Raw genomic sequence first — 57671 nt, 5'->3', positions numbered from 1 at the left:
ATATATGTTATGATTGGTTTTGTCATAGCACAATTAGTAGATAACTTTTTTAGCCAACCATTTATATTTTCAAAAAGTGTAAAATCTCATCCCTTAGAAATATTTTTAGTTATCATAATTGCTGGATTATTATTTGGTATTGTTGGTATGATAGTAGCAATCCCTTCCTACACTGCAATAAAAGTAATAGCTAAAGAATTTTTATCAGAATACCGAGTAGTAAATAAATTGACGGAAGGTCTAGATGATTAATTTTAATAAAGACATTTTAAAACCAAACATTCAAGAATTTATAAATCAAAATATAAATTCTGATGTCTCAGAATTAGCTTTAAAAGGAATTCCTTTTCCTGATAGTTTAAAAAAAGATATTATTACACAAATTGAAGCTAAACAAAAATGTAAAAAAAAGCTTCCTACTTGGTATAATAGCACCAACATTTACTTTCCTACAAAATTAAATATTGAACAAACCTCTTCTGAAGCAACTGCTAAATACAAATCAGAACTCATCTCTGGAGAACTTCTAATTGATTTAACTGGTGGTTTTGGTGTAGACAGTCTCTATTTTTCAAAACAAGTTAAAAAGGTTGTTCATTGCGATATAAACGCTGTTTTATCAGATATTGTTAGATACAATTCAAAAACATTAAAACTAAATAACATTGATTTCTATAATCAAGATGGTTTAGAAGTATTAAAACAAATAAATCAAAAATTTGACTGGGTTTATGTGGACCCTTCAAGACGCGATGATGATAAAGGCAAAGTGTTTTTATTAAAAGATTGTTTACCAAATATTCCAGATAATTTAGATCTTCTTTTTAAATACACTAATAATGTTATGATAAAAACATCTCCATTATTAGATATTTCTTTGGGAATAACACAACTTCAAAACGTTAAAACCATTCATTGCGTAGCTTTAAATAATGAAGTAAAAGAAATATTATGGATTTTAGAAAAAGATTTTATTGGCGAAATAGAAATCCAAACAGTCAACCTTGATAAAAACGACAAACAAAAATTTAATTTCATTTTAAATAATGAAGCTGAGCAAATACCAGATTATAGCCTTCCTCTAAATTATCTTTACGAGCCTAATGCAGCTATTTTAAAATCTGGAGCATTTAACACAATTGGAAGTCAATTAAACTTGAATAAACTACACAAACATTCACATTTATACACTAGTAAAGATTTAACAACATTTCCTGGTAGAAAATTTAAAATTGAACAAATTATACCATACAACAAAAAAGAATTCAATAAACAGCTTGGATTAAAGCAAGCTAATATCACAATTCGTAACTTTCCTGAATCCGTTTCACAAATAAGAAAAAAGCTTAAAATAAAAGATGGTGGGAAAAACTATTTGTTTTTCACCACCAATCTTGATAATTCTAAAATTATTATTCTTTGCTCTAAAATTTAATTTTAAAGACTATTTATCACTGGTGAATCTATTTTATTAATAGAATTAATAACAATTTCTACCTCAGAGCAATTACTCATATCTATAAAAACTTTATCATCAGAAACTCCTGTAGTATTACTAGTAACATTAAATACGGTTGCTCCTTCAGGAAAACTAACCCAAGTAGTAGAAGTATTTGGTGCTACATTAACTAATTCAATTAAATTATTATTTAAATCTATAATCTGAAATGTAAAAGCAACACTTCCATTGTTTGTAAGTTTAGACTGTGGATCTTGATTATCACAAGATTGATTATTTACAACCGAATAAGAATTGGTAGACTCTTCATTTGCTGTATCCTCTAAACTATCTACAGTACAACTAGAGACAAATAATATTAAACAAATTTTTACTGATAATCTTACTAAATATTTCATTTTACATTTAATTATTTAAACACTATTTAATGTGTCATATTTGGGGCTGCAAAAGTACTTTTAGAAGCAAGAAATAAAAGCCTAAAAATGAATTAATTAGTACAAATAGATAAACATCATAAAAAATCGGTTTAACTACTTAATTCAACTGAAAATAAGACAATAAAACACTATTAATCATAACATTAAAAACATCAGAAGCAAAAATTCGATATTATAAAAAGTGTTAAAAACAAAAAAGCCTCACTATTTCTAGTGAAGCTTTAAGTGAGCCCTTCAGGATTCGAACCTGAGACCGCCTCCTTAGAAGGGAGGTGCTCTATCCAGCTGAGCTAAGAGCCCGTAGTTTTATTGTTTCTACGAAAACAGTGTCGGGGTGGCAGGATTCGAACCTGCGGCCTCCACGTCCCAAACGTGGCGCGATAACCGGGCTACGCTACACCCCGAAATGGTTATCTATTATTCAAATTAAATTTGAAAATATTGCGGAGAGACAGGGATTCGAACCCTGGGTAAATGTTTCCACCTACGACGATTTAGCAAACCGCTCCTTTCGGCCACTCAGGCACCTCTCCGATTATGTAATGAACTATGCAATTAATTGCGGGTGCAAATTTATAATACTTTATTAAATTTCACAACCTTTTTTAAAGTTTTTTTTCAAAAATTATTCTGGATATTCAATTCTTAAATGGTAAATATTTGCAAGCTTGCGTTTTAGCACTTTTTTAATCGACTCAATTTCTTTAAAAGTTATATCTGCATTTAAAAATTGTCCACTATCTTTTTGCTTATTTATTATATTTTCAACAAAATTATCAATTTTACTTGATGTTGGATCTTTTAAACTTTTTGAAGCAGCTTCAACACTATCACACATCATTAAAATGGCTGTTTCTTTACTAAAAGGTTTTGGACCTGGATATGTAAAATCATTAATATCTACATTTTCATTGTTTGCTTTTTCTTTCATATAAAAATAATAAACTTGACTAGTACCATGGTGTGTCCTAATAAAATCTATAACTCTATCCGGTAAATTATATTTTTTAGCTATTTCTATACCGTTTAAAACGTGATTAATAATGATTTTAGCACTTTCTCTTGGCGTAAGTTCATCATGTCTATTAATACCTGACGATTGGTTTTCTGTGAAATATATGGGTGATTTCATTTTTCCAATATCATGATACAATGCACCAACCCTTACTAACATTGCATTTGCTTCAATTTCGTTTGCAGAAGCTTCAGCTAAATTGGCAACGTTAAGCGAATGGTGAAATGTACCAGGCGCTTTATTAGATAATTCTTTTAATAATTTTGAATTTGTGTCTGATAATTCCAATAATGAAACATCAGAGATTAAGCCGAATAATTTTTCGTAAACATAAATAATGGGTTGTACAAATAATGTAGCTAGTCCACATAGGATAAATAAACCAAAGGTTTCCCATTTTAGATTATCTACACTAGCTTCATGTATTACAAAAAATGCAAAATATGCAATAATATACACTAAGGTTATTTGTCCTACTGATATAAAAAGATTTGCCCTTTTATATAATTCTGAAACCGTTAAAATTGTAACTATACCTGCAATAATTTGTAAAAACATATACTCATAACTATTAGGTACTATTGACCCTAATAATAAAACGGTTATAACGTGTGTAAATAATCCCAAACGTGCATCAAAGAAGGCTTTTAGGACTAAAGGCAATATAGTAATTGGAACTAAATACACATACTCCGAATTGTAATTAACAATCAATGTTGTTAATAAAACCATTACAAATACGTTAAAAAATATAAAAGTCACTTTAGTATTATTTTTATAAACATCTTTACGATATTTTCTAATAAAAAGTAATAACATAAGTAAAGCTAATGAAACCAGTAATGTGTAAGCAAAAACAATCCAATTATAACTTGATTTACTCCAAACTTGACTTTCATACTCTTTAGATAATGATGTCAAAACTTGGAACTTTTCATCATTTACAACTTCACCTTTTGATATTATCAAAGTTCCTTTATCAACTACTCCCCTATTTTTAGAAATTTTATCTAAAGCCTCTTTTAAGACATTATCAGATAGTGCTTTGTTATATGTTAAATTTGTTTTTATAACGTCAAAGAAAAGTGCTGTAAGTTTATTTGAATAGGTTTCTAAACTAGTTCCTTTAAGTTGTTTCTCTATACTGTTTTTTAATGTTCCTAATTTTTGTAAATTCTTATATGTAGTGGTTTGTTTTTCAACATTATCAATTAAAATAACAGCTTTGTTAGAATTTTTTAAATCTAAATTTTCATTTAATATACCATATTTATAAAAAGTATTTAAAATTGAATTTGCTTTGCTTTTTAATCCTTTGTAATTGTTTAAAGAATCATTAAACGTTTTATTAAATCCTTCTTTAAAATCCTTTATAACTTCAGCTTCTATTCCTTTTTCTTTATTAAAAAAATGAGTAGTTTGATTTGTAATTAAAGTTTCTTCTTTTTTAACTTCATTAGTAGATTTTTGAATACCAAAATTAAAAGGTGCATATAAATTTTCTGTCTGCCAAGGCTTACCTTTTTCAAAGTTATATTTAAAACGACCACTCTTCGGGAAAAAAAAGACAATTAAAATAGTGGTCACTACAAATAATAATATCTTATAAAACTGTGAATGATTTTTATAGATAGCGTTAATATGATCTTTCATGCTTGTAATATGGTGTTTTTCAAATGTAATAAATTATAATAGTACATAAAGTTATAATATGAAGAATAGGCTGAAAATTTCTAAAAAAATTAGTAATTTCGTCCTTTAACAAATTTCATTAATTATGAGTAAAAAAGTCGTTATTGTCTCTGCAGCTAGAACACCAATTGGTAGTTTTCTAGGTGCTTTAAGTACTGTACCTGCTACTAAATTAGGTGCAATTGCTATAAAAGGAGCTTTAGATAAAATAAATTTAAAACCAGAATTAGTAGAAGAAGTATTAATGGGTAATGTAGTGCAAGCTGGTACAGGTCAAGCACCTGCAAGACAAGCTGCTATATACGCTGGAATACCAAATACTGTCCCATGTACTACTATTAATAAAGTTTGTGCTTCTGGTATGAAAACCGTTATGCAAGCTGCACAAAGTATTGCTTTAGGTGATGCAGATGTTATTGTTGCAGGTGGTATGGAAAACATGAGTATGATTCCTCATTATTTTCATGCAAGATCAGCAACCAAATTTGGACCAGCCACTTTAATTGATGGAATACAAAAAGACGGATTAGTTGATGCCTATGACCAAAATGCAATGGGTGTTTGTGCAGATGCTTGCGCAACTAAATATGAATTTACAAGAGAGGATCAAGATGCTTACGCAGTAAAAAGTTATACTAGATCTGCTGCTGCTTGGGACGCTGGAAAATTTGATAATGAAGTTGTACCTGTAGAAGTACCTCAAAGACGTGGAGAACCTATTATTGTTAGTAAAGATGAAGAATTTACTAATGTTAAAATGGAAAAAATACCTAATTTACGTCCGGCTTTTTCTAAAGACGGAACAGTAACTGCTGCAAATGCATCTACAATAAATGATGGTGCTGGAGCAATGGTATTAATGAGTGCAGAAAAAGCAGAGGAATTAGGTTTAAAACCTTTAGCTACAATAACAGGATATGCTGATGCTGCCCATGAACCAAAATGGTTTACAACTGCACCATCAAAAGCATTACCAAAAGCATTAAATAAAGCTGGAATATCAATTGATAATGTTGATTATTTTGAGTTTAATGAAGCTTTTTCTGTTGTTGGGTTAGCTAACATGAAAATATTAGGCCTTAACGACAGTAACGTTAATGTAAATGGTGGAGCTGTATCATTAGGTCATCCATTAGGATGTTCTGGTGTTAGAATACTAATTACATTATTAAATGTTTTAGAACAAAATAATGCAAAAACAGGAGCTGCAGCCATTTGTAATGGTGGTGGAGGTGCTTCAGCAGTAATTATAGAACGTCACTAAACCTTAATAATGCAATTCGGAATTTGTAATTTAAGTATTGTTCCTTTAAGACTTGAAACCTCTGATATAAGCGAATTAGTCTCGCAAGTATTATATGGAGACACCTTTAAAGTTTTAGAGCAACGCAAGCAATGGAGCAAAATAAGATTAGCTTTTGACAAATATGAAGGCTGGATTGATAATAAGCAATATCTTGAAATTACTGAAGAACAATACAAAGATCTAAATAATAATACTTTAAAGTTATCCACAGATTTAGTTGAATTTATACAAGATAATAAAGATCAATTAAACACTATAGTTTTAGGATCTTCTTTAAATGGTTTAGAATTATTAAAACATACTTTTGAAGGGGTTTTTGTTGAAAATGAATTACCTAAAAATGAATTAATTACTACCGCTTTTAAATATTTAAACACTCCATATCTTTGGGGAGGAAAAACTCCTTTTGGCATAGATTGCAGTGGATTTACACAAATGGTCTATAAATTAAATGGGTACAAGTTACTACGTGATGCCTCACAGCAAGCCACTCAGGGTGAAGCTTTAAGTTTTATAGAAGAAAGTGAACCTGGTGATTTAGCCTTCTTTGATAATAATGAAGGAAATATCACACACGTTGGCATTATCATGCAAGATAATTACATTATTCACGCACATGGTAAAGTACGAATTGACAGATTAGACCATACAGGTATTTACAACGTTGATAAGCGACTACACACACATAAACTTAGAGTCATTAAAAAGATTATATAATAAAAAAGCTCATTTAAATGAAGGCTTTTCTTATGAGAAATCGATTAATTTCCTAATCTCTTAAAGCTTTTGCTTTTGCATCTTCTCCAATAGCACTATAAATACTTGCTAATGTTGATTTAACATCAGGGTTTTCAGGATTAATTGCTAATACTTTTTCTAAGTAAGGAATTGCTTCTTTATATAAATTAGTACGCTTGTCTTTTAGCTCGTCATATTTTCTATTGTCAGCAGCAGATGTACCTAAACCGTTCATTTGATCTATAATAGACTGCTCTTCACTTAATACTAAAGCTGCTAAATTAGTTAGTGTGTTAGTGTTTTCTGGGTTTAACTTCAAAGATTTAAGGTAATATTCTTTAGCTTTTACTTTATCTCCAGAATCATTAGATAATACAGCTAAGTTATAAAGTAAATCAGCATTGTTTGGATCTCTTTGTAAAGCTAAACTAATTAACTCTTGGTACTTTTCAGTGTTACCTAATTTATATTGTAAGTTAGCTTCCGTAACTATTAAATTAGAATCTTCTGGATTAGCTTCTCTAGCTTTTTTCATTGCAGCTAAAGCTTTATCATCTTCACCTTTACCAGCATAAATCAAAGCTATATTTTTAGTAATTTCTCCAGATTTAGACTCGGTTGTTCTTTCACCAGGGCTAATATGAGTACCTATTCTTACATAGTTATCTCTAGTTGATTTATTAAAAATTTCTTCTTGACCACTAGCTTTATTAATTGCAAAATACTGTGTTTCAACGCCTGTATAACCCAAATCATTTAACTTTAAATAATATTTTAAAGCGCCATCCATATCTTGGTCATTTAAAGCACTAGAAGCTGCATAGTATAAATAGCTTTCTTCAGTTTTATTTACATTATACAAATTCTCAAAAGCTAAAGCAGCTTTTCCATACTGTTTACCTGTATAAAAGTCGTTTGCTTTAGTTATTAGATCATTTTCTATTACACGTTTGAAATCTTCAACCAATGGTGTTTCATTTTCATCAAAATACTCTAAATACTTAGAAACTTTCTCTAAATCAGTGGTTGTGTTAGCTCCATTGGCAAAATATGCTTTTGCTGCAGCTAAGTTATATTTGTTTTTTAACTTACTGTCCATAGCACCTTCCATAGACTCTAGCTGACCTACTAATGCTTTAGCTTCAGCATAATTATTGTTTTTTACAGCTTTTTCTAAAGCCTTAATTTCCTTTTTCTGTCCAAAAGAAAATACAGTTACAAGTAATGCTACAGCAAGTATTAATTGTTTTTTCATTGTTTACTTTTTTTAATATAATTTGTTAAGGTTATTCTTCTTCAGAATTATCAATAGTCGTGCCATCTTCTAAATTGGCAGTGTTTTCAAGGTCATCTGACGGATTTTCTATATCCTCATCTTCATCTTTCATCACTTTTGCAACAGCTGCAATAGAATCTTTACCCTTTAAGTTAATCAATTTAACTCCTTGTGTAGCTCTTCCCATTGTACGTAAGCTTTCAACAGCCATACGTATTGCAATTCCTGATTTATTAATAATCATAAGGTCATCAGTGTCTGTTACTGTTTTAATAGATACTAACCCTCCTGTTTTTTCAGATATTGAAATGGTTTTAACACCTTTTCCTCCTCTGTTAGTAATTCTGTATACTGCCTCACCATCTTCTGGATCATCAATATACGTACGTTTACCATACCCATTTTCAGAAACTACTAAAACAGTTTCTTCTTGTGGATTTTCTACTATTACCATTCCGATAGCTTCATCTTCAGCGTGTGCTAAAGTAATACCTCTAACACCTGAAGCATTTCTACCCATTGGTCTAGTTTTAGCTTCCTCAAACCTGATAGCCTTACCAGATTTAAGGGCTATCATAATCTGACTATTACCAGTCGTTAATTTAGCTTCTAGTAATTCGTCATCCTCTTTAATAGTGATGGCGTTAATACCATTAGTTCTTGGTCTAGAATATTGTTCTAAGGCAGTCTTTTTAACTTGACCTTTTTTAGTTGCCATTATGACATAATGACTATTAATATACTCTTCATCTTTTAAATCTTGAGTACATATAAATGCCATTACTTTGTCATCTTGCTCAATGTTTATAAGATTTTGAATTGCTCTACCTTTTGACGTTTTACTTCCTTCTGGAATTTCATAAACACGCATCCAGAAACATTTTCCTTTTTGAGTAAAGAACAACATATATTGGTGATTGGTTCCAACAAATAAATGTTCTAAGAAATCTTCATTTCTAGTTGTAGATGCTTTTTGCCCTACTCCTCCTCTATTTTGTGTTTTATATTCTGTTAAAGAAGTACGTTTAATATATCCAGCATGAGAGATGGTAATAACAACTTGCTCATCAGGAATCATATCTTCAATACTTAAATCTCCTCCTGCATATTCAATTGTAGATCTACGCTCATCACCATACTTATCTTTTACAACAAGTAACTCGTCCTTAATGATTTGCATTCTGCGTTCCTTTTTATCAAGGATATCTTTAAGGTCTTCAATAGTTTTCATGATTTCTTCATACTCACTACGTAATTTGTCTTGCTCTAGTCCTGTTAATTGACGTAGACGCATTTCGACAATTGCTTTAGCTTGTATTTCAGATAACTTGAAACGCTCTATTAATTTAGTACGAGCTTCATCTGCATTAGAAGACGCTCTAATAAGCGCAATTACTTCATCTATATTATCTGATGCAATAATTAATCCTTCTAAGATATGTGCTCTCTCTTCAGCCTTTCTTAATTCATATTTAGTACGTCTTACTACAACATCATGTCTGTGTTCAACAAAATAATGAATTAGCTCTTTTACATTAAGTAATTGTGGCTTACCATTAACTAATGCAATATTATTAACACTAAAAGAAGATTGTAAAGCTGTGTATTTGTACAACTTATTTAGTACAATATTTGGTATTGCATCGCGTTTTAAAACGTAAACAATACGCATACCATTTCTATCTGACTCATCACGAATAGTAGAAATCCCTTCTAACTTTTTGTCATTAATTAAGTCTGCAGTCTTTTTAATCATGTCTGCTTTATTGACTTGATAAGGAATCTCATCTACAATAATACATTCACGACCTTGAACTTCTTCAATGTTAGCTTTGGCACGCATAACAATACGTCCTCTACCAGTATGAAATGCTTCTTTGACACCATCATAACCATATATAGTTCCTCCTGTCGGAAAATCTGGAGCTTTAATATGTGTTATAATTTCGTCTATTTCGATATCAGGATTATCAATATAAGCTATTGTACCATCTACAACTTCTGATAAGTTATGTGGTGGCATATTAGTAGCCATACCTACAGCAATACCTGAGGCTCCATTAATTAATAAACCAGGAATACGTGTTGGTAAAACGGTAGGTTCTTCTAACGTATCATCAAAGTTTAATTTATGATCTACAGTTTCTTTATCAATATCTGCCAACATGTCTTCAGATATCTTACGCATACGTGCTTCTGTATAACGCATTGCTGCAGGACTATCTCCATCAACAGATCCAAAGTTACCTTGACCATCTACTAACATGTAGCGTAAACTCCATTCTTGAGCCATACGTACCATAGTGTCATATACTGAGGTATCACCATGTGGGTGATACTTACCTAAAACCTCTCCAACTATTCTTGCAGACTTTTTGTGCGCAGAACTGGCTCTAACACCTAATTCATGCATTCCATATAATACACGTCTGTGTACTGGTTTTAAACCATCTCTTACGTCTGGTAATGCACGTGACACAATGACTGACATTGAATAATCAATGTAAGCCGATTTCATTTCGTCTTCAATGTTAATTGGAATGAGTTTTTCTCCTTCTGCCATATATATTTTTAATTAATATTATTCATTATTTCAAAACACGCTAATATAAAACTTTCATTAGTAATGATAAGTGTTTTAAGTCTCTTTTTTAACGTTTTTATTAACAATTTAAATATCTATTTTAATTAATAAGATAATTGTGGTTTATTTTTAAATTATACGTACTTTCAATCTTCAAACAATTAACATATTATTTAAGGTATAGTTTTTGCCATTACTAATTATGTTTACTATTTTTAAAGCTGAAAGGAACAAATATATGGATGACAATTTTTCACCAAGAGTTAAAGATGTTATTGCTTATAGCAAAGAGGAAGCATTACGCTTAGGACATGACTTTATAGGCACAGAACACTTAATGCTTGGTTTATTAAGAGACGGAAACGGAAAAGCTATTAATATTTTAAACTCGTTAGATATTGATTTAAATCACTTAAGACGAAAAGTAGAAATATTAAGTCCTGCAAATCCTAATACCACAATAACTTCTAACGAAAAGAAAAACTTACACTTAACACGTCAGGCAGAACGTGCGTTAAAAACAACTTTTCTGGAAGCAAAACTGTTTCAAAGTACATCAATTAATACTGCACATTTATTATTATGTATTTTAAGAAACGAAAACGACCCTACAACCAAGCTTTTAAATAGGCTAAAAGTAGATTATGATAACGTTAAAGAACAATTTAAGTCAATGATAACAAACGACGATAACTTTGAAGATATTACTGGAGCTCCAAAAGCCGAGTCTTTTCAAGACGACTCTCCTTCTGAAGATTCTGGTTCTAAAGACATATTTAACACTCCAGGCGCTAAAGGCAACAAGAAATCTAAAACACCTGTTTTAGATAATTTTGGACGAGACCTTACAGCAATGGCTGAAGAAGGTAAATTAGACCCTGTAGTAGGACGAGAAAAAGAAATTGAGCGTGTCTCTCAAATACTTTCTAGACGTAAAAAGAACAACCCTTTACTTATTGGTGAACCTGGTGTTGGTAAATCTGCAATTGCAGAAGGATTAGCTAACAGGATTGTTAAACGTAAAGTCTCACGTATTTTATTTAATAAACGTGTCGTTACTTTAGATTTAGCTAGTCTTGTTGCAGGAACCAAATACAGAGGACAGTTTGAAGAACGCATGAAAGCTGTAATGAATGAACTTGAAAAAAATGATGATGTCATTTTATTTATAGACGAAATTCATACTATTGTTGGAGCTGGTGGAGCAACCGGAAGCCTTGATGCTTCCAACATGTTTAAGCCTGCTTTAGCTAGAGGCGAAATACAATGTATTGGTGCTACAACCCTTGATGAGTATAGACAATACATCGAAAAAGATGGTGCTTTAGAGCGTCGTTTCCAGAAAGTTATAGTAGAGCCTACAACTGTAGAAGAAACTATTGAAATACTAAACAATATTAAAGGTAAATATGAAGAGCATCATAATGTAGAATATACAGATGAAGCAATTGAAGCTTGTGTTAAATTAACTAACCGTTATATGACTGAGCGCTTTTTACCAGACAAAGCTATTGATGCTTTAGACGAAGCTGGATCACGTGTACACATTACTAATATTGACGTACCAAAACAGATTATTGAATTAGAGAAAAAACTTGAAGAAGTTAGAGAAACTAAAAATTCGGTAGTTAAAAAACAAAAATACGAAGAAGCTGCAAGACTACGTGATGACGAAAAACGTCTTGAAAAAGAATTAGCAGTTGCTCAAGAAAAATGGGAAGAAGACACCAAACAACATAAAGAAACTGTTACAGAAGACAATGTTGCTGACGTTATATCTATGATGACAGGTGTACCTGTTAACCGTATTGCACAAACCGAAAGTAATAAGTTGGCTCAATTACCTGAATTAATTAAAGGTAAAGTTATAGGTCAAGATGAAGCTGTTGCTAAGGTTGTTAAAGCCATTCAGCGTAATCGTGCTGGACTTAAAGATCCAAACAAACCAATTGGTTCGTTTATCTTTTTAGGACAAACAGGTGTTGGTAAAACCCAATTAGCTAAAGTGTTATCAAAACAATTATTTGATAGTGAAGAAGCTATGGTTAGAATAGACATGAGTGAATACATGGAAAAATTTGCTATATCTAGATTAATTGGTGCACCTCCAGGATACGTAGGTTATGAAGAAGGTGGACAATTAACAGAAAAAGTTAGACGTAAGCCTTATGCTGTTATTCTTTTAGATGAAATAGAAAAAGCGCATCCTGATGTTTTCAACATGTTATTACAAGTATTGGATGATGGCTATTTAACAGATAGTTTAGGTCGTAAAATAGATTTTAGAAACACCATTATTATAATGACTTCTAACATTGGAGCTAGAAAACTTAAAGATTTTGGAACAGGAATTGGTTTTGGTACTGCCTCTCAAAAATCTCAAGAAGACGCAAATGCAAGAAGTGTTATTGAAAATGCTCTTAAAAAATCATTCGCACCAGAATTTTTAAACCGTATTGATGATGTTATTGTATTTAATGCACTTGAAAAAGAAGACATTAATAAAATTATTGATATAGAATTAGAAAAACTATTAAAAAGAATTGATGGTTTAGGTTACACATTAACCTTAACAGATCCAGCAAAGGATTACATCGCTGAAAAAGGTTTTGATAAACAATATGGAGCACGTCCATTAAAACGTGCAATCCAAAAGTATATTGAAGATGCTTTAGCTGAAGAAATAATTACTGCCAAACTACAAGAAGGTGATAAAATAATTATGGATTTAGATAGTAATACTGAAGAAATTACTATTGATATTGAAAAAGCTGAAAAATCTACTGAATCATAATTTATATCTAATAAATTTCAAAGCCCATAACTAATATTATGGGCTTTTTTTATCAGACAGCTATCTAAACAATTAATAATCAAATTATTAAAACATCCTTTGTATGATATAAATAAAAAATACATAATGATTGCTTAAACAATAGATAATTTAAGTGTGGAAAATTAATTTTATAAAATTAGAAGATGCTATTATTTGGAGCAAAAACAAATTGAAATCATTAAAATTAGATTAAATAATTAAATAATTCGTATTAAAACGATTAAAGACACCTTTGAATTGTCAATTTAAAAATTTGACTTTGAAACAGTTAGCTGATATTTTCACAACAAAAACTATTATAGTAATTACCTTTTTAAGTATATTTGCATCTTCAAAAAAAACACGTATATTATATAAGTTGTTTTTAAACTAAAAATTTTAATGTATACAAAAACTAAATTATCATTCTGTACTCTTTTAGTTTCTGATAATGTTATTATTTCAGAAATTAATGAAGGTGTACACATGAATAAAAAACATGCTATCCAAATCATAAAGTTTGTTTTAGATGTTTTTGGAGATAGACCTCATGTTTATATTTCTAATCGCATCCATTCATACTCAGTAGACACGATAGTATACTCTGATGTTTCTAAAGTTAAAAGCTTAGTTGGTTTTGCTGTAGTGTCTAATACATTAGCTGCTAGAAATGCAGAAATTGAAAGATTATTTTTAAACAAACCTTTTGAAATTTTCTCAAAACTAGAAGAGGCTACGACTTGGGCAAACCAAATTCTAAAAAATCAAATTAAACTAAAATAATTCGCTTGAATCAATTCCAATAGTTTGAATAAATTCTATAGACGCTTGTATGTCATCATGCAAAACTTCGTCTTCTTTTATAAAAGGCACTACCACTCTATAGTTTAACAAAAATTGTTCAATAAACTCACTAGACTTTAAAGGTGCTCTAAAGGCCAAAGCTTGAGACGCATTAAATAATTCTATAGCCAAAACACGCTCTACATTATTAATTAAAGTATAAGCTTGCGTTGCTGCATTGGCTCCCATACTAACATGATCTTCCTGCCCATTACTAGAAACAATTGAATCTACAGATGCTGGAGTTGCCAATTGTTTATTAGCACTAACTATACTGGCTGCCGTGTACTGCGGAATCATAAAACCAGAATTTAAACCTGGATTATCAACCAAAAATGCTGGCAAACCCCTAAGTCCTGAAACTAACTGAAACACTCTTCTTTCAGAAATATTACCTAATTCTGCCATAGCAATTTTCAAATAATCCAAAGCTAAAGCTAAAGGTTGACCGTGAAAATTTCCTCCAGATATGATTTCATCTTCAGAAGCAAAAATATTAGGATTATCAGTAACCGAATTAATTTCGGTTGTAAACGTTTTTTCTACAAATGCTAAAGTATCCTTAGTTGCTCCATGTACTTGTGGTATACATCTAAAACTATAAGGGTCTTGTACATGTTGTTTTTGCTGAGTAATTATTTGACTACCTTCTAAAAAATCATTAACCCGTTGAGCTGTTTTTAGTTGTCCATTGTGAGGTCTAACCATGTGAATTAAAGCATTAAAAGGCTCAATTCTACCATCAAAAGCTTCAATAGACACACTACCAATTAAATCTGCTAAATATGATAATTTATAAGCTTTTAACAATAAAGTTGTACCATAAGCAGTCATAAATTGTGTTCCGTTTAATAAAGCCAAACCCTCTTTAGACTGTAAGGTTATTGGCTGCCAATTGTATTGTTTTAAAACTACTTCTGCTTCTACAATGTTTCCGTTATACTGTACCTTCCCTTTACCAATTAAAGGTAAAGACAAATGCGCCAAAGGAGCCAAATCTCCTGATGCACCTAATGAGCCTTGAGTATAAACCAATGGTAAAATATTGTTATTATAAAAAGCTATTAAGCGTTGTACAGTTTGTAATTGTACTCCAGAATGTCCATAACTAAGCGATTGTATTTTTAATAACAACATTAGTTTTACAACAGATTCTGGCACTAAATCTCCTGTACCACATGCATGAGACATCACTAAATTTTCTTGTAACTTAGTTAAATTTTCGTTATTAATTTTTACATTATATAACGATCCAAAACCAGTATTAATTCCATAAATTGGTCGTGTTTCTGACTTTAGCTTTTCATTTAAATAAGCTCTACATTCTTTTATTTTATTTATTGATTCTTCAGATAATTCTAAAGTTTTTTGTTCTAAAATAATAGCTTGTATGGTAGCTAAATCTAATGGCTTAGAAGAAATAATATGCGATGTAATCATGTGTTAGTTTTGTCTATTCAAAAGTCATCATTACTATAATAATATGCAAGTAATTGTTAATAATTAAAAAAAAACTTTACTTACATAATTATTCTATATATTTTTGGGTTTAAACTAAAAATATTACAATGAAAAAACTATTAGTTTGCGTAGCAGCTTTATCTATTGTTGCTTGCAAAAAAGAAGCACCTAAAGATTATGCTACTTTATCTGGTAAGGTAGAAAACAAAAACAGTGATTCTTTATTTATATACCAAGGAAGAGACTTTAAAAAAACCATTAGAGTTAATGAAGACGGAACATTTAGTGACACACTAAAAGTAAAAGCTGGTGTTTATGGCGTTTATGACGGTAAAGACCAAACTAATGTATTTCTTAAAAATGATGCTGATATTACAATGAATCTTAATGGAGAAAACGTACGCGAAAGTGTTAGTTTTTCTGGTAAAGGATCTGAAAGCTCTGTATTTTTAGTTGAAAAATTTAAATTTGAAGAAGATTTAATCGATATTGAAGTATTAAAAAATCTTAACGAAAAAGGTTTAGACACTAAAATGACTAGTGTTAAAGATGAAATGTTTGCTTTTTATGACAAAAATAAAGCTGTAGATTCAACGCTTATTGCACAAGCTAAAGCACAAACCGAGCCAATGCTTAAAAGCTTAAAGGCTTATGTTTTAGGAGGAATTAACCTTAAAAAACAATTACCCGCAGGAACACCATCTCCTACTTTTGAAAATTATGAAAATTATGAAGGTGGAACAACATCATTATCTGATTTAAAAGGTAAATATGTTTATATAGATGTTTGGGCTACATGGTGTGGACCTTGTATAGGTGAAATACCAGCTTTACAAAAACTTGAAAAAGAGTATGAAGGTAAAAACATAGCTTTTGTAAGTATTTCTACAGATAATGGTAGAGGTTACAGAGCAGCAAGTAAAGAAGAATCTTTTGAACTTTCTAAAGAAGGATGGAGAAAAATGATTGCTGAGAAAAACATGAGCGGAATTCAGTTGTTTGCTGATAACGCATTTCAATCTGATTTTGTAACTGGTTATAAAATTAACTCTATTCCAAGATTTATTTTAATTGGACCTGAAGGAAACATTGTTAATCCTGATGCACCAAGACCATCATACTCTAAAATAAACGAGTATTTAAGTTCTTTTGGAATCTAAAAAATCAAATTTATATTCATAAAAAAAGCGAACTTTTCAGTTCGCTTTTTTTACACCTTAGTTATTCTTATTTCTTATCATCATCAGCTTCATCTTCAATTTTAGGCTGTTCTGGTTGCTTAAATAAATCTAGATAAGCCAACGGAATTCCTTCAATTATATGACTAGCTATAAAACTTTGATAGCCTAAATTTTCAATTAAAACATCTGCAGATTTTCCATGTAAATACACACCAAAAATTGTAGCAGCTAAAGCATCATAACCTTGTGCTATTAAACCTGTGATTATACCAGTTAAAACATCTCCTGTTCCTGCTGTTGCTAAACCAGGATTTCCTGTTGTATTCACATAAAACTTATCTCCAAAAACGGTTATTGTGTTTGCGCCTTTAATAACAACAATACATTTATATTGTTTAGAAAATGCTTTTGTTTTTTCTAATTTATCAAAATCATCTTCCCATTGACCTATCAAACGTTCCAGTTCTTTTGGATGTGGAGTTAAAACAGTGTTTTCTGGCAATAATTTTAATAATGATTTCTTTTTTGATAAAATATTAAGTCCATCTGCATCAATAACTAACGCTGTTTTATTAGTCTTTAAAAACGCTTCAAAAGCAGTAATGGTTTGCTTATCTGTACCTACACCTACTCCAAATGCGATAACGTTTGGTGAAATATTAAAATCTATAGAGGTGATTTTTTCTTCGTCTTTATCTGTAATTACCATTGCTTCAGGAAAACCAATTTGTAAAGGCAAATAACCACATTTTGGTGTGTAAGCAGTAACTTTTCCTGCTCCTATAGTCAATGCTCCTCGACTAGCTAAAGTTACAGCTCCAATTTTACCATAACTTCCTCCTATAATTAATGCGTGTCCAAAGGTCCCTTTATGACTGTATTTTTGACGTGGTTGATAAATTGGCAAGACTTCATTTTTACCAATTAGTTCAGCTTCTGTTGGTGTTGTGTATAAATATTCCGGATCAATACCAATATCTAAAACTTCCCATTGTACAGTATATTTAGCTGTTTCTGGTAAAAAGAAAGCTAATTTTGGCGTTTGAAAACTTAATGTATATCCTGCATTAACAACACTTTCTGGATCTTTTGGCGCTTTGTCTGTTGCCAAACCAGAAGGTATATCTATTGATAATACAAAGGCTTTTGTAGATCTAAAAAAATTAAAAAATTGTTTAATCCATCCATCAACAGGTCTGTTTAAACCAATACCAAAAATAGCATCTACTATAATATCCTTTTCGTTAATAGCTGGTAACTCACTAGCATCATTTAATAATACAGGCCAATCTTTAGTTGTATTTTTAATACGCTCGTAATTATTTAAAAAATCTTTAGATCGTGTTGTACTATGGTTTACAATATAAGTTTTAACATTGTATCCATGGGTAATTAAGTGCCTAGCTACAACCAAACCGTCTCCTCCATTATTACCAATTCCGCAAAACACATGAATGGGTACTTGAGCACCTTGCAAACGCATATGTAGCCAATTAAATATTTGTGTACCTGCACGCTCCATTAAATCTATAGAAGTAATTCCTTGTTTTTTAGAGGTTAATGCGTCTCCTTCATAAATTTGTGCTTTCGAAAATATTTTCATTTTAATAATTTATTGGCTATTAATTGACAATGTCGTAAAAATCGACCTTTTGTTTTTTTGATAACAGTAAAAGTAATACATTTGATAGGTATAGACGCATAAAATGAAAAAAAGACAAACCATTTTCACATCATTTTTTATTATTACCCTTTTGGGTTAAGCTATATATATTCCTTCCGTTTAGGTAGTTTTTAACAACTACAAGTCACAACTAAAAATATTACAATGAAAGTATTAAAATTTGGAGGAACCTCTGTAGGTTCGGCTCAGAACATTAAAAAAGTTATAGATATACTACAAAAGGAATCTTTGTCTAATCCTCTAGTCTGTGTGGTTTCAGCTGTTGGTGGTATTACTGATAAGCTATTAGAAGCTGGTGCTTTAGCCAAAAAAAAAGACAAAAAATATAAAACTGTTTTTGATAAAATAAAAACAATTCATTACAAAGTTATAGAAGAATTAACACCAGGCTCAACGATTATAAAAAAGGAAGTTGACACAAGGTTTGAGGATTTAGAACAACTTTTAAACGGAATTTTTTTAATTAACGAATTATCTCCAAAAACCTCTGATAAACTTGTAAGTTTTGGTGAGTTACTATCGTCTTTTATCATAGCAAAAACCATGGAAAACATGGGTTTAAATACTATTTTAAAAAATAGTCAAGAATTAATTGTGACTAACTCAAACTTTACAAAAGCAGAAGTTATTTATGATGTGACTAATAAAAACATTATTGATTATTTTAATCAGGCAACGCAACAAGTTACCATTTTACCTGGATTTGTATCTAAATCTCAGTTAGGAGAAATCACAACTTTAGGTCGTGGTGGATCAGATTTTACTGCTGCAATTATTGCTGCTGCCTTGAAAGTTGAACAATTAGAAATCTGGACAGATGTTAGTGGTATGTACACAACAAATCCAAAATTGGTTAAACAAGCGTACCCAATTAACAACTTGTCTTATCAAGAAGCTATGGAGCTGTCTCACTTTGGAGCTAAAGTATTGTATCCTCCAACAGTACAGCCTGTTTTAAATTTAGCTATCCCAATACATATAAAAAACACATTACATCCAGAAGCTAACGGAACTGTAATTTCTAATCAAAATAATGGTAGTGATCTTACTGTAAAAGGAATTAGTCATATAGACAAAGTTGCACTTTTTACTTTAGAAGGAAGCGGAATGGTTGGTATACCAGGTTTTTCTAAACGCTTATTTGAAACTTTAGCTAGTGAAAAAATAAACATCATATTTATCACACAAGCCTCATCAGAGCACTCCATCTGTTTTGGTATTGATGAAGGTAATGCAGAAACTGCAGAATTTGCAATTAACAATACCTTTGAAAACGAAATTTCATTACACAAAATTAACCCTATTATAGTTGAAAAAGGCTTATCTATAATTGCCTTAATTGGTGATAATATGAAAAGTCATCAAGGCATTAGTGGTAAGTTATTTAGCACTTTAGGAAAAAACAATATTAATGTAAGAGCTATTGCTCAAGGAGCTTCAGAAAAAAATATTTCTGCAGTAATTAACAATAACGATGTCAGTAAAGCTTTAAACAGCTTGCATGAGCGCTTTTTTGAAGTAAACACAAAACAACTTAACGTGTTTATAACAGGAATTGGTAATGTTGGAGAAAAACTAATAGACCAAATCCATCAACAACACAACTTTTTAAAGAAAAACCTAAAATTAGACGTCAAAATTGTTGGAATGGCTAATTCCCGAAAAATGATATTCAATCCTAAAGGTATTGATTTAAATAATTGGGCTTCTCAATTTCATCATGCTGATAAATCTAGTATAGAAGGCTTTTATCAAAAAGTTATCGAGCTAAATTTAAGAAACAGCATTTTTGTTGACGTCACTGCAGACAAAGATGTTGCTGCTGTCTATGAAAATTATTTAAAACAAAGTGTTGCTGTTGTAGCATGCAACAAAATTGCATGTTCAGACAAATATGCCAATTACAAAAATTTACAAGATTTATCATTAAAATATAACGCCTCATTTTTATACGAAACTAATGTTGGTGCAGGTCTACCAATTATCAACACTCTTAATAATCTTGTCGCTTCTGGAGACAAAGTTATAAGTATTCAAGCAGTTTTATCAGGAAGTTTAAATTTTGTGTTTAATAATTTTAGTGATAAAAAGAATTTTCATGATACTGTAAAACAAGCTCAATTTGAAGGCTATACAGAACCTGATCCTCGAATTGATTTAAGCGGAATTGATGTGGCTAGAAAAATTTTAATTTTAGCTAGAGAAAATGGAATTCCTATGGAAATTGAAGATATTGTTAACGACTCATTTTTAACTAAATCTAATTTAGAAAGTACTTCAGTTGATAATTTTTACGACACATTAATTGAAGAAGAACCACATTTTCAAAAACTATACGCAGATGCAAAAGCTAATAATTGCCAATTAAAATATGTAGCCGAATATAAAAATGGTAAAGCCAAAGTAGGCTTACAACAAATACCAGAAGGACATCCATTTTATAATTTAGAAGGAAAAGATAATATTGTAATGTTTTATACACAACGTTATCCTGAACAGCCATTAATTGTTAAAGGTGCTGGAGCTGGAGCAGATGTAACTGCCTCAGGACTATTTGCTGACATAATTAGAATAGCAAATAAATAAACCCTTTAATATATTTTAAAATAATTATCGCATTAGCGAAAATGACAAAATATAGTTTTAAATGAACGAAATTAAAATATTCTCACCAGCAACGGTAGCCAATGTTTCGTGTGGATTTGATGTGTTAGGTTTTTGCCTAGATACCATTGGTGATGAAATGGTAATAAGAAAGACTAATGAAAAAGGGATAAAAATCACCAAAATAGTTGGTGCAGATCTTCCTTTTGAAACCGATAAAAATGTAGCAAGTGTTTCGGCTTTAGCCTTATATAATGATGCTAAACCTGATTGTGGTTTTGAAATTGAAATTTATAAAAACATAAAACCAGGAAGCGGAATTGGAAGTAGTTCTGCAAGTGCTGCAGGAAGTGTTTTTGCTATAAACCATTTATTAGGCAACCCTTACAACGCTACACAATTAACAGGTTTTGCAATGAAAGGCGAAGCAGTAGCTAGTGGTTGTGAACATGCAGACAACATTGCTCCTGCACTTTTTGGTGGTTTTACTTTGGTAAAAAGCACATCGCCTTTACAAGTATTGCAATTGCCAACACCTAAGGATTTGTACGTTACAATAATACATCCACAAATTGAAGTTAAAACCTCTGAAGCTCGTGCTATTTTACCACAAGACATTCCGTTACAAAATGCCATTACACAATGGTCAAATGTTGGAAGCTTGGTACACGCATTACACACCAATGATTATAATTTAATTAGCCTGTCTTTAAATGATGTGGTTGTTGAGCCTTATAGAAGCCAATTAATCCCTCATTTTGATTTGGTTAAAACCGAAGTCTTAAAAGCAGGTGCTTTAGGTGCTGGAATTTCGGGTTCTGGACCTTCAATATTTGCACTATCAAAAAGTAAAACTACTGCTGAAACTGTTGCAAAAGCAATGACACAAGTGTTTACCAATACAACTATTGCATTTAATACTTATGTGTCCAAAATTAATACTCAAGGGATGAAAATTATTAGTTAAAACCTAACTATTAATTTAAGAAATACAAACTAACTAAACATCACAAAAAATGAAATATTATAGTCTTAATAAAAAAGCACCTAACACAACGTTTAAGGATGCTGTAATAAAAGGATTGGCTCCAGATAAAGGTTTATATTTTCCTAAAAATATTACACCATTACCTGCTTCATTTTTTGAAAATATTGATGCTTTAAGTTATAATGAAATTGCTTTTGAAGCCTTGCAACAATTTGTTTCACCAGATATTCCAAAACACGTTTTAAAAACTATTATTGCAGAAACTTTGACTTTTGATTTTCCTGTTATACAACTCAACGATAATATTTCTACCTTAGAATTGTTTCATGGTCCAACTATGGCTTTTAAAGACGTTGGAGCACGTTTTATGGCACGTTGTTTAGGCTATTTTAACCAAGATAACACCAATGAAGTTACTGTTTTAGTAGCCACTTCTGGTGATACAGGAGGAGCTGTTGCTAATGGGTTTTTAGGTGTAAAAGGTGTAAATGTTGTAATATTATATCCTTCAGGAAAAGTTAGTGATATACAAGAAAAACAATTAACTACATTAGGTCAAAACATAAAAGCTTTAGAAGTAGATGGTGTTTTTGACGATTGTCAAGATATGGTCAAACGTGCTTTTTTAGACACAGATTTGACTAGTAAAATGCAACTAACCTCTGCCAACTCTATTAACGTTGCGCGTTGGTTACCACAACTACTCTATTTTATGTTTGCTTACAAACAATTACATAAAACAAAAAAAGAGATTGTATTTTCTGTACCAAGCGGAAACTTTGGAAACGTGTGTGCTGGTATGATGGCACAACAATTAGGTTTGCCAATTAAACACTTTATTGCATCAAATAATCAAAATAATGTGGTAACTAATTACCTTAAAACCGAGGAATATACTCCAAAACCATCTGTGCAAACTATTAGTAATGCTATGGATGTTGGTAATCCTAGTAATTTTATTCGTATTCAAGAAATCTATAAAAGCAATTTTAGTACGCTAAAAGATAATTTATCGTCTTATAGTTTTACTGACAACCAAACTAAGGACGCATTAAAAGAAATTCATGATCAATATAACTACGTTGCAGATCCTCATGGTGCTGTTGGTTATTTAGGATGTAAAGCGTATTTAAAAGAGCTTCCAAATGCGCATTGCGTATTTTTAGAAACTGCGCATCCAACAAAATTTTTAGATGTTGTAGAAGAAGTTATCAAACAAAAACAACCATTACCTGTTCAAATTGAAGCTGTAATGGATAAAACAAAAGTAGCGACTAAAATTAGTACGTATGACGACTTAAAAACGTTTTTATTAGACTAATAATTTATCTAAAAAAATCATGTTTAACTTATCTTTAAATCACATTGCTATATCTGTTAAAGACGTTGATAAATCTGTAATGTTTTATAAAAAAGTATTACAACTTAGTGAAGTTAAAAACACAGCATCAACCTCTAAAACCAGATGGTTAGTATTAACAGATACTAAGCAGATACATTTAATACCAAGACCAGAATTAGAAGTCATCACTAACAAAGCGGTTCATTTTGCTTTGGCTACAACAGATTTTGATACTATTTTAAAACATCTGCAAGCGCTTGGTATTCCGTTTTCAGATTGGAAAAACACACCAAAAAAAGACTATATACGTGATGATGGTGTCCAACAAATTTACTTTCAGGATCCTGATGGTTATTGGATTGAAATTAATAATGCTATTTAATTATACTTAACACTTAATAACTTTAAAAAAATTAAATGATAAAACCTAAATTAATTTTTGTAATACTGCTTATTGTATCCTCATGCACATCGCAGAGTAATGAATCTGAAGTGTTAGAAGTTATTACTCAGTCTATGGTTGATGTAGAAGAAAAACGTTGTGTTGACAAATATGAAATAGAAAAAATAGACACTAGCATTAAAAAGTATCTTGACACTACTAATTTAGAAGTCGTAAAAAAAAATAGTATTAAAAATTTAAATTATTTCTTAGATGATAAAAACACTATTATTGAACAGCTTAGATTTTACAGAGAACAAGAAAACGAAGCTTTTAAAGAAATAACTAAAACCTATACAAAAGAAGAGGAAGAATATCTTGAAGATAAAAACACCTATTTAGAACTTGTAAACGATAACCACTTAAAATACAGAGACACAGTACAGAATGGTGTGTTTTTCAATCAAATTTTCAAAAATAATAGAGCTTCTTTAAAAACGGTAGTTAGAAATAATGGTGCTACTGTTTTTAAGTTTGGAAATCAGCAAAGCATTCAGCCTTTTTATTATTTAAATTTTGACTCTGAAAAAGATTTAAAAATCTTAGCTACCTATTACCATGATGGTACAAAGGATAGTGTACCAACACCAATTGAGTCTTATTCGTTTCCGTTAAACTCTATACCTGTTAAAGCAATGAAGCATGTTGATAGCTTAACATTAGAATTTAAAATTAAGTATGTTTCAAAAATAGATTCAATTCAATTTAATAAAAACGAAATTGGTGTACAAAAAGAAGGTTTTAAACTTCTTAAAATGGAAAAAAACTATTTGGAGTATGAAACACCAAATGACTACTACCCTTATCACAAAGGATCCATTTTAAAAGTAAAATATTTTAATAACAATGGTGATGTACTAGACAATAAATATAGTATTAGTAATTGCTCGATTGAAACACCTGAAGAAGACTATAATGAAAGACTATATAACAGTAAAATCATTGAGAAATACATAAAAAATGTAGACTCAAAAAAAGAAGCCTATTTGATATTAAAATACCTAGCAATTAAACGCTTAAATGCAGAGTATGCTAAAACTAAAAAAGTAAAAACTACCGTAGAAGGTAATATTGACGCTTTAACACTTTATCTAGAAAACACAAGGGATACAATTACTTTTGTTACGACATTAAAAAATATATCTCCTGTAAAAAACATTTATATTCATGAGCTAGAGGATCAAACACTGTTTATAGACAAAAATGGACAAATAATCGACACAATACCATCTCCCATTTACTTTTTATATTCATCAAAAACAGATAGCCATTCAGACACTTATTTTTTTACTGACACAGACAAAGTCAAGGATAGAGAATACTATTTTATAAATCAAGATAAAGCTACAGTTACAAAATTACCATATGATAGTTTAGAGTTTTTATATCCTTCTGTAATAGCAGCAGAGTTAGCTACTGATAATAGAAGTTATAAACTACTGTCGGCTAAAACAAGTCAACTATTATCAGATAAAACATTTGATCGTTTTCTAGAAATGTATTATACAGGTAAAGGCATGCTGGCTTATGCCAATGATGAGGCATTTATCCTTTATGACCAAAACGAAAAACTAATTGATAGAGAGAGTGAAAACGTTACTAAAATTATTCTAAAAAAAGAAAATTACTAACGTCTAAAAAATATAGTTCAATAATTTTATCATTCTGGAGTACATCCTAAAAATCAAATAATAAAATTTTTATATGGGTTACCTAGCTATAAAAGTCAAACAGTATTTGTAAAGTATTAAGCTAAAATTTATTGATTAATTATACCTTTGATTAAATCAAAATATTACAGTATTTTCGGACAAAATTAATAATACGTAGTATAATTTATTTAAAATGTATTAAACATTTAAAAATCAACCAAATCAAATATTATAATGAAAAAAAATTTATTAGCTCTAGCAATACTTACTGTTAATTTCTGTTTAGCACAAAACGCAAAAAATGAAGGATGGTATATACAAGAGCTTCACTATCCTGAAATTAATTTACCTGTAGATTATAAAAACTTTAGTATTGAAATTGAAGAAAACAATGAAAACATAAAACTAAATGATAATGGTAAACAAAAGCTAACATCATTTAATAATCCTAAATTAGGAAGTTTAATTAAATCATATTTTGAATTACCAGGTTATACAAAATCTGATAATCCTGACTTTATTATTAAATTTAATAATCTAGGCCTAAAGCACATTGTAAGTGCTACCGAAAAAAAAGCTTACGGTAAAGATGCTAAAAACACTTACACTGGTATAATTGAAATAAAATCTGAAGTCGAGGTAACAGTAAAAGATCTAAACGATAGTATCATTTTTACAAAAAAGTATTCTAGAAAAACTAAATCTGAAAGTATAGGTGTTTATAAAAATAGTGGTATACCTAATAAAACTTTAGCAACAACATTAATTAAAAACCAATATCAAAATAATGCTCGAGATTATAGAACCTCAAAAAATGTATCAGAAGCAGGATATATAATCCAAGACATATCAAAATCTTTAAAAGCTTTATTTTCTAGTTATTACGAGTCTAAAAGAGTAAATCTTTTTCGAATTAAAAAAGAAGAAAAATATGGTATTGATAATAATACTCAAGTTGACAAATTAGTAGCTTTAAACAAGGTAGATTACTCTGATAGCTATAATCAAGAATTACACAAATTAGTTAATGAAAGTATTGAAAAATTTAATACCGAAATTGCTAAAATTAAAAACAAAGAAGATAAAAAAGAAAAAAAAATCTACTGGGCTTTATTATCTAACTTATCTGGTGCATATTATGCTATAGGTGATTACGAAAAAGCTATTGAATATGCTAAAAAAAGAATGGAAGTTGACTATAATAAAAAATGGAAATTTAATTTAGAAATAGCCGAAAGCCGTAAAAATATCACAGATAAAAACAAATCATAAATTAAATATCATTATCAAAAAAACTACCTGATTTAGGTAGTTTTTTTATAGGTATCATTTTATATACTAAATTTATTACTCTACTTTTAATCACTTAATCACTATTAAGTGAATATTTAAGCATAAATCAAAATAACTATTTACAATTACATAGATGGGCACGATAAAAATAAACAGCACAACAGGAGCTAAAATATTTATTGACAATGTAGTAGCCTCAGTCACAATAAATAAACAAAGTAAAACATTTAATGTTAGCAATGGTCAACATCAAATATATGCAAAAGCAGCTTGGTGCAGTAGTCAACCATTAAAAGTAAATGTAACAGATCAAAAAACAACTATTGTAACACTTAACAGTTTTAAACATGAAACCTTGTTTAAAGCTGCTTTCATGTTGCTAGCTGGATTACTTTTGTTTACTAAAAATATGATATTTGCAGTTTTAGCTGCAATAGTATTTTTATATCCATTATACTATTTAACCTTTGGAAAAAACAATTATTTACAATTATCAGAAAAAACCATAACTTAATCTTTTATACCAAAAGATATGAGACAACTTAAACCCTTACTAATGCATTAGTATTAAGTATTTTTTGTTTAGGACAAAGCTTACCTGAAAAACTTAGCGAAACTGATTATGGAACGTACAGCAAAACAGTTATTTGAAAAAATATCTCTTAGCAAAAAGGAAAACACAAAATTATACTATAATTTTTTTGAAGATAAAAACCATGGAGATGCTTTGCATCAAGCAGTTTATGATGCTTTTGAAAAGATTTTTAAAAGCGTAAAATAATTATTTATATGTTATCAAAACAAATTATATACCTTGCAGGTGGTTGTCTTTGGGGAGTTCAAGAGTTTTTAAAACACATTCCTGGAATTATTAATACTCAAGCAGGTAGAGCAAATGGCACAACTAAATCTACTAAAACAGATTATGATGGTTTTGCAGAATGCGTAAAAACTACTTTTGATAGTAATATCGTTTCAGTTGAAGATTTAATAACTTATTTATTAGAAATCATTGATCCTTATAGTATTAATAAACAAGGAAACGATATAGGTCAAAAATATAGAACAGGTATCTACAGTAATAATAAAGCACACCTATTAAAAGCAAAAAAACACATTAAAACAATTGAAGACAAACTAAATAAGGAAATTAAAACACAAAAAACAATTGTTATTGAGGTGCTTCCGTTAACTAATTTTATTCCAAGTGATACAGAACACCAAGATAGATTAACCTTGCATCCAGAAGATTATAGTTATTGTCACATCCCTTTAGACGTATTACACAAGTACAAGAACAACTAATTTGACAGATTTAAAAAAGTTAAATTAAAAAGAAAAAATCACTACTTTGTAGCTTTTGTTAAATACTCATTTAATACAAGAGAAGCAAAAATAAGACTTCCTCCAATTATAATTTTAACAACATTGGCCTCTTTATTCCATATAACAAGGTTGACAATTAAACCCAACGGAATTAATGCATTATTCATAATTGCTAAAGACCCTGTATTTACTTTAACAACACCTTTATTCCAAAAATAATAACCCAAACCAGACGCAACAGCGCCTAGATATATTAAAATTGCCCATTGCAAAGCTGTAGTTGGTAACTTTTGGGCTGAACCAAAAATAAAAAACGCAATAAAAGCTACTAAAAATGCACCAATAAAAAACAAGCCAAAAATGGTATGCTTCGGTTTGGTTTGTAATTCTGGTGTAGATTTAAGTAAATACTTGTAAGTTACTTGACCAATAGCAAAACAAAGATTAGCGCCTTGAGTAATTAAAAAGCCTAAAAAAACATGTTCACTTATACTTGAGTATTGTATATAAGCAGCTCCTAAAACAGCTAATAATGCAGTAAAAAGATGTACTTTATTAAACCGTTTAATTAAAATATCATTTAATAAAGTAATGTAAATTGGTGTTAATACACTAAACAATAACACTTCTGGAACAGTAAGAAAATTAAACGACTGAAAGTAAAAACAATACATTAAACCTAATTGAACAGACCCAATACCAATTAGCTTGATAATTGTTTCTGTTTTGATGCCTTTCAGTTTTAAAAAAGGTAAAAATAGCATTGTAGCAATACCTATACGTACCAATACAGAAAACCATGCATCCACATGTCCCGAAAGATATACACCAATTAAACTAAACGAAAAAGCCCAGATAATAGTAACAAAAAATAAATACTTCATATGGAAACAAAGTAAAACATAAATAGAATTATAAACAAAAAGATTGTAACTCCCTTTTTACTATAAAAAAACAAGTAATATAAATCACTTGAATTTAAAGTAATTAAGTATTTTAATTTATCGATATAAAAAAATAACTTACATCAAAAATTAACAAAACAAACAACTATATTGTTTGTTATATAAACAGTTGTAAGCAATTTGAGAAACCGAAAACCAATGAATAAAATCCTATCATTAATACTAATTTTGTTTCTAAACCAAAGTTGTAAAGAACATAAAAACGAATTACCAAAGTCCATTAAAATCATCACGAAATTTAGAGTTTTAGACGAAAAAATTAGTCCGAATAATATGAACTGTTCTAAAAAAAGTGTTCCGTTTTTAGAAATGAAAAAAAAATGATTGCTCATTCTTAATTGGAATTTATGAATTTGACATAGAAAAGAAATATCTGATAGACGACAATGGAAACCTAAAAGAATTCTTGAAATATTTATCCGAAGGTCCATTAGCATATTCATTGAACGAACTGAATTCGGATAAGAAATTTAAAGAATACGAAAATTTAGAAATATTTAATGTTCAAGTCTCAAAAAATCAAACTGAAATAATAGATTCCAAAGACACTTTAGAAATTGAACAAGTTTTTATATCTGAAAAATTAATATTAATGAAAAATTCGGAAAATATTGGAAGAAGAATATTGTACGAATGTGAATAAAACTGCTTAAAATAAAATACTGTGATATAAAAATAATTTTTTTAGCTAAAATACTTCCGTAAGAATCATAAATAATACAATAACAAAACGTGTAAACGGAATCTTAGAAAGACAAAATAAATGAATTACAAACTTTTAATTTAAATAATAGCCCTAACTATTTCACTTGTAAGTTTAGGATGGAATATATTTAACAAAATCAAGAGTGAGAAAAAGAAATTACTAATTCAATGTTATAAAAGTAAAGAAAAAGATACTTTTAAATGCGTATTGACTTTGACTAATGTTGGAAATAAACCTATTTTTATAAGGAAAATTGAATTGCACGAAAAAAAAATAAAAAATCATTTAAACGCAATTTGGATTATAGTAAGTATCAATAAGGTTTCGAAAACAAACCTATACATTCAGAACATTGGCAAACATTAATTTTTAAAGACACTAAACATTTCAAATTTTATAATCCTAAAATTCAGAAATTTAAGAAAACTAAAATCACAGTTGTTGACCCAAAAGAAAAAAAAATCTCAACTAAATGGTTTGAAAAAAATAACTTACATTGATTAAAAATGGAAACAACAATACAAAATATAGTTATAGAAATAGCACAGGAATTAGATTGTGGATTTGACTAATATTAAAACTCTAAAACTCTCGAAATAATTCCCATTCCAAGTTTGTCACAGTTTATAGACAAAGACGACTTTAAAGAAGCTTTTAGTGACAGTTTAGAAAAAGTCGAAAAATATAAAACGGATTTTATAAAAATTGAGACTTTAGAAAGCTTTGAGTCATTTAAAATTATGGAACTTTTTATTGAACAATTATCTGACCAAAATCTAAAGTCAGAATTGGAAAATGTATTAGTAAACAAAAAACCATTTCAGAATTTTAAGCATAAAATAGACCATTCTGAATTTAGATAAAGTTGGTTTGAATTTAAGTAAAGTGAAATGAAAAAATAGTAAAAACGAAATTAAACAGGTAAAAAACCAATACATAATAAAGTTCTTTAGTAAAAAAAAAGTGTTTTTTTACTAAAGAACTCCTGAAATTATTATTATAAATTAGTCCTGATTTTTTTAATAGCAAAAGCCTGTTTTAATAATGTATTACAAACAGTTATTAATGCTATTTTTTTTGCTATTTACTTTAGCTATTCATCGTCCTTGTATTGCTTTGTAATACTTCTTGTATTTACAGGTATTAAAACTGTTTATAAATAACAACTTTCTAAGTTTTTGATTCCCTATTTCACTAATTCGTGAACGTCATTTTCCCCTACTCCTACTTTGACGGATCATTAGTATTAGTCCAATGTAATTAAACAATTCACATCCGTTTGTAGATCATTAAAAAAATCATCATAAATAAAAAAACACTTCAAGCTTCATGACTTTCTAACGTTTTAATGGCAGTAGTCAATTAAAAAAAACAAACAATTATAATTTTAGAAATTTGTATATTAAACCATAACCCAAATACAAAAATTATGAACAACCAATTTAAATCAATAAGAGTAATCACTCTTAGCATCATCGCACTTTCTGGTGCAGTATTATCTTGTACTGACACTTTGGAAATAGAAGCGGAACTAAACTCAATAGTAGATGATAAAGAACTTGTAGATAGTTCTATGTTAAATACTAAAGTAGCAACCTCAAATTCTGTGTGTACGACAGCAGGAACAAACACAACGCGAGAATATACATTTACTGGTGATGTAAATAGTTCTATTAACACAAAAATTGATGATAGAACTTGTACTTATAATTACACGCAATTAACAGAGAATGGTATCATCAAAGGTGTTTATAAAATTAAAGCTAATTCTAACCATATGGATGATCTTCAACCAAGAATAGAACGTGCCTCACCAGTGGTTTCAAATGTTAAAAATGGAAATTACGTATCATTTAGTGGTTATATCACAATAAATAGAGCAGGACATGTAGCTGGCCAAAATATTAGTACAACTTCTGTAAAGAATCAGTCTGGAACTTACATTATTCAAGCCAAAGGTAAACATTTTGGAGGTGGAGGTAGCAAAGATCCAGCTATCTGTTTATTAAGAGCTGTACCAAGATTTACTGGCAATACCCAATCTTCCTTTGATATATATAGAGAAGAAATTACAACACGCGGTGGCGTAGGGCTAAGTGGTAGACAACTAATATTTTTAAAAAATATACCGGCAAATGTACGCACCAAAATCACCTTAAAAACAGGTTTCGAATTGAAAGGAGTTGCTCCTAATGAGTTTTTAAATCATTATGTCAACATAACTATTGGAACTAGCACTTACAATTGGGATGTACCAGAACCAAGCAAAGCTCTACAAGCTAAATACCGTTTTGGAGCATACCGTGTTAAAGGTGGAGAGGCGGAAATAAAATGGGATAATGTAACTAGAGAATTTGTAAACACACCTTAGTTTGACTATTATTTTTTTATTTAAAATAAAAGAGGTCAGCTTTTGGTAACCTCTTTTTTGTTTTAATATTTTAAAACATATAATTACTAAATATAAATTGTTGTAAATGTTATTTTACCAAAATTTATTATTACATTTTTTATACTATCAAAAAGTCTATGCGTGAAGTAGCTTAGACTTAATGAATAAATTCTTAAAGAAAAAGTATAAATATATTCCCTTCAATGTATTTAGTTTTATTTGATGTTTTTTTATCTAAACAAAGTAGTAAAATGAAGATAACTTAAGCTTATGTTGTTAAAAAAACACTTTTTCTTTCATATTTTTTTGAACCACTTTATTTTTTTAACGTGAAGAATATGTATCATATTTCTCTACCTAAAAAAGACAAATCAAACCCTTAAATATTTAATAACGTTTTTATAATATTAGATTAAACACATCAAATAATATAAAAATTAAATTCATAAACGTAAAAAATTGAAAAAACCCAATTAACAGTTTTTAACGTACAACCATTAAATATTATCCTCAAATTAAATAACCAAATCATGAAAAAAAACCTACAAATGTTTAAAAGACTAATGTATCTACCTTTGTTTTTAATGCTATTCTCTCTAAGTTCAGTAGCTCGATCTCCTGTAGAAAAACATGGTCGATTACAAGTTAACGGAAATCGTATTCTTAATCAGTATGGAGAAATTACAAGCTTAGCTGGCAATAGCCTCTTTTGGAGTAATGCTGGAGACACCTCCGATTTTTATAATGTAGAAACTGTTGATTTTTTAGCAGAAAACTGGAATAGCTCACTTATTAGAATAGCAATGGGTGTAAAAGAAAATTGGGATGGCGGAAATGGCTATATTGATAGTCCACAGGAGCAAGAAACTAAAATTAGAAAAGTTATTGACGCAGCTATCGCTAATGGCATATATGTTATAATAGACTGGCACACTCACGAAGCAGAATTATACACAGATGAGGCTATAGACTTTTTTACCAGAATGGCAGATCTTTACGGAGATACTCCAAATGTAATGTATGAAATTTATAACGAGCCTATAAACCAAAGTTGGCCTGTTATTAAAAATTATGCAGAGCAAGTAATTGCTGGTATACGTTCTAAAGATCCAGATAATTTAATAATTGTAGGTACTAGCAATTATTCTCAGCAAGTTGATGTAGCATCAGCAGACCCAATATCTGATAATAATGTAGCATATACATTACATTTTTATGCAGCATTTAACCCTCATGATAACTTAAGAAATGTAGCACAGACTGCATTAGATAATAATGTTGCTTTATTTGTCACAGAATGGGGTACAATTTTAAATACCGGACAAGGTGAACCTGACCAAGAAAGTACTAATACATGGATGGCCTTTTTAAAAGAAAGAGGTATAAGTCACGCTAATTGGTCTTTGAGTGACAAAGCGTTTCCTGAAACAGGATCAGTAGTTCAAGCAGGACAAGGTATATCTGGTTTAATTAACAATCAACTTACAACATCTGGTGATATTGTAAAAAATATCATCCAAAACTGGGATACAGAGACCGCTTCAGAACCAACAACAACACAATGTAATACTATAGAATGTATTAGAGTTGCAATGCAAACAGCACAAGCAGGAGATGAAATTATAATTGCCTCTGGAAACTACAATTTTCAAAACAAGATACAAGGTGCCTTTAACCGTAGTGCTTACCTTTATGGTAATGCTAATGGAAGCAGTACAGATCCTATTATATTAAGAGGAGAAAGCGTTACAAACCCTCCTGTTTTTTCAGGATTAGATTATAATAATGGCTATCTTTTAAGTATTGAAGGTGATTATTGGAACATTGAAGACATAGAGTTTAAAACAGGGTCTAAAGGTATTGTTCTTGACAATTCTAATGGTAGTAAATTAAAAAACCTTGTTGTACATGATATTGGCGAAGAAGCTATACACTTGCGTGATGGATCTAGCAATAATAGTATAGATGGTTGTATTATATATAATACAGGTAGAACTAAACCTGGTTTTGGCGAAGGTTTATATGTAGGCTCAGATAAAGGACAACATGACACTTATGAAAGAGCTTGTAATGATAACACTATTGAAAACTGTACAGTTGGACCTAATGTAACAGCAGAAGGCGTAGATGTTAAGGAAGGTACAATGAACACTATTATAAGAAATTGCGTGTTTTCTGCAGAAGGAATTTCAGGAGTAAATAGCTCAGATGCTTTTATTGATTTAAAAGGAGCCTATGGTTTTGTATACAGAAACACGTTTAACGTTGATGGTTCTGAAGTTATAAATACTGGAGTAGACTTTTTAGATAGAGGTACAGGATTTAATACAGGTTTTAGAAATGCAATATTTGAAAACACATATAACCTTGGCAGTAGAGCTTCAGAAATTTCAACTGCTCGCAAAAAACAAGGTTCTCCTGAACAAACTCACGTTTGGGATAATATTAGAAACCCTAATTCTGTTGATTTTCCAATAAGTGATGGTACAGAAAATCTAGTAAATCAATTTTGCCCAGATTGGAATATAGAACCATGTAACCCTGTTGATGAAACCAATCAAGCACCTACAATAAGCTTCCTATCTCCTATTAACAATATTACTTTAGTTGAAGGTTATAATTTACAAGTTGAAGTTAATGCTACTGATGCAGATGGAATTATTGATAATGTAAAACTATTTATAGATAACAATTTAGTTAGACAAATAAATTCTACTTCATATAAATGGGGCCATTCTGAATCTCCAAACACAGATGAACTTAATGGTCTTACAGAAGGTACTTATGCCTTTAAAGCTATTGCAACTGATAATGAAGGGCTGTCTGCAGAAACGGAATTTGTATTAACTGTAATAGCAGTACAAAACCCATCTGAAACTTGTAATTTTAATACACCTTCTCAAAATGGTTTAGAAGATTTTGACAATAAAAAGTTTTCTAATGTTTTTGTGTTAGGATCTGGTGGACCCTCTTTAAGTAATTTGAAAACATTTACTATTAATTGGAATTCACAATACAATGGGTTATATCAATTTTCAATAAACACAAATAATGGTGTTCCTGATTATTATATAAATTTAAAACCAAAAATTACCTTTCAGTTTAAAAATGAAAATCCCGAAATGTCTATTAGTAATAGCTTAATTCCTAATTTTGATGGAGATTACTGGGTAAAATCAGATAATGGTAACTTTGTTATGGTATCAAAATCTAATAATTTTACATTATATTTTAGTAACGACTCTTCTGCTCCTACTTGTAATGTTATAAGTAGCAACCAACGTAGTCAAACAATTAAAATTAATAATGATTCTGGTACTAATTTTAAGCTTTTTCCTAATCCTGCTTCAAACGAAACTATTTTTGTTAGTTCTAAAAATGAAAGACTAGTATCTGTTGAAGTTTATGATTTACAAGGAAAATTATTAATTAGTCACAATGATGATAGTACGTTGCTAAAATTAAATATTTCTGAAATTTCATCAGGAACTTATGTTATAAAAATTACAGGCACAACATCTAAAAAACGTTCTTTATTTGTAAAAAAATAGTACTTAAAAGATTATTAAAAATTAATAACAATAAAAGCGGAATATCTATTATTTAGGTATTCTGCTTTTTTTTTATATGTTTTTTTACATCTTCTAAATATAAAAATCAAACCACTAAACTTATGATTCAAAATTCATAACAAGCCATAATGTAATCTCATAATCCTTTCTATTTGGTTTATATTTATAATATGCAACAAAAAAATCTATCCATTAAAAAATAGGTAAGAAATAAAATGTATTCCTTACCTATTTTATTAATCTTAACATTTACCAAATGATTGACTTATAACTGTAATACCTGCGATTACGATAGAAATTTTAACTCCAGTTGGGATTCCCCAAGTTGTACAAATACTAATACAAGCCTGTCCGACAGAACCGCTTGGTATACTGACCGGAAGGGTAAAACAATGTTTACCAAAACCTAAAGGTAAATTGATACAAACACTATGTCCTTCTGTTGTTATTTTAATACACTCTGCACTAACCAACATACAACCACCACGACTTGTATCAAAACTAGAGTTTTTAGCATCTAAGACACTACCTTCATATGTTTTTTTTGCTGCATCTACTGCATTTGCTATTGCTTCATCATTAAACGAATAAGTTGCCATAATATTATTTTTTTTAACTATAATCCTACTCTATTTATTTTAGGTTTTTCGGAATCCTCCTTAGTAAACAAAAATTGATAGTAGCTACTTATTCAAATATTTTTTTGTGATTACATTACAAATGTCTAATATTATTTAAAACTTAAAAAGAGTGTAAACACCTGATTTTAAACAACAAGTATTTATACGTACAAACAACTATTTAAAGTTTAGAATCTAATAGTAAAACAAGTATTGATCACAATATAGATTGAAATCTAAGTATAACATACATACATTTTGGATAAACTATATTCTAAAAACTAAGTTTTCACAAAAAACTATGTGTACAATTAGTATTGATTAAAACTAATAAGACAAAACAAAAATATGCCGTATTCAGAATATCAAGTAAAATCCTGAATACAACATATAATTTAATACATAAAATACTTATGAAGTACAGTTAAAAAACGGATCCCACCAGAAATATTTCATTGGAGCTCCTCCAACGGATACACCAATTTTTAATTGATAGGTACATTTACCCTGTACCATAGCAGTTCCAATCCATTGATAAGAAGATATTGCATCTTGCTTTTGAGGGTATCCAAAATTTCCAAAAATATTGACACCTGATGATACTTCAAAACCTACGATTTCAACATTGTCACCTTGACTACCTGCAAGATCTATAGGAAAAGTATTAAAACCAATACCAAAACCTGCAGTTACATTTGAATTTAATTCTAATCCACCTTGACCGGAACTCCCTCCAACTGCATTATTATCCATCATATAAATTCCTTTTCCTGCATATTGACCTGATGTTTGACTATATAAAAACACGGTATCTACAGCAACGTTTATAACTCTTGCAGGAATTACTGTTCCTGCAACAAAATTTGTACTATTATTTCTCATAATATTTAGTTTTATTATGCTTCAACTGGAGTGATTACCACTGGAAGCGTTACGGTTATAGATTCAGACCCACCATTGTAGCTAAACTGGATGTTAGAGTCTACAGTTCCTCCAACAGTACCTGTTTCAAGTTTACCAGTAAACGTATTGGATAAACCTGGAACTGGAGCTGGAGGTGTTGCCCAACCTGATTTTGCTCCAACAGCAGTAATAGTAAAATCACCATTAAATTGTGGATCTATAGGCACAACAGTCCAACACACATTACTACCACTAATAACGTTAGTTTTTAAATTTGCTGTTCCTTCACCTGTAGAATCCTGACTTTTATTGCAAACAGCATAGCATCCAGAGGTTGAACCCTGTTTCATACTATTTACATCTGCCCATACTTGGACAAATACCGTACATTGATTTGGTTGTATTGACATCGATTAATTATTTAGTTTTCTTACTCTATTTAAAATTGGCTTTTCAGATTGCGCCATAATAATTAAAACGAATTGTAGCTACTCAATCGATTATTTCATTATTAATTACAACACAAATATCTGATGAAAACTAAGAAATCATTAGAGTATAAATAATGCTTTTCAAAAACAGGTATAAACACCTAAACCGTTAAATATCAATAAATTAAATGAGTGTTTATCAAGAAAAACAAAATGCAAAAAAAAATAAAAAACTTGATTTATTATCTACTATTAAAAGGACACCATCTTTTTTAATAAGTATAAAAAGAATTATAATTATCATCTACAAGAAATTGAAATTGTAACTTTGATCGATAAACAAACTAAAAACTAATACAAATATGAATTGGAAAAATACATACAATATATCAATTGTTATTTTAATTTCCTTAACCGTTTTATTTATAAAAAATATTTTTAATAATTATTTTTTTTATGGCTACTTAAGAAACCTTTTCAATGTTATAGAAATCATAGTCTTTTTTGGCTTTATAAAAACATTAGACAACTCAATAAAAGCTAAAACTAAAGACAAAAAACTACATATTTTTGAATATGCATTATATGTTGTTATAGTAATAAAAATACTGTCTACTTTAATAACATTATACTATATAGCACAAGCACCTAGATTATTAACACAATTTTTTGTAATACTTACATTATCATTAAACGTAGCTTTAATCTACTTATCTTTTAATGCATTTAAAATTAGAAAACAATTATTAGGAAACTACACTAACAATGGTAATTTAAAGGAAAATAGTTTTGATATTGAATCATTAGAGAGAAAAAAATATACTACAAATTCAGAAAGGTTGAGTCTATGTAAAATTTGTATAAACAAGACATTTGACCCCAAAATAGGTCTATTATGTAATATTGATTATTCTAAACCAAGCTTTAATACTTTTTGTAAAGAGTTTATTGTTGATGAGAAAGAACAAGAAAGAATAATTGAAAATACTACTGTAGAAAAAAAAGGTTTTTTTGGCAGTTGGAAAGGTCCCGTAATCATGTCCATATTGGGATTTATAAGAGCAGCTATTCGCGGATTTGAAGATCCTTTTGGATTAGTGTTTTTAGTTTTAGGTATTAGTTGGCTAGTCATAGCATTAACGTCTAAAAAATAAATACAATTAGCTTATAAAACAACACCTCTTTAAGTAAATAAAGAGGTGTGTCTGTTTAATATAAATAACCAAATTATATTAAAGTTCTTTTTTTAGGTCTTCAATAGTTTTAGCCATTACAACACCTGGTAATTTTACTGGAGCAGCAACTTCTGCTAAAAATGTTCCTTTTACTTCACCTGTTTTATAAGTTGTAAAACCTACTCTGTATAAACCAGCAGTTAAAGCTTTTGTTGGGCTTCCTGTTTCACTTTTATATCTTAAAAGTGAATTATAACTACTTCCACTTGGTTGCTTAGGCATTTCGCTACTGTCATCATTACTTGTTAATGTTGTCCAAGTTGCACTTTTTACAGACTCTTCTGTAACATCTTCTTTCTTAAAAATTGTAGAACGCTCTAAAGTAATATAAGTATCAAAAAAGTCTTCAGACGATGCGTTTTCTGTATATTCATCAGACTTAATAGCATTTTTTACTTTGTTTTTTCCTACTGGAGAAACCATTCTTACACCTAATTCTGGAGCAACAATTGGTACCCAAACATATATGTAATACATTTTTTTACCATCTTTTACTTCATCTTCGTTTCCTGGAGAAGCGTATCCTGCATAAGATATTACATCTGTATAAGGTACTTTAATTGTTTTTGGTCCAATTTTCTTTTCTGTTGAACTTCCAAATTTTTTCAATTTCTGAGCTTCTGCACTAAACATTGCACAAAAAGCTAATACTGATAATGCTACTAATTTAATTTTCATTTTTGTTTATTTAATTGTTGATTATATTTATTTTCTAGAAGAATAATATTGATGCTACAATCATCCAAGCACCAACAAATAATCCTACTACACCAAGTTTACCTTGTTTTGGAGCTAATTTTTCTCTTAAAGCTATAGCTTTTTCTTTTGCAGCTTCATTTTTAGATAAAACAAGTTTATTAATAAGAGTAAACCCTAACATAAACCCTAAAATAGCTTCTACAATACTACCTACTAATAAAGTTGCCCACCATATTGGAAAAGTTGTAATCCATCCTAAATTTAATATTGAAAAAATGATTCCCCAAACACCATAAAAACAAAATGCTAATCCAATCCAACCTTGGTAAGGTTCAATTTTGTCTAAAAGTTCTTTAGCATTAGGTTTTTTTGATAATAGTAATGAAGGCACTGCGATAATACTTAATAAAATTAATGTAATTCCAAAAGTCATAATGTTTTGTTTAAATGGTTAAAATTAGTTTTTGTTTATAATTGAAACAGTTTGTTTGTTTCTATTTCAAATATCCTGAGGCAAATGTATACCAATAGACACCGTTAAATATCACCATATTTAGTGAAATTGAATACCCTGAAAACAGTGACTAATAATTTAATTAACTGATTTTAAACACTTAAAAATGCAATGCAAACTATTTTTTAATACAAAACACAAAATAATGCTAAATACTATTTACAATTAAATTTGGATTGGAGCTAATATGATTCACTATGAAATATTAAAACAAAAAAAAGACTCTAAAATTAGAGTCTTTTTAATAATTAGATGGTATGTTTTTTTAACTAACGTAGCCTTTTTTTATTGCATATTTAGTCAATCCTGCAAGGTTTCTAACATTAAGTTTCGTGATAAGGTTTTTACGATAACTCTCAATAGTATGCTTACTTAAAAACAACTTATCGGCAATTTCTTGCGTAGTAAACTCTTCTGCAATAAGCGAAATAACTTCTACTTCACGTTTAGTTAGCTTAATGTCTTTGTCTTTATTTTTTTCAAATTTACTTTGAAGGTAAATATCTTTTATAGCTTTAGAAAAATATTTTTCTCCACTTAAAATAGTTTCAATAGCTTTTAAAAACTCTTCTTTTTTAGCGTTTTTTTGAAGATATCCATCAACATCACTATCAATAAGATCGTCAATTATTTCTGGAGTATTATGCATACTTACCACCAAAGTTTTAATATTTTTATTGGTGCTTTTTATCCATTTATTTAAAGTAATACCATCTACTTCTGGCATAGTAACATCTGTAATAACAAGATCAATTTTTTCTTCGGTATTTATGTTAATATATTTTTTAACTTCACCACCATGTTTTGCGGTGTATAAAATACTGTAATTACTTTCTGTATTTAAAATACTTAATAAACCATCTAAAAACATTTTATGGTCATCTGCAATAATAAGATTATGCTTCATTTTTTTATGCTTTTAACGGAATTTCTATATTAATATTAGTACCTCTATTGGGTTTAGAATCTATATGTAAAACACCCTTATAATTTTCTACTCTGTTTTTTATATTTGTTAAACCAATACCTAAAGTTGTTTTAGAAGTATCAAACCCTACTCCATCATCTTCGTATACAAAAAACAAGACGTCTTCTAAATAATCTAGCTGTATATCTATTGTTTTTGCTTTGGCGTATTTGATTGTATTTGTGGTTAGTTCTTGAAAAATAGAAAACAATTCGTTTTGTAAAATCTTGTTTAATTTATTAATTTTCACTTCGTCAAAAATAGAAATATTTATGGCTATTTGGCTTGCTTCTTCAACTGTTTTAACATACTCTTTAATTAAAAACACAAAGTCATTTTCTCTTATTTTTTTTGGTAATAAGTTATGAGACAAATTTCTTACCTGCTCATAAGTATCGTCTAATTGCCTATAAATTAATTTTAATTTTTCAGGATGGTTAGATAACTGACTAAACTGTAATTTTATTGCTGCCAGATTACCTCCTACACTATCATGCATGACCTGAGCTATTTTTTTTCGTTCTAAATCTTGACCTCTAACAGAGGCTTTTATAAGTTTTAATTCTTGATCTTTTTTTAACGAAATGACTTGCTGCTCGTTAATTTGTTTTTCTTTTAAATTAAGTAAACTTTGAGCTTGTAGCTTTTGATAATAAATAACTAAAAGCCCTACAATTGGCACTAATAATATAAAAAATGCAATTAAGACTATATATTTAATGGTTCTTTCTCTGTCTAACTCTATTGCTTTAACTGCTTCTTTTTCTTTAAGTAACGAAATTTCATTTTTACGCTTTTTAACACCATTTTGCAATTGCAATACTTGATTTTCATTTTGCTTTGCTATAATCGTTTTTTGCAGTTTGAATCTTTCAATATCAGCTTCTTTTTTCTTAATATTTAAGCTTTTATTTAAATTTTCAATTTGTAAAGATTTTATAGTTTTTTCTTTTTCTAAGGTTTTAAACTTAACTTCAAGTCGGTTAATTTCTTTTTCAGTTATAGAGTTGTCTATACTGTCTTTTATTTGGTAATATTTTTTACCGTAGTTGTAAGCATTTCTATAATCTTTTTTTCTAGAAGATAATTTTTCTAACATTAAATAGCTATTCATCTCAATATTTAGATTACCTAATTGCATAGCTTTAACTAATGTTTCAGTAAAAATCAAAAGTGCTTCATCATCCTTATTCTGATTAAATAAAATATTTCCAATTTCACCTAAAGCATTTAACTCTAAATTATAAAACTTATTTTTAAAACTTATATCTTTTGCTTCATAAAAAAAAGATAAGGCTTTATCTTTATCTCTAGTTAGATAATTACTTCCTAAGTTAATTAGTATATTTACTGAAGCTTTCCTTCTAAAACCATCTTTTTCACAAATTGCTTTTGCTTTTTGTAAGTAACTGTTGGATTTGTCATATTCTAAAAGCGAAGAGTATATTGCGCCTAAATTGATATAGCTACCTAAAATAATTTCGTTATCGTCTGAAAATTTTATACATTTCTCAAACAACTCTAAAGCTTCTTTTGTTTCACCAAGTGTAACATAAGCACTAGCTAAATCGTGTAAGTGAGTGTAATATAAATTTTTTTCGTTATGCTTTTCACTTAACTCGGCTCCTTTAATATGCCAGTTTTTACTTTCTTCATATAACCCCTTATTTTTATTGTTTAATGCAAGTAATTGATAAGATAAAATAGTTAATCTTATACCTAAAGAGTCGCTTACATTGTGTTTGTTTTCAAGAGCTTTGTGGGTATAGTATATAGACGAATCTGTTGCGACATATCTGTTATGATAATAGGCCAGTAACAAATAAGTATTGGTTCTAGATTTACCAAATTTAAAAGTTGGTAATAAAGCATGTGCCTGTTGATAGGCTTTTTTGTATAAACCATTATTGAAATAGTCTAATAATTGAGCTACTTTTTCATCTTCATTTTTTGAATTAGCTTCTGAGTTTTGCGAAATACTTAAACATGCATTACACAAAAACAGAAAAATAAATATGTTTTTAAACTTAAAAATCATGCACAAATGTAACTAATACAAAGTGGATTACCATCCCTGAAAACAGGGTTTAATGGCTAAAACCATTTAATTTACAATAATACATTAACAGCTCGTAAAAACCACATCTAATATGAAATTATATAGTTAAAAAAAAGACGAAAACTAATTAGTCTTCGTCTTCTGGTTTAAAAAGTTCTGATTGATATTTTTCTAAAAATTTCTTTTGTCTTTCAATCATTTGTAAGCGTATTTTATCAATATCCATAAAATCTTTTCCAAACGGACTCACAAAAAATTGGTCGTTAAAAAAATGATTGCTAAAAAGCGAATCTTCAGCAAAAACATTTTCAAAACCTTCATTTTCAAACTGCGAAAAGTTTGAAAAAAATCTTGATTTCAAAGATTGCATGATACTATCTTTATCTTTAAATTCCAAGCTATCTATTTTCATGTTAGAGGACCAAGAATAGATGCTATCATATTTTACTAAATTACCATTTTCATCAAAAACTTTATCCACTTTCCAGGTACCTTCGGGTACTGAAGTACTATTGTTTTTAGTATGGTTTACATCTTCATTTGTGTCTTTAATGTCTTGACCGTTACAACTAACACTAAAAAAAACTAAGGACAATAATAAAATATATTTTTTCATTACATTAGGTTTTAAATTAATAATACTGTTAAAGACAAGTCATAAACAGACTTATCTTTAACAGTTATAAAACGTTATGAAATTTTAATGGTGCGTGGAGGCTTTTGTTTTGCTTCTTCTTTTTTAGGTAATAGTAGACTTAAAATTCCATCAGTATATTTAGCATTAATCTTTTCATCATTAACACTTTCTGGTAAATTAAAGGTCCTTTTAAAAGAGGAATAACCAAACTCTCTACGAGTATAATTGGCATTTTTGTCTTCATTTTCTGCCTTTGTTTCAGTAAAAATAGACAATACTTGATTATCTAAGTCAATATGAAAATCTGATTTTTTAAGACCAGGAACTGCCATTTCTACCATAAAAGCATCTGCTGTTTCTTTAATATTAACCTTAGGTAAGGTCATTCCGGTGTTAAAATTTGAAGTAAAAACTGATGGTAAATCTCTATTAAATAGATCATCAAACCAGTTGGACAAAGTTGGGAAGTTTGCGTTTGAATTAGTGTTTGCTAAACTTCCGTTTTTAGGAACATTAACTAAATTGCTCATAAGTACAAAATTTTAAATTAAACATTATTTCAAATTGAAATCTTAAATATTTCAATGTAATAAATACAAAAAAAATACCATTTCAATATAAATGACATTTTTTTATGCTTTAAACACTACAATAGACATGTTTATTATAAATTTTATGAACATTTGACATATTTTAACTTTAATAAATGACACTTTTTCATTTAAACACACTAATTTTTGGCTAAAGTACTAAAGTAAGAAATATCATACATTACTACAAAAGCTAATTTTAACAACTACTAAAATATTTAATAGTCTTTAACATTCAAATTAATTTATATTTGTAAAATACTGATATAAAAAGACATACAGTGGTAAAAACTTAACATATACTAATAGCTAAAAATTGTAAAATGATGAATACACCTACAATATCAACATATCTATTAATATTAATTTCTTTAGTAACTTCCTCAACTGTATATTCTCAATTTTCAAATCCTGTTCTGATTGAAGCAAATACAGGAATAATTACAAATATTATAACAGCAGATATTAATAATGACAATTTAAAAGACATAATAATTACAAAAAAATTTTCTACCAATAGTCTTATTTCTTATTACTTAAACCAAGGCAATCTAAACTTTAGCCCAGAAGTTACTATAGCTACAGGAAGTAGTCAGGTAACTAATATAGCTATAGGAGATTTTGATAATAATAATTGGCTTGATATTGTAAGCATTGGAGATGAAACAAATTCTGTAACACTATATATGAATAATGCAATGTCTTTTTCGTCACAAATCATTGATTCATTTGCGTTTTTCGAAAGTGATATAGATGTGGTCGATATAGATAATGATAACAATTTAGATATTGTAGCCATTGGTGGTACTATTTTAAAAGTATACTATAATGATGGGATGGCTAATTTTACATCTCAAACCATTACAGGACCAATAGAGGATTTTTTTGATATAACCATAAGTGATATTGATGCTGATGGATTTGAAGACGTTATTACTGGAGGAAGCAATATTTCGGTTTATAAAAACAATAATGGAACCTTAAGTTACGATGCTGTTAGAAGCAATCAAATACCTAATACATTTAATCTTTTTGTTAGGTTAGTAGATATTGATAATGATGGTGATGTAGATTTATTTAGCGAAAATGACAATTCAACTGGTATTAGATGGATGAAAAATGATGGTAATGGTAATTTTTCTAATCTGCAAATTATAGATCCTTCTGCAATAAATATTAGATCAGGTACTTTAAAGGATTTTGATAATGACAACGATTTAGACTTTATTATAATTAAAGATTTCAATCTGTACTTGTATACAAATGATGGTTCTGGTAATTTTAGCACTCCAATTCTTATTCAGGATGCTGAAACCATCATTAGTGTTATAGCATCAGGAGATCTTAATAACAATGGGTTAGAAGACATTATATGGTCAGCAGATTTATCAATTCAAGAAAATAATTTAGTACTATCTAATGAAGAATATTTAATAAGTAATAATTTAATAAAGATTTATAAAAATACTTCATCTAACATTTTAATGTTAGACAGTCCAAAAAATGGAACGTTATACATCTTAAACACAAAAGGGCAAATAGTTTATAATGATTTACCTGTAAAAAAGGGAATAAACCATATAAAAACAAATTTAGAAACGCAGCTGTACTTCTTCAAAATAAAATTAGAAACTAATATAACAATAACAAAAAAGGTGCTACTCAAATAATCACTTTTAAACATACAAAAGCGTCATACAACAACATATAAAATTTAATACAAGTTTTAGCTTATTTACTAAAATTCATGTGGTATATTTTATCTGTGATTTAATTGCTAACTTTAACGCTTAAACATGTAGGTAAATTTATATTATCATAAAGTAACCAATTTAAACATGAACCAAAATTAAATATATGAAAACAAGTAAATTATTATGTATTATAATAATATCAATTTTTACATATAGTTGTAATAGTGATGATGATGATTCAAACTCAAATTCTCAAAATTATTCTGAATTAATTATTGGAGAATGGGGTTTTACATCACAAACTTTAAATGGAAATAATATCGATTTTGATGATGAATGTCAACAAAATAATGAGTATCAAATTTATAGTTCTAATGGAATTTATGAACAAACTGAATTTGAAAACCTAACCGGAAATGGTTGCGAACAAGTTAGTAGTTCAAACGGAACTTGGATGATTGATGATAATATTCTGAATTTTACACAAAATGGAGATTCATATTCAGCCGAAATTTTAGAATTAAATGAATCAATATTGAGATATAAACTATCAATCGATTATGATGAAGATAGAAACTTAGACGAATTTACTCAAACATTAACAAAATTATAGATAAAGCAACTACAACTCTGCATATAATTTATAGCTAGTCCTACCCTACTTACAATAATACGCGCATATTTTGTATTCGGTTTGTATTTATTAAGTTAGTTGTTAAATCACGTAGCTAACCTCATCAAAGACGTTGTATAAAAAAGCTGACCCACTTAAGGTTTACTCAATAAATAACCGTCTATAACATTATAAATTCATGCCTTTATAAATTTCAATTTCCATCGGTTTTAAACCGCTTAGAAAATTCAAGAAATTTCTAGCCTTTAAAAAGTGTTTATCACGCTTTTTTTGTTAACTATAAAGGCATGAATTTAACTACTAGTCTCTATATTTTAGTTTACTAGAATTTTTTTAGTTGTAAAAACACCTTGTTGTTCAACTCTAACAAAATAGAACCCAGAGTGTCCAAATAATGTGCGATCTATTTTAAGATATTGTTCATTGGTTTCGGTGTGATATACAGTATTACCTTGTAAATCAATAATACTTACTTTTGATGTTTTAGAGTGTCCTAAATAAATGGTTAATACCCCTTCTTTTAATGGGGTTGGATATAAAACAATCGTATCGTCTTGGTCTTCAATAGTGGTATCAATTCTGGAAACAGAACTAGATGTAGCACTATCTATTACAATTAATTTTGAAGTAACACCTTGAGAACAAATAGCACGTAAAACCAGCGTATATTCAGTACCTGATGCTAAACCATTGATTGTTATTGGTGATGAAGTCCCACTTGCATAGGACGTTGCAATCGGATTATTAATGTTTCCAGTAAACTGTCCTTTAGGCCAAGCTCTTAACTCATATCTATTACTACCTGTAAACTCATTAAATCCTATTGAAATAGATTGATTTGTTTCACCCACTTTTCTAACTGAAGTTATTGCTCCATTTACAGTACATGGTCCAGATGTAAAAGTATCAATCTGTATCATTTCTGATGCGCCTCCTGTACTACAAATAGCACGTATAACAACTGTATATTCAGTCCCTGCTGTTAATCCATCAATAGTTATTGGAGAGGAAGATCCACCTTTGAATGCTGCTGCTGTTGGAGTATTAATATTTCCTGTAAACTGACTTTTAGGCCAAGCTCTAACTTCGTATGTATTTACGCCTTCAAGTGTATCAAATGCCAATGTAATGGACGTATTAGTTGCATCTGTAGTCTCAAAATTAGAAATAGCAGTACTAGCAGAACAAACGTACTCAACTCTAATAATTTTCCAATTTTGATTTGCATTTCCTGCTACGTATGGCCATAAATGCATACCATTACCATTGTTTCTATCTACGACCTTTTCGCAGTGTAAAGGCTCTAAAAAATAATCTTCACCAACTTTAGTAATCCCCCATTTTTGATGATTACCACTAGTCGAATTATACGTTCCTAAATTAAGATTAGCATTCTCTGCTTTTTCATTTTTATTACAAGCAGCATAAGGTACCTCTAAAAATTCATTATTTCTAAGGTTTTTAATCGTGTAATAAGTACCTTCTTTGGTAATTTGCCATTGAGCACTAACATCGGTAGTTAACGCTGTATTTACAACACGTCCATTAGGACTATTAATTTTAAAATCATTAGTTGGGTTTTGAACATAGTATACTCCATCAGCTAAATTAGCATCTGGTCTAACATTATCCTCAACTCTAATAATTTTCCAATTTTGATTTGCATTTCCTGCTACGTATGGCCATAAATGCATACCATTACCATTGTTTCTATCTACGACCTTTTCGCAATGTAAAGGTTCTAAAAAATAATCTTCACCAACTTTAGTAATCCCCCATTTTTGATGATTACCACTAGTCGAATTATACGTTCCTAAATTAAGATTAGCATTCTCTGCCTTTTCATTTTTATTACAAGCAGCATAAGGCACTTCTAAAAATTCATTATTTCTAAGATTTTTAATCGTGTAATAAGTACCTTCTTTGGTGATTTGCCATTGTGCACTAATATCGGTAGTTTCCGCTGTATTCACAACACGTCCATTAGGACTATTAATTTTAAAATCATTAGTTGGATTTTGAATATAGTATACTCCATCAGCTAAATTAGCATCTGGTCTAACATTATCCTCAACTCCTGTATTACAACTTTCTCCTGGTAAATCATAACAAATACCTGTAGGGCCTTGGATTATATTCCAATTTGGTCCAGGTACCCAGTTATCTCCTACTTCATAAGCTCCAACATCAGGAGCTGCGCCAATAAAACCATTAGTATAACCACTAATAACTCTACCTGCATCTACTGCTAATGTTCCATTATTTAACCTATAATTGTTCGCATTAAAGTTTATAAATGAGGTTTGATCTACAAGGTTGTTTTGTTTATCAGACTGTGGCTCCCAAGTCCCTTCTGTTTCCTGATTTCCACCTTGATCAGTTCTATACGTATCCGTAATATTATTCCATACTTTAACATTAGTAAACGCCGTACCTGCTTTATGCCAAGCTCCCATAGTACCGCCATCAGCTTTGACTAACGTATTATTAAATATATCAATATCCTTTCCATTCCAATTAATTTGAATATTTGTCCACTCGACATTCCAAACCACATTACGGTATACTCTAACATTTTCAGCATCATTATCTAAATAAATCCCTGCTGCTTTCTTCAATTCGCCTCTACTTTCCGCGTCATGAAACCAGTTGTGATGAATATCCATATTTAAACCTTTGTTAATGGTATAAAGTAAACCACAATCATCAGCAATAAGGTTACTATAAGAGATATCATTCCAAGCAACTTCAGAATTTTTGCTTGTTATCTGAATACCATCTCTACCACCACGAGAGATATTATTACGTAAAACCTTCGTGTTTTTACCTCTAGCCATGACAGGAGCATCATAAGAACCTAAAAAGTCAAAATCATGAATATAATTATTCCTAATGATTGTAGCATCTCCAGAATCCCAAACACCTGTTCCGTCTCCAAAACCTACTTCAGAATTTTCAATAATGGTGTTTTTAGATCCATATTTAATATCAACTGCATTGATACCCGAATTAAAATTTGGACTAATACCTCGTGTCATACTTCCATATAACACCTTTACTCCTTTTAAATTATTTCCGTTTCCTTTAATACTTACTGTACCTCCAAATAGGGCAAGATTTTCAATATGTATATAATTACGATTTTCTAAGTCAGCGGTCACGCGTCTTTTTGCCATTTGCACTTCTCCATCATTAGGTTTTACACCACCAGGTAGTTGCACAAAAAGTGTGTTTGTGTTAGCGTCAAAGTACCATTCGTTTTGATAATCTAAGGCTTCTTTAATGCCTTCTAAATAATAATCGCCTTTATCTCCAGGTGGATGTGCAGTAATTATCCAATTTTGATTTTTGACCGCATCAAAAGTTACTCTTCCAGAAGATTGGTTTTTTATCCGCGCTCTCCATGTTGTCCATCCTGATCCTGAACGGTCTCCGTAAAACATAATAGACCCTCCTTTTGACCATGGCCAATTTGGAATATCTCCATCTGTTAAAAAAGCATTTATAGACACCTCATCTTGACTTCCGCCCTCATTACGTAATGAATTTAATGTAAAACGATCGCCATCGGTATTATTGGGCCATCTGGCTAAATCCAAAACGGTAGCGCCTCGGATTACAAAATTACGTTGCTCTAAGTCCCAATTTACAGTAGTTTTCCATATACTGCCTCCATCAGATGTCCACCCGCTTAAGGCTTGCATTGCTGAAATAATAACTTTTTCTCCTTGTTTAGAGGTATAAACAATAGGGTTTCCTGGTGTTCCTGATTTTGAAGGTTTGATAGTTTCCTCATAAGTCCCCTCTCCAATAACAATAGTATTACCAGGATTAGCTACTGCAGATGCTTTTGCTATTGTTTTAAAAGGTTGATTTACTGTGCCTGGATTGGCATCATCTCCTGTTTTTGAAACATAAATGCGCTGTGCATGTATGCGACTAAATGAAAAGAGCACAACTAACGTTATGACTCCTTTAAAGACATTAATTAATTTCATGATTTAATAATTTAATGGTTGATAATTTATTATTTGATAAAATTAACGTCTTTTTTTAACAAAAAACATCTCTTCATCGTGTTTTTAGATAAAAAAAGTAAAATCATTCAATAAGATATAAACCACAGCTTATTTAATGTTTTAGTTTCATAAATTTCATGGTATACTGACTACTTTCAATCAGCAAAACAGAAAACATGTAAGAGCTTTTTAGTCCAGTATTAACAAAAGAGAAACTGACACAGATCAAATAAGAACTTTATAAAAAACTGTACCAAGACAAAGCACAATTATGATGAGCTTTTCTTTTCTAAACAAAGCTAGTATTTTAAAAAAAGTAAGCGAAAAACCACTGAAATCTGAACCATTACATTTTTCACTGAATTCAGGGTGTAAAAGTTTTATAAAGAATAAGACCTTTGCATTTTGAAACAAATGTAATACTATAAATATGACATTAAAAGAGCTATCATTATCACAAAAAACGGAGTTAACATCCGCATGCTTTACTGACTTAAAATCATGGACTTTAACTATTGAAAATAATGAGGTTTTCAGAGAACAACATAAAATAGCTTTCGATATAGTAAGGACTATTTATAAAATTAATGAGTCAACTTCTATTAAATAAGCAAAAACATAGCTGAATATAACACTAAATCAAAAAACCGTTAGATGTAAACGCTTACCTCTAATCAAATACTAATTACGTTCAAAAAACGAACTATTTTAAGTCAACAAACCCAAACACTAAGTAAATTATTACTCTCAAAATTTAAAATTAATTTTGCCGATTTTTTAAAATTTAATTTCATGAAACACACGATTACTTTACTTTTTTTATTTTTAAGTCTTACGTCTTTGTCACAAACCGAATTCTCATCGCTTTGGAATACGTCTAATACTGACACAGGGACTTCTGCAATTAACGAAATTAAAATACCAACAAATCCAGCGTATACTTATAATTATAATATAGATTGGGGAGATGGACAAACAGACACTGGAGTTACCGGAGATATCACTCATACTTATGTAACTCCAAACACGTATACAATAACTATAAGTGGTACATTCCCTTCTATATATTTTAATAATCAAGGTGATAAATTAAAAATTATAGAAATTTTAAACTGGGGTAATATCCAATGGAAAACCATGGAAAATGCTTTTTATGGTTGTGAAAATTTAAATTTTGATGCCATAGATGCTCCTGATTTATCACAGGTAACAACGCTTAAAAACATGTTTAAAAATGCCGAAGCTTTCAACGGTATTATAAATCATTGGGATGTAAGTACCATTACAGATCTTTCAGGTATCTTTTATGGCGCTTCTATTTTTAATAGACCTTTAGACTTATGGAATACAGGTAATGTTACAGATATGTCAGAAACATTCTACAACACATCAAGCTTCAATGAGCCTCTAGACAATTGGAATACAGCACAAGTAACGACAATGTCTAAAATGTTTTATTCTGCTTCTGCATTTAATCAAAGTATAAATGGTTGGGAAGTTAGTAATGTAACAGATATGTCTTTCATGTTTTATAACACCACTTTTAACCTTCCATTAAGTAGTTGGTTAGTTAATAATGTAACTGACATGTCTTATATGTTTAGAGACGCAGATTTTAATCAACCTATAGAAATTTGGAACGTAAGTAATGTACAAGACATGTCGTATATGTTTTATAAAAATACAGTCTTTGATCAACCACTAAACAGTTGGATAGTTAGCAGTGTTACCAATATGTCTCATATGTTTGATGGATACTTTGGAAGTACTAGATTTAACCAGCCAATTAACGATTGGGACGTTAGCAATGTAACCAACATGAGTTTCATGTTCAGGGATAACAGATATTTTAATCAACCTTTAAATAGTTGGATTGTTAGTGCGGTTACAGATATGGAGTCGATGTTTGATGGTGCAACTCAATTTAATGAGGATATTACAACCTGGGATGTTAGTAATGTTGTTGATATGCAATCAATGTTTGAAACTGCTTATCTATTTAATCAGGATATTACAGGTTGGGTTGTTAGTAATGTTACTAATATGAATAATATGTTTCGTTCTGCAAATGCGTTTAATCAAGCTATTGCAAGTTGGGATGTTAGTAAAGTAACAGACATGAGTGCTATGTTTGCATCAAATACTACTTTTAACCAACCTCTTGAAATATGGGATGTCAGTAAGGTTAAAAATATGAGTTCTATGTTTAGTTCAGCACGTGTTTTTAATCAACCTTTAAATGGTTGGGTGACTTCAGAAGTAACCAATATGTCATACATGTTTTACTCCTCTACGACTAACCCTTCAACTTTTAACCAACCATTAAATAACTGGGACACGTCCTCCGTATCCAATATGTCTAGCATGTTTAGAAATGCAACTGCATTTGACCAGAGCTTAGCATCCTGGAACATAAGTAACGTAACAAACATGGCCGACATGTTAGATGATTCTGGTTTGTCTCAAACTAATTACGATAACACATTAATTGGTTGGGAGGCGCAAACGGTAAGAAATTACGTAACACTTGGTGCAGAAGGATTAAACTATTGCGATAGTTTGAACCAACGACAAAACCTAATTGATAACTCTAATTGGACAATAAATGACGATATTATTAATTGTTCATTTGTAATTTGTACGTCTTTGGTTTCTCCTCTTAATGGTGATACTAACGTCCCATCAAATACAGATATAATTTGGGAAATGGTTCCTGGAGCTACAGGTTATAAAATTAGTTATCGAATAGAAAATAGTGGTGTCGTTACTACTGTAGTAACAGACCTAGATGTCGGTAATGTAACTGGTTTAGACTTGACAACAGATTTAACACCTGGCGACACTGTTTTCGTAACCGTAGTGCCTTACAATGCAACAGATGGAGATGCTATAGGATGTACAGAAGAAAGTTTTAGTGTTATATCTAGTTGGGTTAATGACCCTACAGCCTTTAAAATTACTATAGACACCAGTCTATCACAAAGCTATACTAGTGATGATAATCAAATTAGAATAGATGCTAACTCTGGATATCCAGATTACCTAACTTATAATTACTCTATAGACTGGGGAGATAATCAATTCAATAATAATGTAACTGGAGGTATTACCCATACTTACCTTGTCCCAGGTATTTATACCATCAGTATTATTGGAGACTATCCAGCTCATTACTATTCTAATTTTGCTCGAGACAATCAAAAATTACTGTCTATAGATCAATGGGGAACCCAACAATGGCAATCAATGAAAAACGCATTCTATTATTGTAGAAATATGGAATACAACGCTACAGACTTACCTGATTTGTCACAGGTAACAACCACATATCGTATGTTTGGTTCTACCAATCTTTTTAATGGTAATATAAACGATTGGGATGTTAGTAATATTGAAGACATGTCTAGTATGTTTCAAAGTGCTACTGCTTTTAATCAACCTTTAAATGATTGGGATGTATCCAATGTCAACAATATGAATTATATGTTTTATGGGACTAGCATTTTTGACCAACCATTAGACAATTGGGTGACAAGCAATGTTACTAGTATGAACAGTATGTTTTCTTATACTAGTGCATTTAACCAAAACATAAACAGCTGGGATGTAAGCGCAGTGACCAGTATGAAACAGATGTTTAATAGAGCAAGTCTATTCAACCAACCTCTACTTGATTGGGATGTGACCGCTGTTATCACCATGGAAGAAATGTTTAACAGCGCAAGCAACTTTAATCAACCAATAGACAATTGGATTGTTAGTAATGTCACTAACATGTCTTCAATGTTTGAAAATGCAACAGCTTTCAATCAAAATATTAATAGTTGGAATGTCACTTCTGTGAACGACATGAGTTCTATGTTTGAAAGTGCGACTAACTTCAATACGCCTTTAGATAACTGGATTCCAATTGCAGTAACCAACATGCAGTCTATGTTTGAAAGCGCAGAGGTGTTTAATCAAGACATTAGTGCCTGGAACGTAACCAATGTTATAAATATGGCGTCAACATTTAAAAACGCTAAAGCTTTTAACAAACCACTAAATGGATGGGATGTCAATTCTGTAGTAGATATGACCTCTATGCTTGAATACGCCGAAGTCTTTAACCAACCATTAAATCTTTGGGATGTTAGTGCTGTTGCTAACATGTCTTCTATGTTTAAAAATGCTTCGCTATTTAACCAAGACTTAAACGATTGGACCGTTAGCTCTGTTACTTTAATGCCTTCTATGTTTGAAAACGCTAGTGCTTTTGACTCACCAATTAATGATTGGACTGTTGCTTCTGTTACTAATATGGAAAGTATGTTTAAAAATGCCATACTTTTTAATCAAACACTAAACAATTGGAACACTGGTGAAGTATTAACCATGGCAGAAATGTTTTATGGTGCCTCTAATTTTAATCAAAATATAGACATTTGGAATGTGTCCTTTGTTAACACAATGCAAGCCATGTTTAAAAATGCAACAAGTTACAATCAAACCATGAACTCATGGAATGTGGCTTCTGTAACAACTATGGAAGAAATGTTTCGAGGGGCTAGCATTTTTAATGGAACTATCGACAGCTGGAATGTAAGAGGTGTGATCACTATGGAAGAAATGTTTTACGACGCCATAGCTTTTAATCAATCGCTTAATAACTGGAAAGTTCTTAATGTGTCTAATATGATCTCTATGTTTAGAAACGCAACAGCTTTCGATCAGAATTTAGACGATTGGAATATTGGAACCACAGATATGAAATACATGTTCAGTAATGCCACAGCTTTTAATCAACCGTTATCGGCTTGGGATGTTAGTAACGTGACCAACATGCAATACATGCTTGATTATACTGCATTATCTAGAGAAAATTATGATACAACATTAATCGCTTGGTCTGAGCTTGCCTTAAATTCTAATATAAATCTTGGTGCTCAAAATCTATTGTATTGTGATGCTCAAGCACAAAGACAATCTATAATTGATACTTATGGATGGACTATTACAGGAGATATTTTAGACTGTCCTATACCAACTTGTACTCAATTAATTTCACCTTTAAATGGAGACATCGATGTACCTGTTAACACAAACATCAATTGGGAACCAACACCTTACACTAACGCCTATTTATTAACTGTCGTAGCACAGCCTGGTAATATCCTATTAGTGGATAACGAAACAGTTACTGAAACATCTTATCAATTTTTATCAGATTTTTCAGGAAGTGAAATTGTAGAAGTTACAATTACACCTTTTAATGATGAAGGACAAGCATTGGCTTGTACAACCGAAAGTTTTACTATTACCAATAATAGTACACCAACAGTGCCAGATTGTACAACATTAACATTACCATTACATGACAGTATGGATATAGCTGTAGATACTGATATAGAATGGGAACCAATTGCTAGTGCCGATGGGTATAGAATCACAGTAGGAACAACTTCTGGTGGTAATGATATACTAAATGATATCGATGTTGCCAATGTAACAGCCTATCAATTAACTACAGACCTTCCTGAAAACACTATAATTTATGTGCAAATAACACCATATAACACTATTGGAGATGCCATAACATGTGCCGAAGAGAGTTTCACCACAGAAACTATTCCTGTTGCTCCAGAGTGTACTAGCTTAACACTACCCTTAGATGGTGCTACAGATGTCTTAATAGATACAGATTTTTCTTGGAATGCTATCCCTAATGCTACAGGGTACTTACTGTCATTAGGGACCACTAGTGGTGGTATTGAAATTCTTAATAGTATTGATGTCGGAAATGTAACAACTTACGATCTTCCTAATAACTTAGATACTAATCGTTTAATTTTTGTAAACATAACACCTTATAACGCTGTAGGTGATGCTATAGGTTGTGCTGAAGAAAGTATTAGAACCGGAGATGCTGCTTCAACAGATCCTCCAAATTGTACCAGTCTAACTACACCATTAAACAATGCAACTGACGTGGACATTACGACGGATTTAAGTTGGACTGCTATAACAGAGGCTACTGGATATATAATCTCTGTAGGGACTACAACTGGTGGTACTGATATTTTAGATAACCAAGATGTTGGTAATGTAACTACTTATAACCTAGTTTCTGATTTACCTGAAACAACTACAATATTCGTAACAATTGCACCATATAACGCGATAGCTACCGCTACAGGATGTACTGAAGAATCATTTACAACTGAAACGCTACCTACGCCTCCTAACTGTACAACTTTGACTAGTCCACTAGACAACGCAACTGACGTAGACATTACTACGGATTTAACTTGGAATGCGGCAACTGACGCAACTGGATATAGTATCTCTGTAGGGACAACTTCTGGCGGAACGGATATTATAGATAACCAAGATCTTGGAGATGTAACAACTTACAACTTGGTATCAGATTTACCTGAAACAACTACAATATTCGTAACCATTACACCATATAACGCTGTTGGTAATGCAATAGGATGTACTGAAGAAGCATTTACAACTGAAACGCTACCTACGCCTCCTAACTGTACAACTTTGACTAGTCCACTAGACAATGCAACTGACGTAGATATTATTACGGATTTAACTTGGAATGCGGCAACTGACGCAACTGGATATAATATCACTGTAGGGACAACTTCTGGCGGAACGGATATTATAGATAACCAAGATCTTGGAGATGTAACAACTTACAACTTGGTATCAGATTTACCTGAAACAACAACCATATATGTTACCATTACACCATATAACGCTGTTGGTAATGCAATAGGATGTACTGAAGAAGCATTTACAACTGAAACACTACCTACGCCTCCTAACTGTACAACTTTGACTAGTCCACTAGACAATGCAACTAACGTTGACATTACTACGGATTTAACTTGGAATGCGGC

The 57671-nt window shown here is 30.1% G+C and carries 41 protein-coding genes and 3 tRNA genes (1 of these 44 running past the window's edge); 24 read left to right on the top strand and 20 right to left on the bottom strand.

The window, feature by feature from the left end; all coding sequences use genetic code 11:
• Positions 1–252 carry the end of an AI-2E family transporter gene (locus ITB9_RS01275; RefSeq protein WP_028608143.1) on the top strand. Its footprint begins 843 nt before the window's first position, so 252 of the gene's 1095 nt are visible here — the last part of the coding sequence; its start codon lies off the left edge, out of view; its stop codon occupies positions 250–252.
• Positions 245–1435 (top strand): RsmD family RNA methyltransferase, encoded by a 1191-nt coding sequence (locus ITB9_RS01270; RefSeq protein WP_054850807.1) that lies wholly within the window; start codon positions 245–247, stop codon positions 1433–1435. Before ITB9_RS01275 ends, ITB9_RS01270 begins: the two co-directional genes overlap by 8 nt.
• Before the next feature lie 2 nt (positions 1436–1437).
• Here ITB9_RS01270 and ITB9_RS01265 read toward each other — a convergent pair whose 3' ends face one another.
• From ITB9_RS01265 to ITB9_RS01245, 5 genes are all read right to left on the bottom strand, one after another.
• Positions 1438–1857 carry a hypothetical protein gene (locus ITB9_RS01265; RefSeq protein ID WP_054850806.1) on the bottom strand — a complete coding sequence of 140 codons (420 nt, stop codon included), beginning with the start codon at positions 1855–1857 and terminating at the stop codon, positions 1438–1440.
• Between the two features lie 268 nt (positions 1858–2125).
• Positions 2126–2199, bottom strand: a tRNA-Arg gene (locus tag ITB9_RS01260).
• A 29-nt stretch (positions 2200–2228) separates the two neighbouring features.
• Positions 2229–2303, bottom strand: a tRNA-Pro gene (locus ITB9_RS01255).
• Between the two features lie 40 nt (positions 2304–2343).
• A tRNA-Ser gene (locus tag ITB9_RS01250) sits at positions 2344–2432 on the bottom strand.
• 92 nt (positions 2433–2524) lie between these two features.
• Positions 2525–4567, bottom strand: a complete 2043-nt coding sequence (locus tag ITB9_RS01245) for an HD family phosphohydrolase (RefSeq protein ID WP_054850805.1) — start codon at positions 4565–4567, stop codon at positions 2525–2527.
• 124 nt (positions 4568–4691) lie between these two features.
• Between ITB9_RS01245 and ITB9_RS01240 the strand changes: the two genes are divergently transcribed.
• Together ITB9_RS01240 and ITB9_RS01235 are read left to right on the top strand one after the other, a co-directional pair.
• Entirely contained in the window at positions 4692–5870 is a 1179-nt protein-coding gene (locus ITB9_RS01240) for an acetyl-CoA C-acyltransferase (protein WP_054850804.1), read from the top strand.
• 9 nt (positions 5871–5879) lie between these two features.
• Positions 5880–6629, top strand: a complete 750-nt coding sequence (locus tag ITB9_RS01235) for a C40 family peptidase (protein WP_054850803.1) — start codon at positions 5880–5882, stop codon at positions 6627–6629.
• Positions 6630–6681: 52 nt separating this feature from the next.
• Here ITB9_RS01235 and ITB9_RS01230 read toward each other — a convergent pair whose 3' ends face one another.
• Together ITB9_RS01230 and gyrA are read right to left on the bottom strand one after the other, a co-directional pair.
• Positions 6682–7905, bottom strand: a complete 1224-nt coding sequence (locus ITB9_RS01230; RefSeq protein ID WP_054850802.1) for a lipopolysaccharide assembly protein LapB — start codon at positions 7903–7905, stop codon at positions 6682–6684.
• Between the two features lie 31 nt (positions 7906–7936).
• Positions 7937–10489: a DNA gyrase subunit A gene (gene gyrA, locus ITB9_RS01225; RefSeq protein WP_054850801.1), complete on the bottom strand. Its 2553-nt coding sequence runs from the start codon at positions 10487–10489 to the stop codon at positions 7937–7939.
• Positions 10490–10748: 259 nt separating this feature from the next.
• Here gyrA and ITB9_RS01220 point away from each other — a divergent pair, with 259 nt between their 5' ends.
• Positions 10749–13304: an ATP-dependent Clp protease ATP-binding subunit gene (locus tag ITB9_RS01220; RefSeq protein ID WP_054850862.1), complete on the top strand. Its 2556-nt coding sequence runs from the start codon at positions 10749–10751 to the stop codon at positions 13302–13304.
• Positions 13305–13727: 423 nt separating this feature from the next.
• Positions 13728–14108 (top strand): hypothetical protein, encoded by a 381-nt coding sequence (locus tag ITB9_RS01215; RefSeq protein WP_054850800.1) that lies wholly within the window; start codon positions 13728–13730, stop codon positions 14106–14108.
• Here the strand turns inward: ITB9_RS01215 and hutH are convergent.
• The gene (hutH, locus tag ITB9_RS01210) at positions 14100–15608 is read right to left on the bottom strand and encodes a histidine ammonia-lyase (RefSeq protein WP_054850799.1); all 1509 of its coding nucleotides are present in this window, start codon (positions 15606–15608) and stop codon (positions 14100–14102) included. The two genes, ITB9_RS01215 and hutH, sit on opposite strands and share 9 nt — an antisense overlap.
• Before the next feature lie 128 nt (positions 15609–15736).
• On the opposite strand from hutH, the gene ITB9_RS01205 reads away from it, so the two are divergent.
• Positions 15737–16789 (top strand): TlpA disulfide reductase family protein, encoded by a 1053-nt coding sequence (locus ITB9_RS01205; protein WP_054850798.1) that lies wholly within the window; start codon positions 15737–15739, stop codon positions 16787–16789.
• 67 nt (positions 16790–16856) lie between these two features.
• On the opposite strand, the gene ITB9_RS01200 is transcribed toward ITB9_RS01205, so the two are convergent.
• Positions 16857–18413 carry a bifunctional ADP-dependent NAD(P)H-hydrate dehydratase/NAD(P)H-hydrate epimerase gene (locus tag ITB9_RS01200; protein ID WP_054850797.1) on the bottom strand — a complete coding sequence of 519 codons (1557 nt, stop codon included), beginning with the start codon at positions 18411–18413 and terminating at the stop codon, positions 16857–16859.
• A 225-nt stretch (positions 18414–18638) separates the two neighbouring features.
• Here ITB9_RS01200 and thrA point away from each other — a divergent pair, with 225 nt between their 5' ends.
• The 9 genes from thrA (at position 18639) to ITB9_RS01160 (ending at position 28120) form a co-directional block, all read left to right on the top strand.
• The gene (thrA, locus tag ITB9_RS01195; RefSeq protein WP_054850796.1) at positions 18639–21080 is read left to right on the top strand and encodes a bifunctional aspartate kinase/homoserine dehydrogenase I; all 2442 of its coding nucleotides are present in this window, start codon (positions 18639–18641) and stop codon (positions 21078–21080) included.
• 61 nt (positions 21081–21141) lie between these two features.
• Positions 21142–22065, top strand: coding sequence for a homoserine kinase (locus ITB9_RS01190; RefSeq protein ID WP_054850795.1), 924 nt, complete (start codon positions 21142–21144; stop codon positions 22063–22065).
• 49 nt (positions 22066–22114) lie between these two features.
• Positions 22115–23407, top strand: a complete 1293-nt coding sequence (gene thrC / locus ITB9_RS01185) for a threonine synthase (protein ID WP_054850794.1) — start codon at positions 22115–22117, stop codon at positions 23405–23407.
• Between the two features lie 19 nt (positions 23408–23426).
• On the top strand, positions 23427–23810 hold the full coding sequence (locus ITB9_RS01180; protein WP_028608112.1) for a VOC family protein: 384 nt from the start codon (positions 23427–23429) through the stop codon (positions 23808–23810).
• Positions 23811–23845: 35 nt separating this feature from the next.
• A complete protein-coding gene (locus ITB9_RS01175) occupies positions 23846–25501 on the top strand; it encodes a hypothetical protein (RefSeq protein WP_054850793.1) in 1656 nt (551 codons plus the stop codon).
• Between the two features lie 255 nt (positions 25502–25756).
• Positions 25757–26794 carry a hypothetical protein gene (locus ITB9_RS01170; RefSeq protein WP_054850792.1) on the top strand — a complete coding sequence of 346 codons (1038 nt, stop codon included), beginning with the start codon at positions 25757–25759 and terminating at the stop codon, positions 26792–26794.
• A gap of 154 nt (positions 26795–26948) precedes the next feature.
• Positions 26949–27329, top strand: coding sequence for a hypothetical protein (locus tag ITB9_RS01165; protein ID WP_054850791.1), 381 nt, complete (start codon positions 26949–26951; stop codon positions 27327–27329).
• 108 nt (positions 27330–27437) lie between these two features.
• On the top strand, positions 27438–27596 hold the full coding sequence (locus tag ITB9_RS15510; RefSeq protein ID WP_157260497.1) for a hypothetical protein: 159 nt from the start codon (positions 27438–27440) through the stop codon (positions 27594–27596).
• 8 nt (positions 27597–27604) lie between these two features.
• A complete protein-coding gene (locus tag ITB9_RS01160) occupies positions 27605–28120 on the top strand; it encodes a peptide-methionine (S)-S-oxide reductase (RefSeq protein ID WP_054850790.1) in 516 nt (171 codons plus the stop codon).
• Positions 28121–28161: 41 nt separating this feature from the next.
• On the opposite strand, the gene ITB9_RS01155 is transcribed toward ITB9_RS01160, so the two are convergent.
• The gene (locus ITB9_RS01155; protein WP_028290375.1) at positions 28162–29025 is read right to left on the bottom strand and encodes an EamA family transporter; all 864 of its coding nucleotides are present in this window, start codon (positions 29023–29025) and stop codon (positions 28162–28164) included.
• A gap of 1401 nt (positions 29026–30426) precedes the next feature.
• Between ITB9_RS01155 and ITB9_RS01140 the strand changes: the two genes are divergently transcribed.
• From ITB9_RS01140 to ITB9_RS01130, 3 genes are all read left to right on the top strand, one after another.
• Positions 30427–30675 (top strand): UPF0158 family protein, encoded by a 249-nt coding sequence (locus ITB9_RS01140; RefSeq protein ID WP_261975530.1) that lies wholly within the window; start codon positions 30427–30429, stop codon positions 30673–30675.
• 566 nt (positions 30676–31241) lie between these two features.
• Positions 31242–32183 (top strand): hypothetical protein, encoded by a 942-nt coding sequence (locus tag ITB9_RS01135; RefSeq protein WP_054850787.1) that lies wholly within the window; start codon positions 31242–31244, stop codon positions 32181–32183.
• Positions 32184–32734: 551 nt separating this feature from the next.
• Positions 32735–35755: a cellulase family glycosylhydrolase gene (locus ITB9_RS01130; RefSeq protein ID WP_082395983.1), complete on the top strand. Its 3021-nt coding sequence runs from the start codon at positions 32735–32737 to the stop codon at positions 35753–35755.
• Between the two features lie 263 nt (positions 35756–36018).
• On the opposite strand, the gene ITB9_RS01125 is transcribed toward ITB9_RS01130, so the two are convergent.
• From ITB9_RS01125 to ITB9_RS01115, 3 genes are all read right to left on the bottom strand, one after another.
• On the bottom strand, positions 36019–36375 hold the full coding sequence (locus ITB9_RS01125; protein ID WP_028290369.1) for a hypothetical protein: 357 nt from the start codon (positions 36373–36375) through the stop codon (positions 36019–36021).
• Positions 36376–36807: 432 nt separating this feature from the next.
• A complete protein-coding gene (locus ITB9_RS01120; RefSeq protein ID WP_051419235.1) occupies positions 36808–37278 on the bottom strand; it encodes a hypothetical protein in 471 nt (156 codons plus the stop codon).
• 14 nt (positions 37279–37292) lie between these two features.
• Entirely contained in the window at positions 37293–37709 is a 417-nt protein-coding gene (locus tag ITB9_RS01115; protein ID WP_028290368.1) for a hypothetical protein, read from the bottom strand.
• 383 nt (positions 37710–38092) lie between these two features.
• Between ITB9_RS01115 and ITB9_RS01110 the strand changes: the two genes are divergently transcribed.
• Entirely contained in the window at positions 38093–38884 is a 792-nt protein-coding gene (locus ITB9_RS01110) for a hypothetical protein (RefSeq protein WP_054850785.1), read from the top strand.
• A gap of 78 nt (positions 38885–38962) precedes the next feature.
• On the opposite strand, the gene ITB9_RS01105 is transcribed toward ITB9_RS01110, so the two are convergent.
• The 6 genes from ITB9_RS01105 to ITB9_RS01080 all read right to left on the bottom strand — a co-directional run bounded on the left by ITB9_RS01105 (position 38963) and on the right by ITB9_RS01080 (position 44371).
• Entirely contained in the window at positions 38963–39643 is a 681-nt protein-coding gene (locus ITB9_RS01105; RefSeq protein ID WP_054850784.1) for a Lipl32 family lipoprotein, read from the bottom strand.
• A 34-nt stretch (positions 39644–39677) separates the two neighbouring features.
• Entirely contained in the window at positions 39678–40097 is a 420-nt protein-coding gene (locus ITB9_RS01100) for a hypothetical protein (protein ID WP_028290365.1), read from the bottom strand.
• Between the two features lie 346 nt (positions 40098–40443).
• A complete protein-coding gene (locus ITB9_RS01095; protein ID WP_028290364.1) occupies positions 40444–41085 on the bottom strand; it encodes a response regulator transcription factor in 642 nt (213 codons plus the stop codon).
• Between the two features lie 4 nt (positions 41086–41089).
• The gene (locus ITB9_RS01090; protein WP_054850783.1) at positions 41090–43183 is read right to left on the bottom strand and encodes a sensor histidine kinase; all 2094 of its coding nucleotides are present in this window, start codon (positions 43181–43183) and stop codon (positions 41090–41092) included.
• Positions 43184–43331: 148 nt separating this feature from the next.
• Complete coding sequence (locus ITB9_RS01085; RefSeq protein ID WP_054850782.1) at positions 43332–43820, bottom strand: hypothetical protein; 489 nt, start codon at positions 43818–43820, stop codon at positions 43332–43334.
• A gap of 74 nt (positions 43821–43894) precedes the next feature.
• Entirely contained in the window at positions 43895–44371 is a 477-nt protein-coding gene (locus tag ITB9_RS01080; RefSeq protein ID WP_028290363.1) for an Hsp20/alpha crystallin family protein, read from the bottom strand.
• A 383-nt stretch (positions 44372–44754) separates the two neighbouring features.
• Between ITB9_RS01080 and ITB9_RS01075 the strand changes: the two genes are divergently transcribed.
• Together ITB9_RS01075 and ITB9_RS01070 are read left to right on the top strand one after the other, a co-directional pair.
• Positions 44755–46101 carry a VCBS repeat-containing protein gene (locus ITB9_RS01075; protein WP_082395980.1) on the top strand — a complete coding sequence of 449 codons (1347 nt, stop codon included), beginning with the start codon at positions 44755–44757 and terminating at the stop codon, positions 46099–46101.
• Positions 46102–46288: 187 nt separating this feature from the next.
• On the top strand, positions 46289–46738 hold the full coding sequence (locus ITB9_RS01070) for a lipocalin family protein (RefSeq protein WP_054850780.1): 450 nt from the start codon (positions 46289–46291) through the stop codon (positions 46736–46738).
• Positions 46739–47073: 335 nt separating this feature from the next.
• Here the strand turns inward: ITB9_RS01070 and ITB9_RS01065 are convergent, their stop codons facing one another.
• Positions 47074–50757: an RICIN domain-containing protein gene (locus ITB9_RS01065; RefSeq protein WP_054850779.1), complete on the bottom strand. Its 3684-nt coding sequence runs from the start codon at positions 50755–50757 to the stop codon at positions 47074–47076.
• Between the two features lie 451 nt (positions 50758–51208).
• On the opposite strand from ITB9_RS01065, the gene ITB9_RS01060 reads away from it, so the two are divergent.
• Positions 51209–51388, top strand: coding sequence for a hypothetical protein (locus ITB9_RS01060; RefSeq protein ID WP_054850778.1), 180 nt, complete (start codon positions 51209–51211; stop codon positions 51386–51388).
• 182 nt (positions 51389–51570) lie between these two features.
• Positions 51571–57671 (top strand): BspA family leucine-rich repeat surface protein (locus tag ITB9_RS01055; protein ID WP_054850777.1); only part of this gene is annotated, 6101 nt, incomplete at its 3' end.

The sequence above is a fragment of the Olleya sp. ITB9 genome, assembly GCF_001315805.1.
GTDB classification, from domain to species: Bacteria; Bacteroidota; Bacteroidia; order Flavobacteriales; family Flavobacteriaceae; genus Olleya; species Olleya sediminilitoris.
Note: the sequence above shows the minus strand (reverse complement) of the source record. Positions and strands in the feature narration are given on the sequence as shown.

Bases quoted from the DNA above. Each gene is read 5' to 3' on its own strand.
- ITB9_RS01075 (WP_082395980.1), top strand. From the start codon at position 44,755: ATGATGAATACACCTACAATATCAACATATCTATTAATATTAATTTCT.
- ITB9_RS01125 (WP_028290369.1), bottom strand. From the start codon at position 36,375: ATGGCAACTTATTCGTTTAATGATGAAGCAATAGCAAATGCAGTAGAT.
- thrC (WP_054850794.1), top strand. From the start codon at position 22,115: ATGAAATATTATAGTCTTAATAAAAAAGCACCTAACACAACGTTTAAG.
- ITB9_RS15510 (WP_157260497.1), top strand. From the start codon at position 27,438: ATGGAACGTACAGCAAAACAGTTATTTGAAAAAATATCTCTTAGCAAA.
- ITB9_RS01265 (WP_054850806.1), bottom strand. From the start codon at position 1,857: ATGAAATATTTAGTAAGATTATCAGTAAAAATTTGTTTAATATTATTT.
- ITB9_RS01155 (WP_028290375.1), bottom strand. From the start codon at position 29,025: ATGAAGTATTTATTTTTTGTTACTATTATCTGGGCTTTTTCGTTTAGT.
- ITB9_RS01175 (WP_054850793.1), top strand. From the start codon at position 23,846: ATGATAAAACCTAAATTAATTTTTGTAATACTGCTTATTGTATCCTCA.
- hutH (WP_054850799.1), bottom strand. From the start codon at position 15,608: ATGATTACATCGCATATTATTTCTTCTAAGCCATTAGATTTAGCTACC.
- ITB9_RS01165 (WP_054850791.1), top strand. From the start codon at position 26,949: ATGGGCACGATAAAAATAAACAGCACAACAGGAGCTAAAATATTTATT.
- ITB9_RS01080 (WP_028290363.1), bottom strand. From the start codon at position 44,371: ATGAGCAATTTAGTTAATGTTCCTAAAAACGGAAGTTTAGCAAACACT.
- ITB9_RS01115 (WP_028290368.1), bottom strand. From the start codon at position 37,709: ATGTCAATACAACCAAATCAATGTACGGTATTTGTCCAAGTATGGGCA.
- ITB9_RS01130 (WP_082395983.1), top strand. From the start codon at position 32,735: ATGAAAAAAAACCTACAAATGTTTAAAAGACTAATGTATCTACCTTTG.
- ITB9_RS01070 (WP_054850780.1), top strand. From the start codon at position 46,289: ATGAAAACAAGTAAATTATTATGTATTATAATAATATCAATTTTTACA.
- ITB9_RS01090 (WP_054850783.1), bottom strand. From the start codon at position 43,183: ATGATTTTTAAGTTTAAAAACATATTTATTTTTCTGTTTTTGTGTAAT.
- ITB9_RS01235 (WP_054850803.1), top strand. From the start codon at position 5,880: ATGCAATTCGGAATTTGTAATTTAAGTATTGTTCCTTTAAGACTTGAA.
- ITB9_RS01100 (WP_028290365.1), bottom strand. From the start codon at position 40,097: ATGACTTTTGGAATTACATTAATTTTATTAAGTATTATCGCAGTGCCT.
- ITB9_RS01245 (WP_054850805.1), bottom strand. From the start codon at position 4,567: ATGAAAGATCATATTAACGCTATCTATAAAAATCATTCACAGTTTTAT.
- ITB9_RS01110 (WP_054850785.1), top strand. From the start codon at position 38,093: ATGAATTGGAAAAATACATACAATATATCAATTGTTATTTTAATTTCC.
- ITB9_RS01205 (WP_054850798.1), top strand. From the start codon at position 15,737: ATGAAAAAACTATTAGTTTGCGTAGCAGCTTTATCTATTGTTGCTTGC.
- ITB9_RS01190 (WP_054850795.1), top strand. From the start codon at position 21,142: ATGAACGAAATTAAAATATTCTCACCAGCAACGGTAGCCAATGTTTCG.
- ITB9_RS01160 (WP_054850790.1), top strand. From the start codon at position 27,605: ATGTTATCAAAACAAATTATATACCTTGCAGGTGGTTGTCTTTGGGGA.
- ITB9_RS01230 (WP_054850802.1), bottom strand. From the start codon at position 7,905: ATGAAAAAACAATTAATACTTGCTGTAGCATTACTTGTAACTGTATTT.
- ITB9_RS01220 (WP_054850862.1), top strand. From the start codon at position 10,749: ATGGATGACAATTTTTCACCAAGAGTTAAAGATGTTATTGCTTATAGC.
- ITB9_RS01200 (WP_054850797.1), bottom strand. From the start codon at position 18,413: ATGAAAATATTTTCGAAAGCACAAATTTATGAAGGAGACGCATTAACC.
- ITB9_RS01215 (WP_054850800.1), top strand. From the start codon at position 13,728: ATGTATACAAAAACTAAATTATCATTCTGTACTCTTTTAGTTTCTGAT.
- ITB9_RS01180 (WP_028608112.1), top strand. From the start codon at position 23,427: ATGTTTAACTTATCTTTAAATCACATTGCTATATCTGTTAAAGACGTT.
- ITB9_RS01135 (WP_054850787.1), top strand. From the start codon at position 31,242: ATGAACAACCAATTTAAATCAATAAGAGTAATCACTCTTAGCATCATC.
- ITB9_RS01065 (WP_054850779.1), bottom strand. From the start codon at position 50,757: ATGAAATTAATTAATGTCTTTAAAGGAGTCATAACGTTAGTTGTGCTC.
- ITB9_RS01120 (WP_051419235.1), bottom strand. From the start codon at position 37,278: ATGAGAAATAATAGTACAAATTTTGTTGCAGGAACAGTAATTCCTGCA.
- ITB9_RS01060 (WP_054850778.1), top strand. From the start codon at position 51,209: ATGACATTAAAAGAGCTATCATTATCACAAAAAACGGAGTTAACATCC.
- ITB9_RS01170 (WP_054850792.1), top strand. From the start codon at position 25,757: ATGAAAAAAAATTTATTAGCTCTAGCAATACTTACTGTTAATTTCTGT.
- ITB9_RS01270 (WP_054850807.1), top strand. From the start codon at position 245: ATGATTAATTTTAATAAAGACATTTTAAAACCAAACATTCAAGAATTT.
- thrA (WP_054850796.1), top strand. From the start codon at position 18,639: ATGAAAGTATTAAAATTTGGAGGAACCTCTGTAGGTTCGGCTCAGAAC.
- ITB9_RS01105 (WP_054850784.1), bottom strand. From the start codon at position 39,643: ATGAAAATTAAATTAGTAGCATTATCAGTATTAGCTTTTTGTGCAATG.
- ITB9_RS01240 (WP_054850804.1), top strand. From the start codon at position 4,692: ATGAGTAAAAAAGTCGTTATTGTCTCTGCAGCTAGAACACCAATTGGT.
- gyrA (WP_054850801.1), bottom strand. From the start codon at position 10,489: ATGGCAGAAGGAGAAAAACTCATTCCAATTAACATTGAAGACGAAATG.
- ITB9_RS01095 (WP_028290364.1), bottom strand. From the start codon at position 41,085: ATGAAGCATAATCTTATTATTGCAGATGACCATAAAATGTTTTTAGAT.
- ITB9_RS01085 (WP_054850782.1), bottom strand. From the start codon at position 43,820: ATGAAAAAATATATTTTATTATTGTCCTTAGTTTTTTTTAGTGTTAGT.